Genomic DNA, 56,244 nt, shown 5'->3' with positions numbered 1-56,244 from the left:
CGCAGGCCCGCGCGCAGAATGTTCTCCAGCTGTTCGCCTGCCGGGGCTGGCTCAGCGAGACGTGAAGCGCTGCGGCGGTTAACAAGCAGTTCGAGTGCGTCCATTGGTTAACTCCTGTCTTGAAATTTATTCACAAAATTAACACGAGAGCAGAATTTGTTACAGCGCAGCAGGCGATTCCTGCTGACAAGTGGCGGTTGGGTCATTACGATAGCCTCACAAACCCGTCCCATGGCGGCGGACACGGTCACTTTCTGGTTAGGGAGAATACATGCGAACCCTTTGGCGAATCTTTGCCGGTTTCTTTAAATGGACATGGCGACTGCTCAACTTCGCCCGCAATCTGGTGATGAATATCTTTTTCATCGCGCTGCTGCTGGTCTGCGTTGGGGTGTGGATGCACATCAGCAGCGCGACCCAGTCGAAAAACTCAACGCGCGGCGCGCTGCTGCTGGATATCACGGGCGTTATCGTTGATAAGCCGTCTGCCAGCAATCGTCTCGGCGTCATTGGCCGCCAGCTGTTTGGCGCAACTTCCGATCGCCTGCAGGAAAACTCCCTGTTTGACATCGTCGACACCATTCGCCAGGCGAAAGACGATCGCAACATTACCGGGATCGTGCTGGATCTGAAGGATTTCGCCGGTGGCGATCAGCCGTCCATGCAGTACGTTGGTAAAGCGCTGCGCGAGTTCCGCGACAGCGGCAAGCCGGTGATTGCCGTGGGCGACAGCTACAGCCAGGGGCAATACTATCTGGCGAGCTTTGCCAATAAGATCTGGCTCTCTCCGCAGGGCACCGTCGATCTGCACGGCTTTGCGACCAACGGCCTGTACTATAAATCCCTGCTCGACAAGCTGAAGGTGACCACCCACGTCTTCCGCGTAGGGACCTACAAATCCGCCGTTGAGCCGTTCATCCGTGACGATATGTCCCCCGCCGCGCGCGAGGCGGACAGCCGCTGGATCGGCGAGCTGTGGCAAAACTACCTGAACACCGTTGCGGCTAACCGCCAGATCACCGCCGAGCAAGCCTTCCCCGGCGCGCGCGCCGTGCTGGACGGCCTGCGCAAGGTCGATGGTGACACCGCGAAGTATGCCCTCGACAGCAAGCTGGTGGACGCGCTGGGCACCAGCGCGGATATCGAAAAATCGCTGAGCAAGCAGTTTGGCTGGAGCAAAGAAGACAAAAACTACAGCGCGGTCAGCATGTATGACTACGCGGCGAAAAAACCTGCCGACAGCGGTGACAGCATCGCCGTGGTCTTTGCCAACGGCGCGATCATGGACGGTGAGGAAACGCCGGGGAACGTGGGCGGAGATACCACCGCATCGCAAATCCGCGACGCGCGCCTCGATCCGAAAGTGAAAGCCATCGTTCTGCGCGTTAACAGCCCTGGCGGCAGCGTCAGCGCCTCTGAGGTGATCCGCGCCGAGCTGGCGGCCGCGCGCGCCGCAGGCAAGCCGGTGGTGGTATCGATGGGCGGCATGGCGGCCTCGGGCGGCTACTGGATCTCTACGCCGGCGAACTACATCGTGGCGAGCCCAAGCACGCTGACCGGCTCGATTGGCATCTTCGGCGTGATCAACACCGTGGAAAACAGCCTGGATTACCTCGGCGTGCATACCGACGGCGTGGCGACCTCCCCGCTGGCGGACGTCTCGGTGACGAAGTCCCTGCCGCCGGAAGTGTCGGAGATGATGCAGCTCAGCATTGAAAACGGCTATAAGCGCTTCATCACCCTGGTGGCGGACTCCCGTAAGAAAACGCCTGAGCAAATCGACCAGATTGCGCAGGGCCACGTCTGGACAGGTCAGGATGCGAAAAGCAACGGCCTGGTGGACAGCCTCGGCGACTTCGACGACGCGGTGAAGAAAGCGGCCGAGCTGGCGAAGCTGAAGCAGTGGCACGTCGATTACTATCAGGACGAGCCGAGCTTCTTCGATATGGTAATGGACAGCATGTCCGGCTCCGTTCGCGCGGCGCTGCCGGAGGCCCTGCAGGCTTACCTGCCGGCCCCGGTTGCCACCGCGGCAAAAGCCATGAAGGCTGAAGGCGATAAGCTTGCCGCCTTCAACGATCCGCAGAGTCGTTACGCATTTTGCCTGACCTGCGCTAACGTGCGTTAACCCCGTCCCCTCTTCCCGCGAAGAGGGGATTTTTTCTTTGAAGCACAAGAACTCACTATCATGCAGAAGAAATCAATCTACGTGGCGTATACCGGCGGTACTATTGGTATGCAGCGTTCGGAAAATGGCTATATCCCCGTCTCGGGCCACCTGCAGCGCCAGCTGGCGCTGATGCCGGAGTTTCATCGCCCGGAAATGCCGGATTTTACCATCCATGAGTATGAGCCGCTGATGGACTCCTCCGATATGACGCCGGAAGACTGGCAGCATATCGCGGATGACATCAAGGCGAATTACGACCGCTACGACGGCTTCGTTATTCTTCACGGCACCGACACCATGGCGTTTACCGCCTCGGCGCTCTCCTTCATGCTGGAGAACCTGAGCAAGCCCGTGATCGTGACCGGGTCGCAGATCCCGCTCGCCGAGCTGCGCTCCGACGGGCAGATTAACCTGCTGAACTCCCTGTACGTGGCGGCCAATTATCCGATCAACGAAGTGTCGCTGTTCTTCAACAACCGCCTGTACCGCGGCAACCGCACCACCAAAGCGCACGCCGACGGATTCGACGCGTTTGCCTCACCGAACCTGCCGCCGCTGCTGGAGGCGGGCATCCACATTCGCCGCCTCGGCACGCCTCCTGCGCCGCATACCGCGGGCGAGCTGATCGTTCACCCGATCACGCCGCAGCCGATTGGCGTGGTCACGATTTACCCCGGCATTTCCGCCGACGTGGTGCGCAACTTCCTGCGCCAGCCGGTGAAAGCGCTGATCCTGCGCTCCTACGGCGTGGGCAACGCGCCGCAGAACGGCGAGTTCCTGAAGGAGCTCCAGGAAGCGGGCAAGCGTGGGATTGTGGTGGTCAATTTGACCCAGTGCATGTCCGGCAAGGTCAACATGGGCGGCTACGCGACCGGTAACGCGCTGGCGCACGCGGGCGTGATCGGCGGTTTTGATATGACCGTTGAAGCGACGCTGACTAAACTTCACTATTTACTGAGTCAGGATCTGGACGTTCAGTCCATCCGCAGCGCCATGATGCAAAACCTGCGCGGCGAACTGACCCCGGACGAATAAGGAGGCTCCATGAAGCAACGCGCCCTGTTACTGGTCGATTTGCAAAATGATTTCTGCGCGGGCGGCGCGCTGGCCGTCGCACAAGGCGATAGCACCGTTGACGTCGCGAATACGCTTATCGACTGGTGCAAAACCCGCGGCGAAGCGGTGGTCGCAAGCCAGGACTGGCACCCCGCCAACCACGGCAGCTTTGCCAGCCAGCACGGCGTTGAGCCCTATACCCAGGGAGAGCTGGACGGGCTGGCGCAAACCTTCTGGCCCGATCACTGCGTGCAGCAGACGGAAGGCGCGGAGCTGCATCCGCTCCTGAATCAGAAAGCCATCGACGCGGTCTTCCATAAGGGGGAAAACCCGGCTATCGACAGCTACAGCGCGTTTTTTGATAACGGGCACCGGCAGAAAACGGCGCTGGACGCGTGGCTGCGCCACCATGAAATCACCGAGCTTATCGTGATGGGCCTTGCGACGGACTACTGCGTGAAGTTCACCGTGCTGGACGCATTGCAGCTTAGCTACACCGTCAGCGTGATTACCGACGGCTGCCGCGGGGTAAACATTAAGCCGCAGGACAGCGCGCAGGCGTTTATGGATATGGCCGCAGAAGGCGCGACGCTGTATACGCTGGCCGACTGGCTGGAGACGCAGGCGTAGTCTTTTAAGCCGGGTGGCGCTGACGCTTACCCGGCCTACAAAATCGAATCGCAGCCGCCACCCGGCAATTCCCCCTAATCCCCATAAAGTGAACTCCCTCGCATCTCAAGCGAAGCGGCGATGCTATTCTTTTCAGGCTGTTTTTTCGCCACGCCTTTTCTGTGGCGTGGTTATTTTGTTTAGTCAAAGAGGAACACCTATGAAACGTTTGCCCTTGCTGGCAGCTTTACCCTTGCTGTGCGCGTCGGTTGCGTCTGCCAGCTCTCTGATGTCCGTCGGCTACTTCAACGGCGGCGGCGATGTTACCGCCGGACCGGGCGGCGACATCAACACGCTCGACGTGCGCCAAATCACCCATCTCAACTACTCGTTTGGCCTCGTTTATAACGACGAGAAAGACGAAACCAACGCCGCGCTGAAAGATCCGGCGAAGCTGCACCAAATCTGGCTATCGCCCAAAGTGGCGTCTGACCTGGCGCTAATTCCCGTTCTGCGCAAACAAAACCCCAATCTGAAGGTGCTGCTTTCCGTAGGCGGCTGGGGAGCGCGCGGTTTCTCCGGTGCGGCGGCGACGAAAGAGACGCGCGCGGTGTTTATCCGCTCCGCGCAAGAGATTGTCGAAAAATACGGCCTGGACGGGATCGATCTGGACTGGGAGTTCCCGGTTAACGGCGCGTGGGGGCTGGTCGCCAGCACGCCGGCCGACCGGGATAACTTTACCGCCCTGCTGAAAGAGATGCGCGACGCGTTCGGGAAGAAAAAACTGGTGACCATCGCGGTCGGCGCGAATGCGGAAAGTCCGAAAAGCTGGGTCGACGTGAAGGCCATCGCCCCGCTTCTCGACTACATCAACCTGATGACCTACGACATGGCGTACGGCACGCAGTACTTCAACGCCAATCTGTACGACTCCAGCGCGTGGCCGACGGTGGCTGCCGCGGATAAATACAGCGTTGATTTTGTCGTCAATAACTATCTCGCCACCGGACTGAAGCCGCAGCAGATGAACCTCGGCATTGGCTTCTATGGCCGCGTGCCGAAGCGTTCCGTGGAGCCGGGCATCGACTGGAGCAAGCCGGACGCGCAAAAAAATCCGGTCACGCAGCCCTACTTTGGCCCACAGGAGATTACGCTGTTCAAGTCGCTCGGCTATGATCTGACCAAGGACACCTACGTGAAGTACAACGATATTGTGAAAAAGCTGCTCAACGATCCGCAGAAGCGCTTTACCGAGCACTGGGACGAGCAGGCGAAGGTGCCGTGGCTGTCGGTGAAATCCGCCGAAGGCAAAGAGCTGTTTGCAATCTCGTATGAAAACCCGCGCTCGGTGGCGCTCAAAGCGGACTATATCAAGCAGAAAGGCCTGGCGGGCGCGATGTTCTGGGAGTACGGCGCGGACGACAATAATCAGCTCGCGAAGCAGCTGGCGGAGTCGTTAGGCATCAAGCACTAACGCGTATTGTGCCGGGTGGCGCTAACGCTTACCCGGCCTACATGGAGAGCATTATTTGAACGTCGCGATCGGCTTTGGCGCGATGCCAAAATCCTCTTTGAGCTCGCGCTTGCTCTTCATCACCATCTGCCCCTGAGTGTCGATCGTCATGTGCTGCGCGTCGGTATTGTGACGCGCCTGCCAGAGCATCACCAGCTGCAGGCTGTTCTCTTTTTGTTCTGACGTCAGGGCCACGCCATCCGGCCATTTTCCTAGCTCAACCGCCGTCACCAGACGCTCATAAACCTCGGGCGTCATGGCGCTAATCATGGCATCAATATTCATGATCTCTCCCTTTCCAAGGAATAATTTGCTGAATCGATTTTTCAGCCTTTGGTTTGGTCGCCATTTTCTTCATCGGTGAAGCTCATTGAGGCGGAGTTGACGCAGAAGCGCTCGCCCGTCGGCTGTGGGCCGTCCGGGAAAACGTGGCCGAGATGCGCGTCACAGTTTCCGCAGCGAATTTCGGTGCGCACCATACCGTGCGACGAGTCGGTCAGATAGCGGATCGCGTCATCGCTAACCGGCTCATAAAAGCTCGGCCAGCCGCAGCCAGAATCGTACTTAGTTTGCGAGTTAAACAGCGGCGCATCGCACACCAGGCAGTGATAGACGCCGTCACGCTTGTTGTGCAGCAAACGCCCGGTAAACGGCGGCTCAGTCCCGTGGTTTTGCGTCACGTAAAACTGCATTTCTGTTAGGTTTTTTTTCAAATCATCGGGATTACGTTGGTTCGACATATGCTTACATCTCGCTGTAGAAACAGACATCTTTTAACCCTGATTCTAACAAAACATTAACACCAGCGCGTGCACTTTTGTTCTAAACTTATGTGTCGCGAAAAGGCGGTCAGGCAATTGTGATCTTTTTCACGTTTTTATCCTGTGAGGCCTTTAAAATCCCGCCCGCAGCCCCCATGTGGTTGCTAGCTCAAAGGGAAAGTGAGGCGAGTCAGTCGCACAAACGTTAGTCACAGGATTGATTTGTCGCAATGATTGACACGATTCCGCTTGACGCTGCGTAAGGTTTTTGTAATTTTACAGGCAACCTTTTATTCACTAACAAATAGCTGGTGGAATATATGACTATCAAAGTAGGTATCAACGGTTTTGGCCGTATCGGCCGTATTGTTTTCCGTGCTGCTCAGAAACGTTCTGACATCGAAATCGTTGGTATCAACGATCTCCTGGACGCTGAATACATGGCGTACATGCTGAAGTACGACTCAACTCACGGTCGTTTCGACGGCACCGTTGAAGTGAAAGACGGCCACCTGGTTGTTAACGGTAAAACCATCCGCGTTACTGCTGAGAAAGACCCAGCTAACCTGAAATGGAACGAAATCGGTGTTGACGTTGTTGCTGAAGCAACCGGTATCTTCCTGACCGACGAAACCGCGCGTAAACACATCACCGCTGGCGCGAAAAAAGTTGTTCTGACGGGTCCTTCCAAAGACAACACCCCAATGTTCGTTCGTGGTGCTAACTTCGAAAAATATGCTGGCCAGGACATCGTTTCCAACGCATCCTGCACCACCAACTGCCTGGCACCACTGGCTAAAGTTATCAACGACAACTTCGGTATCGTTGAAGGCCTGATGACCACCGTTCACGCAACTACCGCTACTCAGAAAACCGTTGATGGCCCGTCTCACAAAGACTGGCGCGGCGGCCGTGGCGCAGCTCAGAACATCATCCCATCTTCTACCGGAGCTGCTAAAGCTGTAGGCGTTGTACTGCCAGAGCTGAACGGTAAACTGACTGGTATGGCGTTCCGCGTTCCAACTCCAAACGTTTCCGTAGTTGACCTGACCGTTCGTCTGGAAAAAGCTGCTTCTTATGAAGAAATTAAGAAAGCAATCAAAGCTGCTTCCGAAGGCGCAATGAAAGGCGTTCTGGGCTACACCGAAGACGACGTTGTGTCTACCGACTTCAACGGCGAAGTGTGCACTTCCGTGTTCGATGCTAAAGCTGGTATCGCACTGAACGACAACTTCGTTAAACTGGTTTCCTGGTACGACAACGAAACCGGCTACTCTAACAAAGTACTGGACCTGATCGCTCACATCTCCAAATAAGTTGAGATGAGAATCTGATCCAAAAAGGCGACTTCGGTCGCCTTTTTTATTGCTTAAAGACAGAGGATTGCTGAATGAATAATAAAATTTTTGCACTTCCGGTAGTCGAACAACTTACCCCTGTGCTCTCCCGCCGCCAGATTGACGGCGCTGACGTTATCGTCGTTGACCACCCTCGCGTGAAGGCTTCCGTGGCGCTGAACGGCGCTCACCTGCTCTCCTGGAAACCGGAAGGCGAAGAAGAGGCGCTGTGGCTCAGCAGCGCAACGTCCTTCAAAAAAGGTGCAGCCATTCGCGGCGGCGTGCCGATCTGCTGGCCGTGGTTTGGCCCTTCAGCGCAGCAGGGATTACCGTCGCACGGTTTTGCCCGCAACCAGCAGTGGACGCTGAAAGCGCATAACGACGATGAGAACGGCGCGGTGTTGACCTTCGAGCTTCAGGCCAATGAGGAAACGCGCGCGCTCTGGCCGCACGACTTCACGCTCTATGCCCGCTTCAAGCTGGGTAAAACCTGTGAAATCGAGCTGGAAGCGCACGGCGAGTTTGAAACCACCGCAGCCCTGCACACCTATTTCAACGTGGGCGATATCGGCGCGGTGAAGGTGAGCGGCCTCGGCGATAGCTTTATCGACAAAGTGGATAACGCCAAAGAAGGCAAGCTGAGCGACGGCGTGCAGACCTTCCCTGATCGCACCGACCGCGTCTACTTCCATCCGGAAGCGTGCAGCGTAATTCATGACGGCAAGCTGAACCGCAGCATCGAGGTTGTTCACCATCACCATAGCGATGTGGTTGGCTGGAACCCGGGCCCGGCGCTGTCCGTCAGCATGGCCGACGTGCCGGATGATGGATACAAAACCTTTGTCTGTGTGGAAACCGCCTGCGTGAGCAGCCCGCAGAAAGCGAGCGAAGAAAAACCGTCTCGTTTAGGGCAGACGATTAAGCTGGTTAAGCGTTAAGCGCATGCGCTGACATAAAGCAAACGGGGCGCGAGCGCCCCGTTTTGATGCAAATACTGCACTGTTCTACTGCATCATCAGAACTTGTAGGTCACACCCACAGAGAAGATGCCGGACCAGGACTTGTCGACCATCGGGCTATCTTTCACTTCATCGCTCAGGCGCACGTAGCGGCCAGTGCCGTACACGCTCCAGTCGGTCAGGAAGTTATAGCTGGCGGTCAGTTCCAGGTACGGATCCCAGCCGTCATCGGCGCTGTAGCTGTTCAGACCGCTGCGGCGAGACTCATTTTTTGACACGCCATAGTAGTAGTCGTTGTAGTTTTCACTGCTGTACTGCACGCCGATACCCGGAGTCAGCGTCAGCGCGCCGTTGGTGTAACGATAGAGCCAGGCCAGATCCCAGATAAAGCCGTTGCTGTTGTCCAGCGTATCGCCCGCCAGCGCGGTGCGCAGGAAGCCATACTCCGTGTTATGCACGTAAGAAAGGCCCGCCATCAGCGAACTTCTGCGTTTGTCGAGCTGACGCAGGGAGTTGCTGTCGCTGTCGCCCGGCTTAAAGTGCGTCGGGTCGTAGTACGCCATAATGGAGAGCTTGTCAGCCTTGTCGTTCCACAGATAGTAGCCGCCGCCCAGACCGTGGAACCAGAAGTTATCACTGTCATAGGTGACAACCGGAACCGGATAGACGTCGCGATCGTACTGTTTGTACGGGCTGTTGATTACGCCAACCCCCGCACCTACTGTCCACTGACTCTCCGCATGTGCGGTGGTTACTGCGGTGGCGGCGAGAACGCCCAATGCCAGAAGTTTGAGTTTGGTCACAATCCATTCTTTCCTGTAGTCAAATAATCAGCGGGTGAAGTGTAACCGCCAATCGTGAACATCCCAAAACTTTTTGCCCGCTAATGCATTTGATAAATCCGATATTTTTTACTTTTCAGATGACAGCCCGTTTTCATATATGTGACTGATAAATGAAAAACGCGCGTAAGCCTTATAACGACAGCGGGATTTTTAGGATGAGTTATTGATATGTCATTGAAATTAGATTTTCCCCGCATGCAAGTTTTGCAAATGCCATCTACGCTTTAATTTGAGAAGAGATTTTGCTGAACGCCCTGCGGTTCTTAGCGTCCGACCTGGCACACAGGTTGCTGCTCTGGCAGTGAGGTGCGAGACATTCTCTTCCGGGAGCCTCCACTACTCATACGAACGGCTCTTATCCTGTGCTAAAAAACGAAAGGACGGCATGCCATGAATATATTCGATCACTATCGCCAGCGCTACGAAGCTGCCAAGGACGAAGAGTTCACACTGCAGGAGTTTCTTACCATTTGTCGGCAAGATCGCAGTGCCTATGCCAACGCGGCAGAACGGCTATTGATGGCTATCGGTGAGCCAAACATGGTCGATACTGCCCTTGAGCCGCGGCTTTCCCGTCTCTTTTCGAATCGGGTGGTTGCCCGATACCCCGCGTTTGAAGAGTTCTACGGCATGGAAGATGCCATTGAGCAGATTGTCTCCTACCTGAAGCATGCCGCTCAGGGCCTGGAAGAGAAGAAACAGATCCTCTATTTACTCGGTCCGGTGGGCGGCGGTAAGTCGTCCCTCGCAGAACGCCTGAAGGCGCTGATGCAGCGCGTGCCGATTTACGTGCTGAGCGCCAACGGCGAGCGCAGCCCGGTGAACGACCATCCGCTGTGCCTGTTTAATCCGCAGGAAGATGCGCAAATTCTGGATAAAGAGTTTGGAATTCCGCACCGCTACCTCGGCACCATCATGTCGCCGTGGGCGGCAAAACGCCTGCACGAGTTTGGCGGCGATATCACCAAGTTCCGCGTCGTCAAAGTGTGGCCGTCGATTCTGGAGCAGATTGCCATCGCCAAAACCGAACCGGGCGATGAGAACAACCAGGATATTTCGGCGCTGGTCGGCAAGGTCGATATCCGCAAGCTGGAACACCACGCGCAAAACGATCCGGACGCCTACGGCTACTCCGGCGCGCTGTGCCGGGCCAACCAGGGGATCATGGAATTTGTCGAGATGTTTAAAGCGCCGATCAAGGTGCTGCATCCGCTGCTGACCGCGACCCAGGAAGGCAACTATAACGGGACGGAAGGTATCTCTGCCCTGCCGTTTAACGGGATTATCCTCGCCCACTCGAACGAATCCGAATGGGTCACGTTCCGCAATAACAAAAACAACGAGGCGTTCCTCGACCGCGTATACATCGTCAAGGTGCCTTACTGCCTGCGGATCTCCGAAGAAATCAAAATTTACGAAAAGCTGCTTAACCACAGCGAGCTGGTGCACGCGCCTTGCGCCCCCGGCACGCTGGAAACGCTCTCCCGCTTCTCTATCCTGTCGCGCCTGAAAGAGCCGGAAAACTCCAGCATCTATTCCAAAATGCGCGTGTACGACGGCGAGAGCCTGAAAGATACCGATCCGAAAGCGAAGTCTTACCAGGAGTACCGCGACTACGCGGGCGTGGATGAAGGGATGAACGGCCTGTCCACCCGCTTCGCGTTTAAGATCCTCTCCCGCGTGTTTAATTTCGACCATGCGGAAGTAGCGGCCAACCCGGTGCATCTGTTCTACGTTCTGGAGCAGCAGATTGAGCGCGAGCAGTTCCCGCAGGAGCTGGCCGAGCGCTACCTTGAGTTCCTCAAAGGCTATCTGATCCCGAAATACGCCGAATTCATCGGCAAAGAGATCCAGACCGCCTATCTGGAATCTTACTCCGAGTACGGGCAGAACATTTTCGACCGCTACGTCACCTACGCCGACTTCTGGATCCAGGATCAGGAATATCGCGATCCGGACACCGGCCAGCTGTTTGACCGCGAGTCGCTGAATGCCGAACTGGAGAAAATCGAGAAGCCTGCCGGGATCAGCAACCCGAAAGACTTCCGTAACGAAATCGTCAACTTCGTGCTGCGCGCCAGAGCGCACAACAACGGACGCAATCCGAACTGGACCAGCTACGAAAAACTGCGCACGGTTATCGAGAAGAAAATGTTCTCCAATACCGAGGAGTTGCTGCCGGTCATTTCGTTTAACGCCAAAACCTCAACCGACGAGCAGAAAAAACACGACGACTTTGTCGACCGCATGATGGAGAAAGGCTATACCCGCAAGCAGGTTCGCCTGCTCTGCGAGTGGTACCTGCGCGTGCGTAAATCGTCTTAAAACAAGTGCCCGGTGGCGCTCGCGCTTACCGGGCCAACAAAATGTCCGGCACCTACGGACGCTGCAAGTTGGCAAATGCAGTACGGGGGAACTATGACCTGGTTTATTGATCGGCGTCTTAACGGCAAAAACAAGAGCACGGTGAACCGCCAGCGCTTCCTGCGCCGTTACAAATCGCAAATTAAACAGTCGATCTCCGAGGCCATCAACAAACGCTCGGTGACCGACGTCGACAGCGGCGAATCCGTCTCCATCCCTACCGATGACATCAGCGAACCGATGTTTCATCAGGGGCGTGGCGGCCTGCGCCATCGCGTACACCCAGGTAACGATCACTTTGTTCAGAACGACCGCATCGAGCGTCCGCAGGGCGGAGGCGGCGGTTCGGGAAGCGGCCAGGGTCAGGCCAGCCAGGACGGCGAGGGGCAGGACGAATTTGTGTTTCAGATTTCGAAAGATGAATATCTCGACCTGCTGTTTGAGGATCTGGCGCTGCCCAATCTGAAAAAGAATCAGCACCGTCAGCTAAACGAGTACAAAACGCACCGCGCGGGGTATACCGCTAACGGCGTGCCCGCCAATATCAGCGTGGTGCGTTCGTTGCAAAATTCGCTGGCGCGGCGCACCGCAATGACCGCTGGCAAGCGGCGTGAGCTGCACGCGCTGGAGACCAGCCTGAAGGTGGTCGAAAACACCGAGCCGGCGCAGCTGCTGGAAGAGGAGCGCCTGCGTAAGGAGATTGCGGAACTACGTGCAAAAATCGACCGCGTGCCGTTTATCGATACCTTCGACCTGCGCTACAAGAACTACGAAAAACGCCCGGAACCGTCCAGCCAGGCCGTGATGTTCTGCCTGATGGACGTATCGGGCTCAATGGATCAGGCCACCAAAGATATGGCGAAGCGTTTCTATATCCTGCTCTATCTGTTCCTGAGCAGAACGTATAAGAACGTGGAGGTGGTCTATATCCGCCACCACACCCAGGCGAAAGAGGTCGATGAGCATGAGTTCTTCTATTCGCAGGAAACCGGGGGGACCATCGTCTCCAGCGCGCTGAAGCTGATGGACGAGGTGGTAAAAGAGCGCTACGACCCGGCGCAGTGGAACATCTACGCCGCGCAGGCCTCCGATGGCGATAACTGGGCGGACGACTCGCCGCTGTGTCACGACATCCTGGCGAAGAAAATTTTGCCGGTGGTGCGTTACTACAGCTACATCGAAATTACCCGCCGCGCCCACCAGACGCTGTGGCGCGAATATGAGCACCTGCAGTCGATGTTTGATAATTTTGCGATGCAGCACATCCGCGATCAGGACGATATCTATCCGGTGTTCCGGGAGCTGTTCCACAAGCAGTCCGCCACCAGCAATGCCTGACCCCACAGCCAGCGGACCCGCTGGCTGTTTTTACTCTATCCCACCAGCAACACCCTCTGTGATACTGTAGACAGTTGCGTATTGGCGTTTAACAGGGAATTCACGATGTCTGAAGAAACCATGGGAAAAACCACCCACCAGCAGCTTATTGCGTTACTCACCGCGCAGGGCGCGCGCTTTCGCGTGGTGGAGCATGAGCCGGTAGGCAAATGCGAAGCGGTGAGCGAAATTCGCGGCACCGAGCTGAAGCAGGGTGCGAAGGCGCTGGTGTGTAAGGTGAAGGGGAACGGCGTGAAGAAGCACGTTCTGGCGATCCTGGCAGCCGATCAGCAGGCTGATTTAAGCCTGCTTGCCGGTCACTTTGGCGGCCTTAAGGCCTCCCTCGCCAGCCCGGCGGAGGTGGACGCCCTCACCGCCTGCGTGTTTGGCGCCATTCCGCCGTTTAGCTTCCACCCGGACCTTACGCTGGTCGCCGATCCGCTGCTGTTTGAACGCGTGGACGAGATCGCCTTCAACGCTGGCCTGCTGGAAAAATCGGTGATTATGGATACCCAGGACTACCTGCGCATTGCCCGTCCCGAGCTGGTGGCGTTTCGCCGCCCGTAGCCCGGGACGGACGGCCTCAGAAGGTGACGTTCATTTTCGCCCAGAAGGTGCGGCCTGGCTCGTTAACCGGCGTGTCGGAAGAGTAGCCAAAGCTGCTGTTCCCCGCCAGGTTAAGGTGCTCGCTGTAGCTTTTATCGAACAGGTTATCGACGCCGCTGCTCAGCTTGAGGTTCTTGTTCACCTTATAGGCCGCGTTGGCGGAGACGATGGCAAAGCCCGCGCTCTGGTCAAAGTCTTTCCCCACCACGTTGCCTTCGTTCATCGTCACCCGGTGCTGAGGGCTGACCATGCGCAACAGCCCCGTTGAGCTAAGGTCGCCCTTCTCCCACGTCAGGCCCAGGCGCGCTTCCAGCGGCGGCATCTGCGGCAGCGGCTGGCTATCGTCGGTATTTTCCCCCCACGAGTAGTTCAGCGTGGCGTCGGTCTTCCACTGGTCGCTGAGCTGATAGGACGCGCCCATTTCGCCGCCCATAATGGTGGCATCAACGTTATCCGCCTGGCTGACGTGGCTGTCGTCAGGATCGTACAGGAAGAGGATATAGTCGTTGATGCGGCCCACGTAGGCCGAGATCCAGCCGGTGGCGCGCTCCCCTTTGTACTGCGCGCCAATATCGAGCTGCGTTGTTTTTTCCGGCTTGAGGGTGTCGAAAACGTCGGACGTGCCGTCCGGACCGTAGGTCGGAGAGAAAAGCTCCCAATAGTCCGGGAAGCGTTCGGTATAGCCTAACCCGGCGTAGACCATCGCAGGCGCGGAGCCGAGGTTATGCTCAACGCGCAGGAACCCCGCGGGCAGGATGTCATTTCTACTGCTGCTGCCCACGCCGGAATAATTATCCACCTCCACCTTGTCCAGACGCGCGCCGCCGATGACTTTGCTCAGGTCGGTTGCGCTCCAGGTCAGCTCGCCAAACGTGCCGTAATCGTGGAAGCGGGCATCCTCCTGCCAGCCTGCGTCCTCATCCTCTTCGTTGCTGCGGTGGGTGTTGGTCTGCATATCTACGCCGCTTTGCAGCTGGAAGTCTGACCACAGCCAGGTGCCCATCATTCTGCCGCCGACCGTGCGGCGATCGACCTGCTTGTCCATCGGCATCGACATATCCATCGACCCCGTCGGCATGCCGCCCATGGAGCCGGAAGACATATCCGACGAAGACCGCATGGAGTAGTTGTCCATGATATGGTTGGCGTAATTGTAGTAAACGCTCATATCCAGCGAGTCGAACACCTCGCCGATATTCTCTTTCTTAAAGCGCAGCCCCAGGCTCTCGCGCTTAAACTGCGAGCCGTCCATGCCGCGCCCGGCGTAGCTGGCGTCACCATCGCCCTGTCCGGCGGTCAGCTCCAGCAGCGTGTCGGCATCCGGCGTCCAGCCGATGGCCATATCGGTATTCCATTTGTCCCACTTCGAGGCCACGCGATCGCCGTTACCGTCTTTGTAATCGCCCGCCTTTGAGCTGTTGCCGTTCAGGCGCACGTAGCCATCTTCATTGCCAAAGCTGACGTCAGCGTTCTCGTCGAAGCGATCGTTAGAGGCCGTCAGGAAGCTGGCATCACCTTTGATTCCGGCTTTATCAAAGCGCGGCGGTTCGCGCTCGAAGCGTACCGTCCCCGCGGAGTTCCCCGGCCCCCAGAGTACCGTTTCCGGTCCTTTAGTGACCGTCAGCAGGTCGTAGCTCTCCGGAGCGATATAGGAGCTGGGCGCGTCCATGCGCGACGGGCAGGCGCCGAGCATTTCGCTGTCGTTGGTTAACAGGCGCAGGCGCGATCCAAACATGCCGCGAAACACCGGATCGCCGTTGCTGCCGCCATTGCGGATCTGGCTAAACCCGGGAATGGTTTTCAGGTAGTCCGAGCCGTCGCTGGCTGGCACCGGCTGGCGCGGGGTTTTCGGCGATGTCACCACCTCCAGCGGCGAGAGCACCGGTGCCGTTACGGTGATCACATCATCATCGCTTAACTGCGCCGCCGGGCTGGTCTCTGCCGCGAACGCCGAGCATGACAACGCAACCAGCAGCGACAGCGCCAGCGGATGAGGTTTGAAGAGGTCGTTTTCCATTCGTAAGCCCGGGGAATAAAAGAGTGATGCCCCGCCGAAAGCAGCTGCCCGGCAGAACGAGTTATAGGCGTAACATTTTGCGAAGGCGGGCTGTCCGGAACAACGACGGCGGAGGAGAATAAGAAGCCACTTAGGGGCTTGAAAAAATACGGTAATGCGGGTACGCGAACGCGTCAGAATGAGAGGTTAGCCGTGGCGCTCGAGAAAGAGTACCGATGCCACGAGGATCGCCGCAATGGTAAAAAAGGTTCCTGAAATACAGAGCATATCGACAAAGGCAGGATCGTGCATTTTTGCTCTCCCGGCAGGCTTTTCTCTTTTGTAGCGCCAGATAATGACAGCGGCATGACATTTCCACGACAGAATAAATAATGTGGCGCTGAAACGATTCGTGGATATTTTTCTCGCTCTGCGCCTAAATAATTATTCTTAACCCTAAATTGTTACCGGTATCACGAAAAAGAGTTTCCATAACTCCTTTGCCAAATCTCGTAATTGTGAACGTGCCGGTCGTGGTTAAACATGATGATGACAACACATCATATATAACCTCATACGGGCAAGGCGATTACCATGACCGATAAGATTACCCGCAAAGAAAAAATCAGCTATGGGCTCGGCGATATGGCCAGCCATATCGGGCTGGATAACGTGATTATATTTCTGACCTTTTATTACACCGACGTCGTGGGGCTGCCTGCCGCCTTTGTCGGAACGATGTTCCTGCTGGCGCGCACGGCGGATGCCATTATCGATCCGGCCATGGGCTATATCGCCGACCGCACCCGCACGCGCTGGGGGAAATTCCGTCCGTGGATGCTGTGGCTAGCCCTGCCCTTTGGCGCAAGCTGCCTGCTGACGTACGCGGTGCCGGAATCTCTCGACCTGCACGGTAAAATGATCTTCGCCACCGTCAGCTATACCCTGATGATGCTGATGTACACCGCCATTAATATCCCGTATTGCTCCATGGGCGCGGTGATTACCCCTGATAACGATGCCCGTATTTCCCTGCAGTCCTACCGCTTTTTCCTCGCCACGCTGGGCGGCGCGCTTTCGACGTTCTTCATGATGCCGCTGGCGGAGTTTATCGGCGGTGCCGATAAGCTGCTGGGCTACCGCTGGGCGATGGCGATTATGGCGACCGTTGCGGTGATAATGTTCTGGATCTGCTTCGCAAATACCCGTGAGCGCATTAATGCTCCGCCCACCCATAATAATTACCTTTCTGAACTGCGGGATTTATTGCGTAACGATCAGTGGCGCGTGGTCGCCGTGCTGGTATTAACCAATATTGGCTTTGGGGTTATTCGGCTCGGCGCAATGATGTATTTCGTCACCTATTATCTCGGCAGCGCCAGCTATTTTATCTGGATGCTGGGGGCGCATATTTTAGGAAAAGCCGCCGGAAGCGCGCTGGCAAAACGGCTGACGCAAAACTACAGCAAGGTGCAGATGTTCGGCTATTGCTCCGTGCTCGCGGGCGCGTTGAGCATCGGCCTGTTCTTTGCCCCTAAATCGGTGCTGATCCTGGTGCCGATGACCTTTATCGTCTCCACGCTCTACCAGGCCACCACCACGCTGATGTGGGTGATGATGGCGGATGTCGCCGACTACGGCGAATGGAAGCAGGGCAAGCGCATGGACGGGGTAATCTTCTCCACCTTCCTCGCCGTGCTGAAGCTCGGCATGGCGATCGGTGGCGCCATCGTCGGCTGGACGCTTGGCTTTAGCGGCTATGTGGCGAACGCCCCGGAACAGACCACCACCGCGATGTACTGCATCATCGCCCTGTTCACCCTCGTGCCCGGCATTCTGTCGCTCTGCGCGTTTGCCACGCTGCGCTGGTACAGGCTCGACGACAGCACAATGAAAACTATCCAACTCGCCAAACACACTGCTTAAAAGGACGCGCTATCTATGAGTGAGCTGATTCAACATTCCAACAGCATTGAGTGGCGTTTTGAACGTCAGATCCTGCGCATTGAACCCTGGGGGGAGAACAGCCTGCGCGTCAGGGCAACCTGCTCAGCGGATTTTAGCGACGCGCTGCATGCGCTCCTGCCCGCATCGCCCTGCTCCGCTGAAGTCACGGCGGAAGCCGAACGCCTGACGCTGCGCAACGGCAATATTCTCGCCACGCTCAACCTCAAGGGCCAGCTGGCGTTTTACAACGCGCGCGGAGAGCTGCTGCTGGAGGAGATGTGGCGGCAGCGCTCAACGGTCGGCATCGGTGCCAGCGAAAAGAGCCAGGATAAATACGTGAGCGCCCTGAAGCTGGACGGCCGCGAATTTAAGCCGCTGGCGGGCGGAAAGTATCAGCTGACGGTGCGCTTTGAATCGCGCGCGGAGGAGCGTATCTACGGCATGGGCCAGTACCAGCAGCCGTGGCTGGATCTCAAAGGCTGCACGCTGGAGCTGGCGCAGCGCAACTCCCAGGCCAGCGTGCCGTTTATGCAATCCAGCCTCGGCTACGGCCTGCTGTGGAACAACCCGGCCATTGGCAAGGCCAGCTTCGCCAAAAACCAGACCGAATGGCGCGCCCGGGTGACGGGCGAGATGGACTACTGGATCACCGCCGGGGAGACGGTGGCCGACATTACCCGCCAGTATGTAAAGGCGACCGGCGCGCCGCCCCGGGCACCTGCGTTTATCAGCGGATTGTGGCAGTGCAAACTGCGCTACCGCACGCAGCAGGAGGTGCTGGAAGTGGCGCGCGAATACCGCCGCCGTAACCTGCCGCTCTCGGTCATGGTGATCGACTTCTTCCACTGGCCGAACCAGGGCACCTGGTGCTTTGATCCTATCGACTGGCCCGATCCCAAAGCGATGGTCGATGAACTGCGCAAGCTGGACATTGCCCTGATGGTCTCCGTCTGGCCGACGGTTGAGGCGCGAAGCCCGCTGTATCCGCTGATGAAGGCCAAAGGCTGGCTGGTCAGCAGCGAGCGCGGCGTGCAGGTGAATCTCGACTTTATGGGCAACACTACCTTCTTCGACGCCACCCACCCGCAGGCGCGCGAGTTTGTCTGGGATACCGTGAAGAAAAATTACTATGACCTCGGCATCAAGCTGTTCTGGCTGGACGAGGCGGAGCCGGAATACCGGGCCTATGACTTTGACAACTATCGCTACTACGCGGGACCGGTGCTGGAGGTCGGCAACCGCTATCCGAGAGACTTCGCCCAGGGCTTTTACGATGGGCTGCAGGCGAACGGTGAAACCGATATCGTTAACCTGGTGCGCTGCGCGTGGGCGGGAAGCCAGCGCTACGGCGTGCTGGCGTGGTCGGGCGACGTTCACTCCTCGTTCCACGCGTTTCGTAACCAGCTCGCGGCCGGGCTGAATATGGGGCTGGCGGGCATCCCGTGGTGGACCACCGACATCGGCGGCTTCCAGGGCGGTAACGTTAACGACCCGGCATTCCACGAGCTGCTGATCCGCTGGTTCCAGTGGGCGGTATTCACTCCCGTTCTGCGCATGCACGGCTATCGGGAACCGCAAATTCAGCCGCCGGAACGCTACCGGGACGGCATTCCCCAGTGCAACAGCGGCTCGCCTAATGAGCTGTGGAGCTATGGGGAGGCGAACTTCGCCATCATGCAGTCCTGGCTCTGCGTGCGTGAAAAACTGCGCCCGTACATCGACGCGCTGTATGAAAACGCCCATCAGCGCGGCGACCCGCTGATGCGCCCGCTGTTCTGGCACTACCCGCAGGAAAAACAGAGTTGGGAAGTTGAAGACCAGTATCTGTTTGGCGAAGACCTGCTCGTGGCGCCGGTGATGCACGCGGGCCAGCGCGAACGCGAGGTGTGGCTGCCTGCCGGCAGCGGCTGGATTGCCCTGAGCGGCGAGCGCTATGCCGGTGGCGCGCGCGTTTGCGTGCCTGCCACCCTCGACACCATCCCGGTATTTGTCCGTGAAGGCAGCCCGCTGGTCAGCGAGCTGGTGGGGTAAGTTCGGGCAAGCGCCCAAAAAATAGAGGATATTTTTATAAAAGCCTGCTTGCTTTCGCGTTTGCGCGTACAGTTAGCAGGCTTACTCTTTTTGGCAAGGATCCGTCATGTTTGACCCTACTCTGCTCATTCTTCTGGCCCTGGCCGCGCTCGGTTTTATCAGCCATAACACCACCGTCGCGATCTCTATTCTGGTGCTGATCATCGTGCGCGTGACGCCGCTGAACACCTTCTTCCCGTGGATAGAAAAACAGGGGCTGACCATCGGGATCATCATTCTGACCATCGGGGTAATGGCGCCTATCGCCAGCGGCACGCTGCCCGCCTCGACGCTGCTGCACTCCTTCGTTAACTGGAAGTCGCTGATTGCGATAGCCGTGGGCGTTTTTGTCTCCTGGCTTGGCGGCCGAGGCGTCACGCTGATGAGCTCCCAGCCCACGCTGGTTGCCGGGCTGCTGGTCGGGACGGTGCTGGGCGTTGCCCTGTTCCGCGGCGTGCCGGTCGGCCCGCTGATCGCCGCCGGGCTGGTGTCGCTGTTTATCGGGAAGTCGTAGCCAGGCTGGCCGCGTAGCGCGCTGGCGTCTGGCCTAGCCCTTTCTTGAACATGGTAATGAACGCGGTGGTGGAGTCATAGCCGAGAAGCTGCGCCGCCTGCTGAACGGATTTTCCGCTTATCAGCAGCTGCAGCGCCACAATCAGCTGGAGCTGGTGCCGCCAGCGGCGAAAGCTCAGGCCCGTCTCTTTAACCACCAGCCGCGCGAGGTTGCGCTCGCTCATCGCGAAGTGATGCGCCCACTGCGCCAGCGTCTGCCACTGGGCGGGCCGTTCGGCCATGGTCTCGCTCATCTGGCGAATTTTAGGGTGAGGCGAAACGGGAAGCTGCAAATGCTCCTGCGGCTGCAGCGGCAGCTCGTCAAAAAGCACGTTGACCAGGCGCGACGTGGCGGGCTGGTTTCGCGCCTCCCGCGTTTTCTCTGCCAGGGAGAGGATCAGCTCCCGCACCAGCGGCGAAATCTTTAGCGTGCAGCAGCGCTCCGGCAGGCTGACCACGCCCGGCTCGATAAATAAAAAGCAGAGCTGCGCGCTGGGGGTGGCCTTATTGCTGTGCGGCAGCTGCCCGGGGATCCATACCGCATACTGCGGCGGCACCATCAGCATCGCATTTTCAACTTCGCAGGTGATTGCCCCGCCGAGCGCCAGAATCAGCTGCCCCTTGCGGTGCTGGTGCAGGGGAATATGCTGCTCCTCGGCCACCACGCGAACGCGAAACGCCACCGCCGCGTCGTGCTGGCTGTCGGGATCGTAGCCATCCAGTCCAAGACCGATCATCATGTTGTCCGATATTAGCGATAAACTGTCATTTTAGCCTGATTTCAACCAGCGATAAAATCGGTATCGTATGGCCTCGCCTGAACGTATGAGAAAACAATGAGTACAGATATTCGAACTTCCGGGAAACAGGGTGCGCTGCTGATCGCAGGCATTCTGATGATTGCCACCACGCTGCGGGTGACCTTTACGGGTGCCGCCCCGCTGCTGGATACCATCCGCCAGGACTATGGCCTCAGCACGGCGCAGACCGGGCTGCTGACCACGCTGCCGCTGCTGGCGTTTGCGCTTGTCTCTCCCCTTGCTGCGGGCGTTGCGCGCCGCATCGGGATGGAGCGCAGCCTGTTTATCGCCCTGCTGCTGATTTGCGCCGGGATTGCCGTTCGCTCCCTCCCCTCGGCGAGCCTGCTGTTTGCGGGAACGGCGGCGATAGGCTGCGGCATTGCGCTGGGTAACGTCCTGCTTCCGGGGCTGATTAAGCGCGATTTCCCCGGCCAGGTCGCTAAACTGACGGGAGCCTATTCCCTGACGATGGGTGCCGCCGCCGCGCTGGGCTCCGCGCTGATCGTCCCCCTGGCGCTAGGCGGTGCCGGCTGGCACGGCGCGCTGCTGATGCTGATGATTTTCCCGCTGGCGGCGCTGCTGCTCTGGCTGCCGCAGTGGCGCCGGACGCCTCCCGCGACGGTCACGGGCGCGGGTACGCTCCACAACCGCGCCATCTGGCGCTCGCCGCTCGCCTGGCAGGTGACGCTGTTCCTCGGCATCAACTCGCTGATCTACTATGTGATTATCGGCTGGCTTCCGGCGATCCTGCTCAGCCACGGCTACAGCGAAACCCAGGCGGGCTCGATGCACGGCCTGCTGCAGCTGGCCACGGCGGTGCCGGGCCTCGCGGTACCGCTGCTCCTGCATCGTCTTAAAGATCAGCGCGGGATCGCCGGGCTGGTTGCCCTGATGTGCGCCGTCAGCGCGGCGGGCTTCTGGTTCGCGCCGGGCATGGCCGTGGTCTGGACGCTGATTTTCGGCTTTGGCTCCGGCGCGACCATGATCCTTGGCCTGACGTTTATCGGCCTGCGCGCCAGCTCGGCCCATCAGGCAGCGGCACTGTCGGGAATGGCGCAGTCGATTGGCTATTTACTGGCGGCTTGCGGGCCACCGCTGATGGGGAAAATTCACGATACCGCCGGAGACTGGCACATTCCGCTGATGGCCTGCGCGCTGGCCGCCGTCGTGATGGCCGCCTGCGGAGTCCTTGCCGGGCGCGATCGGGAGATCACGCCCCGCTAAAAAAGCAAAAGGCAGACCACCCGGTCTGCCTTTTTTTATCCGCGCGCGGCGCGCAGCATCGCCTGCACCAGCACCACCGGGCGCCCGTCCAGCGCGGCGCGCTCGTGCTGGAACAGGGTAATGACGAAGAACGGGTGCGTCACCAGCTCCGCCGCGCGGATCTCGCCCTGCTCGTCCCAGCCCGTCACGCGCATATCGCCACTCTCCAGCTCCTGCGCAAATTCCGGCGATACGCCATAGTTACAGTGGTATCCCTCGATAATCTCCGGCCTGCCGTAGGCTTTCGCGATCAGCGTGTTGTTGCGCAGCTCAATGGCGTCCGTTTTCTCCACCAGCGAGCACGCCAGCGGCGCAATCACCATGGTTCCTTCGCTGTCGGTTTCCGCGTGCGCGGCATCGCGCCAGCCCAGCACGTTGCGGGCGTATTCAATCAGTGCATGCTGGAACCCGCCGCAGGTGCCGAGGAAAGGAATGCCGTTTTCGCGCGCATAGCGTGCGGCGATGAATGCCGCCTCGGCGTTTTTATACGGGCTTGCCGGAACCAGCCAGATGGCGTCATAGCCCACCAGATCTTCCGGGCTGGTCAGCTCGGTTGTCGCAAGCCAGTCGTAATCGGCAGTGAGTTCCAGAACGGCCGCCGCGTCGTCAATAGCCAGGGGGATCGCCTGATGCGCAATCACGTCGGGGTTGTAATCACCGACCAGGGCAATGCGCAGCGTTGTTTTAACCGGGGAGAGTTCCATGAAGGGTTCCTTACGCCAGAGTTTTATCCGATAACATAAGGAGCCTCAGACTACCGATCTTTTGCTGCTATCACAATACCTTAAATTGGGAGGGCCATCGCAAAGTGCTATAGTGAGTGGCGTAACAGCGTGCGAATAAGGAGAAGAGATGATCCAGTGCAAACGGGTGTACGAAGAGGCTAGCGCGGCGGACGGCTACCGGGTGCTGGTCGACAAGCTTTGGCCGCGCGGAGTTAAAAAAGCCGACCTTGCGTATGATGAATGGTGTAAAACGCTCACGCCTTCCACCGAGCTGCGCAAAGCCTTTCACGGCGAAACGATAGATTTTGCGCACTTCAGCAAGGCCTACAGGGAGGAGCTGGCGCAGCACAAAGAGGACGGTATGCGTCTCGCGGAAATAGCAAAAAAGCAGACCGTCACGCTGCTGTACGGCGCGAAGGATACGCAGCAAAATCATGCCCTGGTGCTGGCCGACTGGCTGCGCCAGCTCTAATTACGAAGTGGCCAGCTCGTCACGCGCCTGCGCGACGTCGTCCGGCGCGAGCGGCATAAGATGCTCGGGGCGCACAAACGCAAAGCCATGCTGGTTATCGAAGGCATATACATCCCCCGTGACCAGCCACAGCGGGCGATCCGCCGTAACGGGCAGCTGCGTCATGACCCCATTTACCGGGTTCACAAAGCGCTGTCCGGGCTGGCACAGGCCAAAGAGTTCGACTGATTTACCGATATTACGACGCCCTGCCGTCGTACGAGCGCCGATGATAATGGCCAGGCTGCCCGGTTTTAGCTGAAACATACTTCTCTCGCGGTGAATATAATCAGATAGTGATTGAGAAAAATCCTAAAGAGAAGTGTATCTCACTCGCTATCCGTCTGTCACCTGGCGGGCTGCGGGTGGTCGCGACGATAGAGGTCCCACTCATCAATCACCTCGCCGCCGGGTAGCTTGCACTCCGTACGAACGCCCTGCGGGCTTTGAACCGGGATCTGCTCCCCGCCTTTTTCCAGACAGTATACCGACGCCGGGTTTGCCATGCCGATGGCGTGCGGCGGTTTTGGGGCATCAGGCGGCGTGGGGGCAGTGCTGCATGCCGCAAGCGGCAGCGCCATAGCCAGTAACAGATATTTCATCGTAACGATCCTTTGAATGACACGAAAAAGTAAGGGTAACGCGCTTTCTCCATGATTTCTCCATTAAACCTGCACTTTTTTGCGCTAACGTACCGCATGTTCTCGCTTTGACCAGAGAGCATCATCATTCCGTAATCAAGATGTTTGGCCCCGTTTCAACGACGGGGCATTTTTTTATCCCTTCCCCGCGCTTTGCTCACGAATATATTAAATTTTTTAACTTCATGTTTTACTATGGCTGGAGCCTACTATTTCAGCATAACATGCAGATGCGGACCGCTTGTGCATGGGAGTCTATCTACCGTCATGTCAGATGTTATCCTCGCCCGCGTTTCAGAAACCCTCACCACCGAACAATCCCTGGAAGGCCTCGTGCGCCAGCTTCTTGAGATGCTGGAAATGGTGTCTGATATGAAGTCGACCTACCTGACGAAGGTCGACATCAACGCGCGGCTGCAGCATATTTTGTACGCCCGCAACAGCAAGCAGATGCAGATCCCGGAAGGGCTGAGCGTTCCCTGGGGCGATACGTTGTGCAAGCGCGCCATAGACAGCGGCACGTTCTTCAGCAATGACGTGGCAGAACGCTGGCCAGAGTGCGAGGCGGCGAAAGCCCTCGGCATTACCACCTACATGAGCATTCCCATTCATCTGGCTGATGGTTCGCTCTACGGCACCCTGTGCGCCACCAGCACCGAAAAGAAACAGCTGAGCGAGCGCGGCGAGCAGGTGCTCAAGCTGTTTGCCGGCCTGATTGCCCAATACATCCAGAAAGAGTCGCTGGTTGCCCAGCTTCGCGAGGCGAATGCCGCGCTCATCGCGCACTCCTATACGGACGCCCTCACCGGCCTGCCCAACCGTCGGGCCATTTTTGAAAACCTCACCACGCTTTTCTCGCTGGCGCGGCATCTCAAGCGCAGCGCCGCGATCGCCTTTATTGACCTGGATGACTTCAAGCAGATTAACGATCGCCTGGGGCATGAGGCGGGCGACCAGTTTTTGGTTGAAGTCGGAAAGCGGCTGACCGAAGGGCAGAGCCAGGACGAGATTATTGGCCGTTTGGGGGGCGATGAGTTCCTGGTGGCCTGCCTGTGCGAAAACGGCGAGAGCGGCGAGCGCGAACAGTTACATCTGCTGAAAACCCGCCTTAGCGCGCGTATTGCCGGAGAATACTGGCTTGGCGAGGTTCATCTGATTTATCCCGGCGCGAGCCTTGGCGTGATTGAGGTCGACCCCGCCACAACCGATGCGGACAGCGCCCTGCGCGCGGCGGATATCGCCATGTATCAGGATAAAAAATCAAAAAGCAAAACGCGCTTTCTCGCCGCGGATTAACCTCGTACACTCTATGGCGTTTGGTAAACCGAAACAGGTGATAGCATGAGAATAGGGATCGTTTTTCCGGTCGTCATTTTTATTACGGCAGTGGCATTTTTAGCATGGTTTTTCGTTGGCGGTTACGCCGCGCCGGGGGCATAGATGAGAAAAACTACCGTGATCATGCTGATTGTGGCCGTCGTGGCCGTAGCGGGTTCGCAGTTCGGCTGGTGGTAACCCAAAAACAAAAAGGCCGCCATTGGCAGCCTTTTTTACATTTTCGTCTGGTTTAGCTTTTGATTTTTCTGTAGATAAACAGAACAACCAGCGCGCCAATCACCGCAACGGCAAAGCTGCCGAAGTTGAAGCCATCGACCTTACCAAAACCGAACAGCGTACTGATCCAGCCGCCAACTACCGCACCAATAATACCGAGTATCACGGTGACGATAAAACCACCGCCATCTTTGCCCGGCATGATCCACTTAGCCAGAATCCCCGCAATCAGCCCAAAGATAATCCAGGATAAAATTCCCATCGTTTTCCTCTCCGTATGGTTTTAGTCATTAAATCAACGACACGGAAAAGGATAGCACAGGATTTGAGAAAGGAAATTTGTGATATTCATCACACCAATAGTTCGGATGATTTTTGCGCAGAAAAATTGCCGTTCCACACGAAATGTGGGGTTGCATCTTTTGTTGAGAAAGATTATCTTTCTCAACACTGAATAGTTGAGCAAATCACTCAGGTATTCAGTACGACATTGCTCACATTGCTTCCAGTATTTCTTGCCCACTTTTTAGTGGGCTTTTTTTTGCCTCGCGTTGCTATCGACAAGATGGACAATCGTCGCCGCGGCGCAAAGAATATAGCCAAACAGCTCGGTCCCCTCTTCCACCATATTTTTCACTATCCGCAGATAGCCGTCCTGCAGCAGGTTATGCCAGAGCATCCCCATGCCAAACAGGCGCGAGAACACCAGCACCGCAAGCAGGCCCGACAGCATGATCCCCCAGCACGGCGTGCGCGTGTATTCCACCAGCTGCTGAACCGCCTTTGCGGGATGTCGCACCACGCTCAGAACGGCGATCGCCGCCACCGCCAGCGCGAACCACACCCAGCTGCCGTGGGAAATGACGTCAAACAGCGCGTCCAGCTCGCGGATCAGCATCGCCATAAAAAAGCCCGCAATCAGGATATTGCACGCGCGCATCGCGCCGCTGCGCCAGGCAAGCCAAAGGTGAACGCCAACGATGGCTGCCAGCAGGCACTCCTGCACAATTTCGGTAACCGAGATCTCTGAAAGGCCGTTGTTAAACAGGTTCACATCCAGATGCAGGCAGAGCATGGCAATCAGCACCGCGAGGGAAGAAAAGACGAACTGGAGAATGGGCTTGAGTAATAGCATTAGATACAACGTGGTTATTAAAAGAACCATCTTATCCTGCTAAACCCGCCCGACCTTTTCGATCTGTGCTACAAATCTATCATTTCATTAACATTATGAGCTGTTTAGACAGATTAAAAACAACAGTTCATCTCACCATCAATGCCTTAGGCGCGGTTGTAGCCTCATTGGTTATATAGTTAAATATATAGCGATTGGATAAATAACAGAGGGTAGAATGAACTTATATATGTTTTATGTTGGCGGGAATGCCGGTAAATCCAATATTGAAGTACACGATATTCAGTTCGTGGCGGCCAGCGAGCCCAAAGAGGCATGGCCTGCGCTACGCGAAGCATGGTTTGGGGACAAGGATAAAATTCACATAGACGGTTACAGCCGTATCACCTGGGCCGACGGACATTCCGTCACGCTTTCCCCGGAGCCTCAGGACTCCGCACAGCGCTTATTTTTCGTCAATGCGGGCGGTTACAGGCCGGATACGCTTGCTGAACTGCACGAATATGATTTGTTCGTGGCCGAAGATGCGCGGCAGGCAAAGCAAAAAGCCATGCAAAGTCTGCTCTGCGGCATCGATCAGCAGCATAAAGATAATTTGAAAGACGTTGACGATTGCCTGCTGCTTGAAAAGGTCGGAGAGCTGTTTATCCACCTTACGCCCTGCGAAACAGGTTCTCGCGATCTTCCAGAGTGGCAGGGATATCTACCGATAGGAGCGTGAAAGGCGTAAAAGGCGCGCCGCCTGAGGATGCTTTTCTCAGGACGCCCCGGAATCTAGCGGCGTCCTGTCGTATAAGCGTTATGCTTTTGCGTCCGGCCGTTTTACGCCAAGCAGCACCGATGACGCTTTAATCAGTGCAACAATTCGTTTGCCTTCGCTGATACCCATCTCCGCCATACTTTCGTTGGTAATGACAGCAGTCAGCGTTGTTCCTTCGTCCGTTTGCAGATGAATGGTTGCGTTGACCGCCCCCTTTTCCATTGACGTGATGACGCCGGGAAACTGGTTTCGCGCTGAAAACATCATTCCATTATCCTCAGACGCGAGGATAATCCAGGGGGCCTTAATTAGGGCGACCACCTCTTTCCCCTTCTCCAGAGCCAGCCTGATTCTGCTGCTACTGGTCACCACGGAGACCAGTTTTCCCCCCGTCGTGAGGGAGATTTCAATTTCATCATTCACGGAGCCGGGATGCACCGCGGAAACCGTACCGTGCAGCTGATTACGAGCAGAAACTGACATGTCATTCTCCTTTATGAACGTAGATAAACAGCTTCAAAAGTGTACATGAAAACGGGCGCCATTATATCGTTTGTCCTGTTCGCTCATCGCGCGGAGCAGCAGGCTCGAACGACCTCCGGGGCAGTTTCGTCCTGCATTACTGACCTTCGTCTTCCTTGCCGTAAAAAAGCTTACCCAGCTTGATGAGTGCCCTGCCCTGTGATTTACGATGCATGTTGGTATCGCGCAGCGAATAGACGCAGCCGCAATACTCCTGCTGGTAAAACTGCTCGCGCTTGCTGATCTCAATCATCCGCGATGAGCCGCCCTGCTTGCGCCAGTTGTAATCCCAGTACACCATTCCTGGGTAATGCGCGGCGGCGCGTTGTCCGCAGTCGTTAATCTGCTGCATATTCTTCCAGCGTGAAATGCCAAGCGAGCTGCTGATGACGGTGAAACCATTCTCGGCCGCATACAGCGCCGTGCGCTCAAAGCGCATATCAAAGCACATGGTGCAGCGAACGCCGCGCTCGGGCTCCCACTCCATCCCTTTCGCGCGCTCAAACCAGTTGTCGGTGTCGTAATCTGCATCGACAAAAGGCACGCCGTGTTTTTCAGCGAAACGGATATTCTCCTCCTTGCGGATGAGATATTCCTTCTGCGGATGAATATTGGGATTGTAGAAATAAATGGTGTATTCAATGCCCGACGCCTGGATGGCTTCCATGACCTCGCCGGAACAGGGGGCGCAGCAGGAGTGGAGCAACAATTTCCTAGCGCCGTCAGGAAGCACTAGTTTTGGTCGTTCAAATTTATCAGTAGCCATCATTATATTCAGCAAAAGTATGTTTGCGGAAATTATAGCGTATTGATAAGGAGGATTTCACTTTTTACCTGCTGCTCGCGATAAAATGATGGCGCTATTTTATTTATCGTTTTTCAGCTTTACCTTACCCAATGAACGCCAAAGAAGCTCTTTGTCGCTATCTTTAAGATGCGTCTGGTTAAGCTGTTGGATAAATTTGTCTTTGTCGGCAAATGCCTCATCAGTGGCTAATCCGGTACTGATGGCTGCAAGAATACGACTGTTTAATACGCTAATAGCGTTTCTGACTTTCTCCAGCGGTTCGGGTTTCCAATCCGTTTCAGGAACAGATAGCCAGTCCGCGCGATAACGGTACTGAATTGCCTTAGCGACGTCCATTTGCGCCCGTATGAAAGGTGTTACCGACTCGCTGTTTAAACCTAACTTTTCAGCCTCGAGCATTGAGTCGAACAGAACCCTGTCTTCCTGACGTAAATCATCGATAGCAAGGTGATTTCTGGCTTTATAACCTGCGACATCCTTCATATAGGATAATCGCTTGTTGATCAGTGCGCCCACATCGTCATTCTGTGTTTGCATCGCCGTCGTAACCGCAGAAAATAACAATCCAGCCAAGAGTAAAATCCCTCCCGTTAATTTGCTTCCCATTTGCATCATCTCCTTACCACAGAGCACAAACCAGTCATCTCGGGTTCAGTCTACCATGCTATTTACCGTATTAATTGTCGCTAAAGCCTGCGCTTATGGCTCTAATTATCGATATAAGGCATCTGAAACATCATTGATGTTTAAGGTATATATATGGTTGAAATAGAAAAATAGAACGGGAATTTTGCGAAGACGTTACGGGCGGCGTAAGCATTCTGTCTCAAGACAATTTAATGACCAGAGAACACAGCAGGATGTCGGTAGGAATCAGGAAGGTGTTGGATTAAAAAAACGGGAACCATCAGGCTCCCGTTCTCGTTTAACCCAGAATCTGGATTACATGTTCGCGATGATTGCGTCACCAAACTCTGAGCATTTCAGCAGCTTAGCGCCTTCCATCAGACGTTCGAAGTCATAGGTGACGGTTTTCGCGTTAATCGCGCCTTCCATACCTTTAACAATCAGGTCTGCGGCTTCGAACCACTCCATATGGCGCAGCATCATCTCTGCGGACAGGATGATGGAGCCTGGGTTCACTTTGTCCTGGCCCGCATACTTCGGCGCGGTGCCGTGGGTTGCTTCGAACAGCGCGCACTCGTCGCCGATGTTCGCGCCTGGGGCGATACCGATACCGCCAACCTGCGCCGCCAGGGCGTCGGAGATGTAGTCACCGTTCAGGTTCATACAGGCGATGACATCGTATTCCGCTGGACGCAGCAGGATCTGCTGCAGGAACGCATCGGCGATCACATCTTTAATGGCGATCTCTTTGCCGGTGTTCGGGTTCTTGATCTTCTGCCACGGGCCGCCGTCGATCGGCTCGCCGCCGAACTCTTCGGTCGCCAGCTGGTAGCCCCAGTCTTTGAACGCGCCTTCGGTGAACTTCATGATGTTGCCTTTGTGCACCAGGGTCACGGAGTCACGGTCGTTGGTGATCGCGTATTCAATCGCCGCACGCACCAGACGCTTGGTCCCCTCTTCGGAGCACGGCTTGATGCCGATACCGCAGTGTTCAGGGAAGCGAATTTTCTTCACGCCCATCTCTTCGCGCAGGAACTTGATCACTTTTTCTGCGTCGGCAGAGTCCGCTTTCCACTCGATACCCGCGTAGATGTCTTCGGAGTTTTCACGGAAGATAACCATGTCGGTCAGCTCTGGGTGCTTAACCGGGCTTGGGGTGCCCTGGTAGTAACGCACCGGGCGCAGACACACGTACAGGTCCAGCTCCTGACGCAGCGCCACGTTCAGGGAGCGAATACCGCCACCAACTGGCGTGGTCAGCGGGCCTTTAATCGCAACGCGGTAATCGCGGATCAGGTCCAGCGTCTCTGCCGGCAGCCAAACGTCCTGGCCATATAGCTGTGTGGATTTTTCACCGGTGTAAATTTCCATCCAGGAAATTTTACGCTCGCCTTTGTAGGCTTTCTCAACAGCGGCATCAACCACTTTCAGCATTGCCGGGGTAACGTCAACGCCGATGCCGTCGCCTTCGATGAACGGAATAATCGGGTTGTGAGGAACGTTAATCTTGCCGTTTTGCAGGGTGATCTTTTTACCTTCCGCCGGAACAACTACTTTGCTTTCCATTAACCTCTCCTTCGAGCGCTTCTGGTTGTTACTGATCTTATGTTAATAAATTGTAATGAGCCTTCCGATAGTACCTGAATGTCCCGCGCCATGAAAGGTCTTCGTTATTAGGCTATAATGCGTCAATTGATAAAGCCTGAAAATACCATGAAGAAAACTTCTTTTAGAAAACACCGGGTTGAGCGATTCAGCTCACAACACGCCGCCAGAAGACCGCAAGAAAACCAGCCAGCGCGGGTCATCCTGTTCAATAAACCCTACGACGTGCTGCCGCAGTTCACCGACGAAGCCGGGCGCAGCACGCTGAAGGACTACATCCCTATTCAGGGCGTTTACGCCGCCGGGCGCCTGGACCGCGACAGCGAAGGGCTGCTGGTTTTGACCAACAACGGCGCGCTGCAGGCGAAGCTCACCCAGCCGGGCAAACGCACCGGAAAAATCTACTACGTTCAGGTTGAGGGCGAGCCCACGCAGGAGGCCATCAGCGCGCTGCGCGACGGCGTAACCCTCAACGATGGCCCCACGCTGCCCGCTGGCGTTGAGCTGGTCGCCGAGCCTGACTGGCTGTGGCCGCGCAATCCGCCGATTCGCGAGCGCAAGTCCATCCCCACAAGCTGGCTCAAAATCACGCTTTATGAAGGGCGCAACCGCCAGGTTCGACGGATGACCGCCCACGTCGGCTTCCCGACCCTGCGCCTGATCCGCTACGCGATGGGCAGCTACACGCTCGACGCGCTAAAAAACGGTGAATGGCGCGACGTCGCCCCATAAGGAGAATCTATGTTCAAGCCTCACGTCACGGTCGCCTGCCTAGTACACGCGCAGGGGAAATTCCTGGTCGTTGAAGAGACGATCGGCGGCAAAGCGCTGTGGAACCAACCCGCCGGGCATCTTGAAGCCGATGAAACGCTGCTGCAGGCCGCTAAGCGCGAGCTGTGGGAGGAGACCGGGATCCGCGCGGAGCCGCAGCACTTCATCCGCATGCATCAGTGGATTGCTCCCGACCGCACGCCGTTCCTGCGCTTTCTCTTTGCCGTCGAACTTAGCGAAACATGCGCTACTGAGCCGCACGATGACGATATCGATCGCTGCCTGTGGGTGACGGCTGAAGAGATCCTGAACGCGCCAAACCTGCGCTCGCCGCTGGTTGCCGAAAGCATCCGCTGCTGGCAGTCTGCGGGTCGCCTGCCGCTGGAGGTCATCGGAGAATTTAACTGGCCGTTTACAGAGGGTGCCAACGGTGGGGTCGCGTGATAGAATACGCCGCCTTGAAGTTCAATGTCGTGAGTATTCCATGTCAGATAACAGCCAGAAAAAAGTGATCGTCGGCATGTCCGGCGGTGTCGATTCCTCCGTTTCCGCCTACCTGTTACAGCAACAGGGCTATAAGGTGGAGGGCCTGTTCATGAAGAACTGGGAGGAAGACGATGGCGAGGAATACTGCACCGCCGCAGCGGATCTCGCCGATGCGCAGGCCGTGTGCGACAAGCTCGGCATTGAGCTGCACACCGTCAACTTTGCCGCAGAATACTGGGATAACGTGTTTGAGCTCTTCCTCGAAGAGTACAAAGCGGGCCGTACGCCGAACCCGGATATTCTGTGCAACAAAGAGATCAAATTTAAAGCCTTCCTGGAATTTGCCGCAGAAGATTTGGGCGCAGACTACATTGCGACCGGTCACTACGTGCGCCGCGCCGATGTAAATGGCAAAAGCCAGCTGCTGCGCGGCCTGGACGGCAACAAAGACCAGAGCTATTTCCTCTATACGCTGAGCCACGAACAGATTGCCCAGAGCCTGTTCCCGGTCGGCGAGCTGGAAAAGCCGGAAGTGCGCAAAATCGCCGAAGAGCTTGATCTGATCACCGCGAAGAAAAAAGACTCCACCGGTATCTGTTTTATCGGCGAGCGTAAATTCCGCGAGTTCCTCGGCCGCTACCTGCCCGCGCAGCCGGGTAAAATCGTGACCGTGGACGGCGACGAAATTGGCCAACACCAGGGCCTGATGTACCACACCCTCGGCCAGCGTAAAGGCCTGGGCATCGGCGGCACCAAAGAAGGCAGCGAAGATCCGTGGTACGTTGTCGATAAAGACGTCGAAAACAATATTCTGATCGTCGCACAGGGGCATGACCATCCGCGCCTGATGTCCGTTGGGCTGATCGCCCAGCAGCTGCACTGGGTCGATCGCGAGCCGCTCAAGGGCACGCTGCGCTGCACGGTGAAAACCCGCTATCGCCAGACCGACATCCCGTGCACCGTGACCGCGCTGGACGACGATCGCATTGACGTGCGTTTCGACGAACCCGTGTCTGCCGTCACGCCCGGCCAGTCCGCCGTTTTCTACAGCGGTGAAATCTGCCTGGGCGGCGGCATTATCGAACAGCGCCTGCCGCTGCCCGTTTAATACGATTACACACATAAAGGAGAGCGTGTGGCGAAGAACTACTACGACATCACCCTGGCGCTGGCGGGAATTTGCCAGTCCGCCCGTCTGGTGCAACAGCTCGCGCATCAGGGTCATTGCGACGCTGACGCCCTGCACGTTTCACTTAATAGCGTCATCGATCTTAACCCAGGCTCTACCCTTGGCGTGTTCGGCGGCAGTGAAACCAATCTTCGCCTCGGTCTGGAAACGCTGCTGGGCGTGCTCAACGCCAGCAACCGTCAGGGTCTCAACGCGGAGCTTACCCGCTACACGCTTAGCCTGATGGTTCTCGAACGTAAGCTCAGCGCCGCAAAGGGCGCGCTGGACACCCTTGGCGATCGCATCGCCGGGCTGCAGCGCCAGCTCGATCATTTTGACCTGCAGTCCGAAACGCTGCTGAGCGCCATGGCCGGTATTTACGTTGACGTAATCAGCCCCCTGGGGCCGCGCATTCAGGTCACCGGCTCACCTGCCGTGCTGCAAAGCCCGCAGGTTCAGGCGAAGGTTCGCGCCTCGCTGCTGGCCGGCATTCGTGCCGCCGTGCTGTGGCACCAGGTTGGCGGTGGCCGCCTGCAGCTGATGTTTTCTCGTAATCGCCTGACGACTCAGGCAAAACAAATTCTTGCTCATTGTTAACCTCCCGGAGTTGCGAATTATGGAATTATCCTCACTGACCGCCGTATCCCCTGTCGACGGACGCTACGGCGATAAAGTCAGCGCGCTGCGCGGGATCTTCAGCGAATATGGCCTGCTGAAGTTCCGTGTTCAGGTTGAAGTACGCTGGCTGCAAAAGCTGGCCGCCCAGGCAGCCATCAAGGAAGTTCCTGCTTTTGATGAAAAGGCAAACGATTACCTTGATCAAATCGTTGCCGGGTTCAACGAAGAAGACGCGGCGCGCATTAAGACCATCGAGCGTACCACCAACCACGACGTAAAGGCGGTTGAATACTTCCTCAAAGAGAAAGTGGAAAGCGTTCCTGCCCTGCACGCGGTGTCAGAGTTTATTCACTTCGCCTGTACCTCTGAAGACATCAACAACCTCTCCCACGCGCTGATGCTCTCCACCGCGCGCAAAGAGGTTCTTCTGCCGTACTGGCGTAAAATTATTGATGCGGTGAAAGCGCTGTCCGTGGAATACCGCGACATTCCGCTGCTCTCCCGCACCCACGGCCAGCCTGCCACCCCGTCCACCATGGGCAAAGAGATGGCGAACGTGGCGTACCGCATGGAGCGCCAGTATCGTCAGCTTGAGCAGGTTGAAATTCTGGGCAAAATCAACGGCGCGGTCGGTAACTACAACGCCCACATCGCCGCTTACCCGGAAGTGGACTGGCACCAGTTCAGCGAAGCGTTCGTGACCTCTCTGGGCATTCAGTGGAACCCGTACACCACCCAGATCGAGCCACACGACTACATCGCCGAGCTGTTCGACTGCATCGCGCGCTTCAACACCATCCTGATCGACTTCGATCGCGACGTGTGGGGCTACATCGCGCTGAACCACTTCAAGCAGAAAACCATCGCCGGTGAAATCGGCTCTTCCACCATGCCGCACAAGGTCAACCCGATTGACTTCGAGAACTCCGAGGGCAACCTGGGTCTGGCAAACGCCATGCTGCAGCACATGGCCAGCAAGCTGCCGGTATCCCGCTGGCAGCGCGACCTGACCGACTCCACCGTGCTGCGTAACCTGGGCGTGGGCATTGGCTACGCGCTAATCGCCTATCAGTCAACCCTGAAGGGCGTGAGCAAGCTGGAAGTGAACCGCGATCGCCTGCTGGACGAGCTGGATCACAACTGGGAAGTGCTGGCCGAGCCGATTCAGACCGTGATGCGCCGCTACGGCATCGAAAAACCGTATGAAAAGCTGAAAGAGCTGACCCGCGGCAAGCGCGTTGACGCCGAAGGCATGAAACAGTTCATCGACGGGCTGGAACTGCCGGAAGAAGAGAAAACGCGCCTGAAGGCGATGACCCCGGCCAACTATATCGGCCGCGCCATCACCATGGTTGACGAGCTAAAATAACCCCCCGCTCCCCTTTCCGCCCGGAAAGGGGACTGCTTTTCCCCGGTTTACTCAATGTTTATCCCCAAAACAACATAATCAGCGTTAAACTATTCATACCAATTATTTAGGGAGAAGAGATGATGCGCGTATTGGTTGTTGAGGATAATGCATTGCTGCGCCATCACCTGAAAGTTCAGCTTCAGGAGATGGGCCATCAGGTGGACGATGCCGAAGATGCAAAAGAAGCCGATTATTATCTCAATGAGCACCTGCCGGATATCGCCATCGTCGATTTAGGGCTGCCGGATGAAGACGGTCTGTCGCTGATCCGCCGCTGGCGCAGCCACGATGTTTCGCTGCCGGTTCTGGTGCTGACGGCCCGCGAAGGCTGGCAGGACAAGGTTGAAGTGCTTAGCGCCGGTGCGGATGACTACGTCACCAAGCCTTTCCACATTGAAGAAGTCGCCGCGCGCATGCAGGCGCTGCTGCGCCGCAACAGCGGCCTGGCGTCTCAGGTCATTTCCATTCCGCCGTTTCAGGTCGATCTTTCCCGTCGGGAATTTTCCATCAATGATGAGGTGATTAAGCTCACCGCGTTTGAATACACCATTATGGAAACGCTGATCCGCAACAATGGGAAAGTGGTGAGCAAAGATTCCCTGATGCTCCAGCTCTACCCCGATGCCGAGCTGCGCGAAAGCCATACCATTGACGTGCTGATGGGGCGTTTGCGTAAGAAAATTCAGGCACAGTATCCTGATGATGTGATCACCACGGTGCGCGGCCAGGGCTACCTGTTCGAATTACGCTAAATGAAGAGGATTTTGCGCCTGATCCTGCCCCTCTCGCTGCGGGTCCGCTTTTTACTGGCTACCGCCGCCGTGGTGCTGGTGCTGTCCCTCTCCTACGGCATGGTGGCGCTGGTGGGCTACAGCGTCAGCTTTGATAAAACCACCTTCCGCCTGCTGCGCGGCGAAAGTAACCTGTTTTATACCCTGGCAAAATGGGAAAACAACCGCATCAGCGTCGAGATGCCGGAGAACCTCAACCAGCAAAGCCCCACGTTGGCGCTGATCTACGACGAGAAAGGCAAGCTGCTGTGGGCGCAGCGCGATGTGCCGTGGCTGATAAAACGCATTCGCCCTGAATGGCTCAGAACCAACGGCTTCCACGAGATTGAGGCCGATCTTAACGCCACCAGCGCGCTCATTCGCGACGATCGCTCTTTGCAGCAGCAGTTGAACGAGATCCGCGCCGAGGACGATGAAACGGAGATGACGCACTCCGTCGCCATCAATCTCTATCCCGCCACGATCGGCATGCCGCAGCTGACCATCGTGGTGGTCGACACCATCCCGGTTGAGCTTAAACGCTCCTATATGGTCTGGAGCTGGTTCATCTACGTTCTGGCTGCCAACCTGCTGCTGGTGATCCCGCTGCTGTGGATTGCCGCCTGGTGGAGCCTGCGCCCGATAGAGTCGCTGGCGAAAGAGGTCCGCGAGCTGGAGGAGCACCACCGCGAAAATCTCAACCCGCAGACCACCCGCGAGCTGACCAGCCTGGTGCAGAACCTCAACCGCCTGCTGAGCAGCGAGCGCGAGCGCAATGAAAAATATCGCACCACGCTGACCGACCTGACGCACAGCCTCAAAACGCCGCTCGCGGTGATGCAGAGCACCCTGCGCTCGATGCGTGGCGCAAAGCTGAGCGTCGACGACGCCGAGCCGGTGATGCTGGAGCAGATCAGCCGCATCTCCCAGCAGATTGGCTACTATCTCCACCGCGCCAGCATGCGCTCCGGCAGCGCGATATTAAGCCGCGAGCTGCATCCCGTGGCCCCGATTCTGGATAACCTCACCTCGGCGCTGAATAAGGTTTATCAGCGCAAGGGGGTCAATATTAGCCTCGATATTTCGCCGGAGATCAGCTTCGTTGGCGAGAAAAATGATTTTATGGAAGTTATGGGCAACCTGCTCGATAACGCCTGCAAATATTGCCTGGAGTTTGTCGAGGTCTCTGCCCGCCTGACGGATGACGAGCTGCATATTATCGTCGAGGACGATGGTCCCGGTATTCCGCACAACAAGCGCGATCTGGTTTTCGATCGCGGTCAGCGCGTGGATACGCTGCGCCCCGGTCAGGGCGTGGGATTGTCCGTTGCGCGAGAAATTGTCGATCAGTACGACGGCAGAATCGAAACCGGCGAAAGCCTGCTGGGCGGTGCAAAAATGGAGGTTGTGTTTGGCCTTCAGCATCCCACATCGCACGATAGTTAGCCCGTCATGCGAAAAATACGAGGTTCTCGCCCCCAGGGGCCTGCGCTTCCGTTATAATCCGACTCAGTAAGAGCCTGCGGAATAATAAATATGGATTATCACTTAACGCTTAACTGGCCCGATTTTATCGAACGTTACTGGCAAAAACGCCCGGTCGTTCTGAAACGCGGGTTCAGCAATTTTGTCGATCCCCTCTCCCCTGACGAACTCGCCGGTCTGGCGATGGAAAGCGAGGTAGACAGCCGCCTGGTCAGCCACCAGGACGGAAAATGGCAGGTCAGCCACGGCCCGTTTGAAAGCTACGATCATCTCGGTGAGAACAACTGGTCGCTGCTGGTTCAGGCGGTTAACCACTGGCACGAGCCGACCGCAGCCCTGATGCGTCCGTTCCGCGCCCTGCCCGACTGGCGAATGGACGATCTGATGATCTCCTTCTCCGTACCCGGCGGTGGCGTGGGCCCGCATCTGGACCAGTACGACGTCTTTATCATTCAGGGCACGGGCCGCCGCCGCTGGCGCGTTGGCGAGAAGGTGCCGATGAAGCAGCATTGTCCGCACCCTGACCTTCTTCAGGTCGATCCGTTTGAAGGCATTATCGACGAAGAGCTGGAGCCGGGCGATATCCTCTACATTCCGCCAGGATTCCCGCACGAGGGGTATTCGCTGGAAAACTCCCTGAACTACTCGGTCGGCTTCCGCGCGCCAAGCGGCCGCGAAATGATCAGCGGCTTTGCGGACTACGTTCTCCAGCGCGAGCTGGGCAGCTATCGCTACAGCGATCCGGACGTGCCGGCGCGTGAGCATCCGGCCGATATCCTGCCGCAGGAGCTGGACAAGCTGCGCGGCATGATGCTGGACCTGATCAACGAGCCGGAACAGTTTAAGCAGTGGTTTGGTGAGTTTATCAGCCAGTCCCGCCACGAGCTGGACGTCGCGCCGCCCGAGCCGCCGTATCAGGCCGACGAGATTTATGATGCGCTACAGCAGGGCGACAAGCTCGCGCGTCTGGGCGGTCTGCGCGTGCTGCGTATTGGCGAAGAGGTGTTCGTTAACGGCGAGAAGCTGGACTCCCCGCATCGTCCCGCGCTGGAGGCGATCGCCAGCCAGATGGTGTTAACCGCAGAGACCTTCGGCGACGCGCTGGAAGATCCGTCCTTCCTCGCCATGCTGGCCGCGCTGGTGAACAGCGGGTATTGGTTCTTTGAGGACTAAGTCGCTTTAGTGCCCGGTGGCGCTTCGCTTACCGGGCATTCAATCCGAACGTAGGCCGGGTAAGGCACAGCCGCCACCCGGCTTTTTTTACCTCCGCTCCCCCGCCGCAAAATCCTCAACCTCTCCGGCCCAGTCCACCGGATATAAGCCTTCCCGTACGTCCCGATGAAATGTTGAAAACGGCCAGTCGCTGACCTTACTGGCATAGCCATGTTTCAGCGGGTTGATATAGACATAATCCATATGCCGACGGTAGTCCTCTTCGTTACGGATGGTATGCTCCCAGAAGCGCGGCTGCCAGATATGGCGCATGTCGATGTTGCGGCTAAATGTTTTTTTGATGTCGCGCCAGCGAGCGGAATAATCGCTGTCGCCTTCCGGAAGCGTCCAGATGCAGTGCATGTGTTCAGGAAGGATGACCCAGGCATTGATGATGAAAGGTTTTGAGCGCTTAACCGTTGAGGTGGCGGAACGCAGGCTGTCGATATGGCGGGTAAGCAAATCACTCTGGCGATTTTGCAGATTGACGGTGAAAAACCACGTACCGCCGGGAACGTAATAACGACGATAGTTTGACACATGAACTCCGTTTCATGCTGCCGGGTGGCGGCTTCGCCTTACCCGGCCTACATTCGGATCGTAGGCCCGGTAAGCGCAGCGCCACCGGGCATTTTTTAGCGTTTAGCGGTCAGCTCCGCGATCCGCACAATCACCTTCACCGCTTTCTCCATGCCTTCGAGCGTTACGAACTCGTGCTTGCCGTGGTAGTTGTATCCGCCGGTGAACAGGTTCGGGCACGGCAATCCCATAAACGAGAGCTGGGAACCGTCGGTGCCGCCGCGGATTGGCTTAAGCTCCGGCTCGATATCGCAGTCACGCATCGCCTGCTGCGCAATGTCGAGAATGTGCGGATGTTCCATCACCTTCTCGCGCATGTTGTAGTAGCTGTCTTCGATGATCAGCTCAATGTAGCAGTCCGGGTGCAGCCCCTTGCCGACCTTTTTGGCAATTTCCATCATCTTGCGCTTGCGCGCCTCAAAGGCCTTGCGGTCAAAGTCGCGGACGATGTAGTGCATCTGCGCGCTGTCCACGGTGCCCTTAATGCTGGTCAAGTGGTAGAAGCCCTCATAGCCTTCCGTCTGCTCAGGGCTCTCTTCGGCAGGAACCTCGGCGTGGATGCGTGCGGCCAGCGACAGCGCGTTCACCATCACGCCTTTTGCAGAGCCTGGATGAACGTTATTGCCGACGATTTTGATGGTAATCGACGCCGCGTTGAAGTTTTCAAACTCCAGTTCGCCCACGCCGCCGCCGTCAACGGTATAGGCCCACTGCGCGTTGAAGGCTTCAACGTCAAAGTGTTTCGCCCCTTTACCCACCTCTTCGTCCGGCGTAAACGCCACGCGAATATCACCGTGGGGAATGTTTTTGCCTTTCAGCACCGCCAGCGCGGTCATGATTTCCGCGATCCCGGCTTTATCATCGGCGCCCAGCAGCGTTTTGCCGTCGGTGGTAATCAGCGTCTGGCCCAGCAGCTGATGCAGCACCGGGAACATCACCGGCGAGAGCACCTCATCGCCGATGCCCAGCGCGATGTCGCCGCCGCGGTAGTTTTCAACGATCTGCGGATTAACGTGTTTACCGCTAAAATCAGGTGAGGTATCAACATGCGAGATAAAGCCAATCGCCGGAATATTCCCCTCAACGTTAGCCGGCAGCGTGCCCATCACAGTACCTTTCTCGCTGAGCGTGACGTTGACCAGCCCCATTGCATCGAGCTGCTCTTTAAGAAGATTCAATAACTTCCACTGGCCTTCGGTGCTCGGCACCTGTCGGACACCCGGCTTAGATTGGGTATCCAGCGAAACGTACTGTAAAAAACGTTCAAGTAATTTATCCATGCAGTCACCCTCACTTTTTGTGACAACATTATCATTAAGCATGAAAACGCAAATATTGCGTCAGGTCACTTTTATCCCGCAAACGAGAATATTTTCCGTTTATGTCGTCATTCGTTAATAAATGTAGCTTATGAATCAGTCACAAGGATTGGCGAGCGTGGGGGATTGCCGTAGAATGTCCGCCCTCTTTAAGAGTCACCAAGGTGGTTACACACAAACCCCGCTTCGGTCTGCGGTCCGGGGCGTCTATATGGGACAGTGCAAAAATTGAATACACAACCCCGTTCCCTTTCACCGCTGGTGCAACTGGAACGAATCCGTAAGAATTTCGATGGCAAAGAGGTGATTTCCGACCTCAGCCTCACCATCAACGACGGTGAGTTTCTCACGCTGCTAGGCCCTTCCGGCTGCGGCAAGACAACCGTTCTGCGCCTTATCGCCGGGCTTGAAAGCGTCGATAGCGGGCACATCCATCTTGAGAACCAGGAGATAACCCAGGTTCCCGCCGAAGCGCGTCACGTGAATACCGTTTTCCAGAGCTACGCCCTGTTTCCGCACATGACCGTGTTTGAGAACGTGGCGTTTGGCCTGCGCATGCAAAAAACGCCCGCGAGCGAGATCGCCCCGCGCGTGACCGACGCGCTGCGGATGGTTCAGCTTGAGGAGTTTGCCCAGCGTAAGCCGCACCAGCTTTCCGGCGGCCAGCAGCAGCGCGTCGCCATTGCCCGCGCCGTGGTGAATAAGCCTCGCCTGCTCCTGCTGGACGAGTCCCTCTCCGCGCTGGACTACAAGCTGCGCAAGCAGATGCAAAACGAGCTGAAGGCGCTGCAGCGCAAGCTTGGCATCACCTTCGTCTTCGTCACCCACGACCAGGAAGAGGCGCTGACCATGTCCGACCGCATCGTGGTGATGCGCGACGGCAAAATCGAGCAGGACGGCACGCCGCGCGAAATCTACGAAGAGCCGAAAAACCTGTTTGTCGCCAGCTTCATTGGCGAGATCAATATCTTCAGCGCGACGGTGATTGAGCGCCTGGACGCGCAGCGTGTCCGCGCCAGCGTTGAGGGCCGCGAGTGCAACATTTACGTTAATTTTGCCGTCGAACCGGGACAACGCCTCAACGTGCTGCTGCGCCCGGAAGATTTACGCGTTGATGAAATTCACGACCAGAGCGAAGCGGAAGGCTTAATCGGCTATATACGCGAGCGTAACTACAAGGGCATGACCCTGGAATCGGTGGTTGAGCTGGAAAACGGCAAGATGGTGATGGTCAGCGAGTTCTTTAACGAGGACGACCCGGACTTTGACCACTCGCTCGACCAGAAAATGGTGATTAACTGGGTAGAAAGCTGGGAGGTTGTGCTGGCTGATGAAGAACACAAGTAAATTCCAGAATGTGGTGATTGCCACGATCGTCGGTTGGCTTGTGCTGTTCGTCTTTTTACCCAACCTGATGATCGTTGGCACCAGCTTCCTGACCCGCGATGATGTTAGCTTCGTCAAGCTGGTCTTCACGCTGGATAACTACGCGCGCCTGCTCGATCCGCTCTATTTCGACGTGCTGCTGCACTCGCTGAATATGGCGCTGATCGCCACCCTCGCCTGTCTGGCGCTGGGCTATCCCTTCGCCTGGTTCCTCGCGCGCCTGCCGCACAAGGTGCGCCCGCTGCTGCTGTTCCTGCTGATCGTCCCGTTCTGGACCAACTCGCTGATCCGCATCTACGGGCTGAAAATTTTCCTCAGCACCAAGGGCTATCTCAACGAGTTTCTGCTGTGGCTGGGGGTGATTGATACGCCGATGCGCATCATGTTTACCCCGAGCGCGGTTATTATTGGCCTGGTCTATATCCTGCTGCCGTTTATGGTGATGCCGCTTTACTCCAGCATCGAGAAGCTCGATAAACCGCTGCTGGAAGCGGCGAAAGATCTGGGCGCCAGCAGGCTGCAAACCTTTATCCGCATCATCATTCCGCTTACCATGCCGGGCATCGTCGCGGGCTGCCTGCTGGTGATGCTGCCCGCGATGGGGCTGTTCTACGTTTCGGACCTGATGGGCGGTGCGAAGAACCTGCTTATCGGTAACGTGATCAAAAGCCAGTTCCTCAACATCCGCGACTGGCCGTTTGGCTCCGCCACCAGCATTACGCTGACGGTGGTGATGGGGCTGATGCTGCTGATTTACTGGCGCGCGTCGCGCCTGCTGAACAAGAAGGTGGAACTCGAATGATCGGTCGACTGCTTCGCGGCGGTTTTATGACCGCCATTTACGCCTATCTGTATATTCCGATTATCATTTTGATCGTGAATTCTTTTAACAGCTCGCGCTTTGGGATCAACTGGCAGGGGTTTACCACCAAATGGTACAGCCTGCTGATGAACAACGACAGCCTGCTGCAGGCCGCGCAGCACTCGCTGACGATGGCGATCGTCTCGGCCACCTTCGCCACGCTGATTGGTTCGCTGACTGCCGTAGCGCTTTATCGCTACCGCTTTCGCGGCAAGCCGTTCGTCAGCGGCATGCTGTTTGTGGTGATGATGTCGCCGGACATCGTGATGGCCATTTCGCTGCTGGTGCTGTTTATGCTGCTGGGCGTGCAGCTGGGCTTCTGGTCGCTGCTGTTCTCACACATCACCTTCTGCCTGCCGTTTGTGGTCGTCACCGTGTATGCCCGCCTGAAGGGCTTCGACGTCCGCATGCTGGAGGCCGCGAAGGATCTCGGCGCCAGCGAGATGACCATTCTGCGCAAAATCATCCTGCCGCTGGCAATGCCCGCCGTGGCGGCGGGCTGGCTGCTAAGCTTTACCCTGTCGATGGACGACGTGGTTGTCTCCTCCTTCGTGACCGGGCCAAGCTATGAAATTTTGCCGTTGAAGATTTACTCCATGGTAAAGGTCGGCGTTTCACCCGAGGTGAACGCGCTGGCGACGATTCTGCTGGTGTTATCGCTGGTGCTGGTGATTGCCAGCCAGGTTATTGCGCGTGATAAAACAAAATCTCAGGGGACAATGTCATGAAAAAAATGCTTGCCGCCGCGGCGCTGGTGCTCGGTATGGGTGCAGCGCACGCTGACGACGGTAAAACGCTCTATTTCTACAACTGGACCGAGTACGTTCCACCGGGCCTGCTGGAGCAGTTCACCAGGGAGACGGGGATCAAGGTCATCTATTCGACCTATGAGTCGAATGAAACCATGTACGCCAAGCTCAAAACCTACAAAGACGGCGCGTACGATCTGGTGGTGCCCTCGACCTACTTCGTCGACAAGATGCGCAAAGAGGGCATGATCCAGAAGATCGACAAAACGAAGCTAACGAATTTTTCAAACCTCGATCCGCAGATGCTCAACAAGCCGTTTGACCCGAGCAATGACTACTCCATTCCGTACATCTGGGGCGCGACGGCGATTGGCGTCAACAGCGAAGCCATCGATCCGAAGAGCGTAACCAGCTGGGCCGACCTGTGGAAGCCGGAGTACAAGAGCAGCCTGCTGCTGACCGACGACGCGCGCGAAGTGTTCCAGGTCGCGCTGCGCAAGCTGGGGCTTTCCGGCAACACGACCGATCCGAAAGAGATTGAGGCGGCATACAACGAGCTGAAAAAACTGATGCCAAACGTGGCGGCGTTTAACTCGGATAACCCGGCGAACCCGTACATGGAAGGCGAGGTGAATCTGGGCATGGTGTGGAACGGTTCGGCGTTCGTGGCGCGTGAAGCGGGAACGCCGCTGGAGATCGTCTGGCCGAAGGAAGGCGGGATTTTCTGGATGGACAGCCTTGCGATCCCGTCTAACGCCAAAAACGTCGACGGCGCGCTGAAGCTGATCAACTTCCTGCTGCGCCCGGACGTGGCGAAACAGGTCGCGGAAACGATCGGCTACCCTACGCCAAACCTGGCGGCGCGTAAGCTGCTCAGCCCGGAAGTGGCCAACGATAAGTCGCTGTATCCGGATGCGGAGACCATCAGCAAAGGTGAATGGCAGAACGACGTGGGCGATGCGAGCCGCCTGTATGAAGAGTACTACCAGAAGCTGAAAGCGGGTCGATAATGTAAGTCAGGCCCCTCACCCCGGCCCTCTCCCCACAGGGGCGAGGGGGAAAAGACCGGTCCGTGCCCTTTCTGGAGCGAGAGGAAAGACGGCTCCATACTATTCCCTCTCCCCTATGGGGAGAGGGTTAGGGTGAGGGGTGAGAGATATCCTTAAAGCCCTTTCAGCAGCTTGTCCACAAATTCCGGCACCACTTCGCTCGCCAGCCCATAGTGCTTCTCTTCAAACTCGCTTCCCACCTGGCTTGGCTCGAGATTAAGCTCCACCGTATGGGCACCCTGCAGCTTCGCTTCGTGAACAAATCCCGCGGCCGGGTAAACGTGCCCGGAAGTGCCAATCGCGATAAAGACGTCCGCCATGGCCAGCGCGCTGTAAATCTCATCCATCCCCAGCGGCATTTCACCGAACCAGACCACGTGCGGGCGCAGCCGCGCCGGGAACTGGCAGCAGTGGCATTTGTCTTCCGGCAGCACGTCGTCCTTCCAGTCAAGCACCTGACCGCTCCAGTCGCAACGCACCTTCAGCAGCTCGCCGTGCATGTGGATGATGTTCTTGTTGCCTGCCCTTTCGTGCAGGTTATCGATATTCTGCGTCACCAGCAGAAAACGATCGCCCAGCGCCTCTTCGAGCCTCGCCAGCGCAAGATGCGCCGCGTTCGGCGCAATCTCCGGTTGCTGAAGCTGGCGTCGGCGCGCGTTATAAAACGCCTGCACCAGATCCGGGTCGCGGGCGAAGCCTTCCGGCGTCGCCACGTCTTCAACGCGGTGCTCTTCCCACAGGCCGTCGGCCGCCCTGAAGGTACGAATACCGGATTCGGCGGAGATCCCCGCCCCGGTCAATACCACCACTCTGGGTTTATCCATCGCTTCTGGCATCATCCTGTCTCTGAAAAATATCCGCTGGCGCAGGCGTTCGCGCAGGCGGCGTTTGTTTTTGCGAAAACGGCTGAGTCGACCCTGGCGACGCGACAGCATAGCAACCTCGTTAACTTAATCGGTAAGATGAAGGAATGCGGCTCCGCGCATGCCTCCTGCGTCCCCGTGACGCGCGCGTTCAATGCGCGGCACGCGGGCGACCGGCAATAAATGTCGCGGCAGTCGCCCCGACAGCTGTTCCGTAATCGCACTAAAGTTTGACAGCCCGCCCCCAATCACCAGCAGGTCAGGATCGACAATCGTCAGGATATTGCCCAGGCATACCGCCAGCAGGTCGAGATAGCGTTCAACGTGCTCGCGCGCCTGCGCATCCCCTTGCTCCCACAGGGTAATGATCTGCGGGGCCTCAAGTTTCTGATGATAGAAGTGTTCGTAAAGCCATGCAAACCCGCGCCCGGAGAGGTAATTCTCAATGCAGCCGTGCTGTCCACAGCCGCAGCGCGTCAGTGGAAAATCACGCCCCACGACCTCCAGCGCGTCAACGGGCAGGCGAATATGGCCAAACTCGCCCGTAATGTAGCTTCGCCCGGTGATCGGTTTGCCGTTAATGACGATGCCGCCGCCCACGCCGGTGCCGAGGATCAGCCCCATCACCAGCGGATAGGCGCGAAATTCATCGTCCCACGCTTCCGAGAGGGCAAAACAGTTGGCATCGTTATCTAAACGCACGTCGCGTTCAAGGAGAGCAGAGAGATCGGTGCGCAGCGGTTTACCGCTGGCCGCGGGGACGTTGGCGGCGTACAGCGTGCCGTCATCGGTTTCAGGCATGCCCGGGATGCCGATCCCGACGCTGCCCTTCACGCCAAAGCGTTCATCGGCCTGCGCCACCAGCGCGGCAATCGCGGTTAAAAACGCGTCGTAGCTTTCGCGGGGTGTGGGAACGCGCGTTTCCCACTGCAGCTTGAGGTCTTTATCAAACACGCCCAGCGCGATTTTGGTGCCGCCAATATCAAATCCGTAATACATGATGCATTCCTCTGCTTGATCCAGCGGCCGAAAGACCGCTAAATCATGACGTAATTACTGGCCACTTAGCACCCTCGCCGGGTCGATTCGGCTTGCGCGACGCGCCGGGTACCAGCTTGCCAGCAGACTTAGCAAAAGTGCCGTTACCAGCACGTAAATGACGTCCAGCCAGTGCAGCTCGGACGGCAGGAAATCAATAAAATAGATATCACCCGACAGGAACTGGTGACCGATAAGCTTCTCAATGCCGTTGATGATCGGCGTCAGCTGGAGCGAAACCACCACCCCGATGACCACGCCGCAGAGGCTGCCGAACAGCCCTGCCAGCAGGCCGTACCAGACGAAGATGGTGCGAATGAGGCCGTCTTTGGCCCCCAGGGTGCGCAGCACGGCGATGTCGCCGCTCTTGTCCTTCACCGCCATCACCAGCGTTGAAACGATGTTAAAACAGGCCACGCCGATCACCAGCACCATCGCCAGATACATGATGGCGCGGATCATCTGGATATCGCGGTACATATAGCCGTAGGTGCCGATCCAGCTTTTGATGTAGACATAGCTATTGGTCACGCTGCCCGCATCGCGCACCAGCTTGTTGGCGTTGAAGACGTCGTTCACCTTAATGGCAATGCCCGTCACGCTCTCGCCCATGTCCAGATACTGGCGCGCGTCTTCCATCGGCACCATTGCAAAGCTATGGTCAAGCTGGCCGCTCAGCTGAAGAATGCCGGTGACGTGCAGGCGCACACGCTTGGGCTGCTGCAGCTTGTGGTCGGCGCTGGCGTTCGGGATCATGATCGAGACCCAGTCGCCCTGCTTCACCCTCAGCGCATCGGCCACGCCTTTGCCCATGATGATCTGCTGCTCGCCGGCCTTAAAGTTTGCCCACGCGCCGTTCTGCACGTACTGCGGCAGCGCGCTCAGGCGCGCTTCCTGGACCGGATTCACCCCTTTCACCTGAATGGCGCGCAGGTTAACGCCGCTTTCCACCAGGCCGGTAAAGTTAATGTACGGTGCCGCCGCCGCAACGCCCGGGACTTTCTCCACTTTTGCGAGCGCGTCGCTCCAGTTGGTCCACGGCTGGTTAACCGGTTCGATCTCGCCGTGCGGGACCACGGCCAGGATGCGGTTGTTCAGCTCGCGCTCAAAGCCGTTCATGGCGCTAAGCCCAACGATCAGCACCGCCACGCCCAGCGCGATGCCAACGGTAGAAATCACGGAGATCAGCGATACCATGCCGCCGCGGCGGCGACCGCGGCTAAAGCGTAAGCCGATGAGTAGCGATAACGGTGAAGCCATTACTCGGCCCCCATCAGGGTTAGCTCGGCGTTCAGATGACCGTCGCGCATCTCAAGCTGGCGACCCATTCGTTTCGCCAGCTGCAGATCGTGGGTCACCACCAGAAACGCGGTGCCCTGAGACGCGTTTAGCTCGCCCAGCAGCTGGAAGATGCTGTCCGCGTTGCGGGCGTCGAGGTTTCCGGTCGGTTCATCCGCCAGCACCAGGCGCGGGTTGTTGACCAGCGCGCGCGCAATCGCCACGCGCTGGCGCTCGCCGCCGGACAGTTCGGACGGGCGGTGGTTTCCACGGTGCCCCAGCCCGACCGCTTTCAGCATATCGCTGGCGCGGGCGTTAATTTCTGCCGGTTTCTTTTTGCCGATCAGCAGCGGCATTGCCACGTTTTCCAGCGCCGTAAAGTCCGGCAGCAGGTGGTGGAACTGATAGATAAAGCCCAGCTCGCGGTTGCGCAGCTCCGCTTTCGCGGTTGAAGACATTTTGCTCAGCGGCTGGCCGGAAAAAATCACGTCGCCTTCAGTCGGCGTATCCAGCCCGCCGAGCAGGTGCAGCAGCGTACTTTTGCCGGAGCCGGAGCTGCCGACAATCGCCATCATCTCGCCTTCCCCCACGCTAAAGCTCACGTTGTGCAGCACGTCGGTCTGCACCGCGCCTTCCTGATAGCGTTTGGACAGGTTGTCGCATTGCAGCAGGATCTTATTCATAACGTAAAGCCTCAGCGGGTTGGGTGGCGGCAGCGCGCCAGGAAGGATAAAGCGTTGAAAGCAGCGCAATGGCCATCGCAGCCAGCGCAATACCGACCACCTGCAGCGGCTCAATGGCCACCGGCAGCGCCGCGCCGTCGAGCAGCGCGCCGATAATCGGCATTAAATTGTTGAGCTGGCTGGCGAGCAGTGCCCCCAGCACGGCGCCGAGCAGCGCGCCAATAATTCCCGCGCTGGCCCCCTGCACCATAAAGACCGCCATGATCTGGCGCGGCGTCAGCCCCTGGGTTTGCAGAATCGCCACTTCGCCCTGCTTCTCCATCACCATCAGCCCCAGCGAGGTAATGATGTTGAACGCGGCCACGGCGACGATCAGGCTCAGCAGCAGCCCCATCATGTTCTTTTCCATGCGCACGGCCTGGAACAGCTCGCCCTTGCGGTCGCGCCAGTCCTGCCATTTTGTCCCTTCCGGCAATTTCTGCTGGCTGAGCGTGTCCACCTTCAGCGGCGCGTCAAGCCACAGCCGCCAGCCGGTGATGTTGCCCGCCGGGTAGCGCATCAGGCGCGAGGCGTCCTGTATGTTGACCAGCATCTGGTAACCGTCGACTTCGCTGTTGGCCGCAAAGGTGCCCACCACGTTAAACAGGCGCTGACTCGGCAGGCGTCCCATCGGCGTAAACTGGCTCGCAGACGGCACCATCACGCGCAGCTGATCGCCGCGGTTGACGCCCAGCTGCCCGGCAAGCTGCTCGCCCAGTATGACGTTGTATTTGCCTGCTTCGAGGTCGGTTTGCTTCACGTTGACCAGGTACGGCGTCAGCGGGTCATTTTGCGCCGGGTCGATGCCCAGCATCACGCCCACCGCCACGCTGCGGGCGCTTTGCAGCACCACATCACCGGTCGTCAGCGGCGCAACGCGCGTAACGCCCTGCAGCTTCGCCGCGCTTTCGGGCAGCTGTTGCGGGTTAACGGAACCGGTTGAGGAGGAGAGAACCGCCTGCGGCATCAGCCCCAGAATGTTATTTTGCAGCTCGCGCTCGAAGCCGTTCATGACGGAAAGCACCGTCACCAGCGCCATCACGCCAAGCGTAATGCCAATGGTAGAAAGCCAGGAGACAAAGCGACCGAAGCGGTCCGCGGCGCGCCCACGCATGTAGCGTAAGCCTATGAAAAGTGCGACAGGTTGGTACATGAAATCCGTCTGTTTGCTGGTAGCAGACCCACGAGTATATAAGCGAATCCGCGAAGCGTAAATGACTGAAACCGTAAGCTTCGGTAATCATTTTTCCAAAAAATTCAGATAAATCATAGTGCTAATTGCCTGACAAGCGCTCTGAGGCCTCCACCTTTTCCGAAAATCGTCCCGATACAGACTCTTACCGATTACTTCCCCTCCCCGTTCACCCAGGATAACCGCCTATTTATGGCAAAACAGGTATCGGTTCCCGATGAAACAAAAAGCATTATGGATTAACCAGATAAAAGGATTGTGCATCTGCCTGGTGGTGATTTACCACTCGGTCATCACCTTTTACCCGCATCTTGAAGGGCTACAGCATCCATACTCGGGCCTGCTCGCCAAGTGCTGGGTCTATTTCAATCTTTACCTCGCGCCGTTTCGCATGCCGGTCTTTTTCTTTATCTCTGGGTATTTAATCCGCCGCTATATTGACGAGGTGGACTGGCGCGGAAGCCTCGACAAACGCATCTGGAGCATCGTCTGGGTGCTGGCGCTGTGGGGCGTGCTGCAGTGGCAGACGCTGACCCATCTCAACGCCTGGCTGGCGCCGGAGCGGGAGCTGGCCACCGCCTCCAACGCCGCCTACGCCAATTCGTTTGCCGGGTTTATTCGCGGCATGCTCACCGCCAGCACCAGCCTTTGGTATTTGTACGCGCTGGTGATCTACTTCACGCTGTGCAAGGTGTTGAGCCGCTGGAAGCTGCCGGTACTTTGCCTGTTCGCGCTGGCGAGCGTGGCGATTAACTTCCTGCCGCTGCCGTGGTGGGGCATGAACAGCGTGGTGCGTAACATCATTTACTACAGCCTGGGCGCGTGGTACGGCGCGGAGCTGATGGCGTGGATGAAGGGGCTGACGCTACGCCGCGCGTGGCTGCCCGTTGGCGCGTTCGGCGCGGCGTCGGTGGTGCTGTGGTTCGCGAACGTGCCGCTGCTGCTTTCGCTGCTGTCGATCCTGCTGATCATGAAAGCGTTCTACAGCGTCGAACAGCGCTACGCCGTTCATCCCAACAACCTGCTGAACGTTGTCGGGTCAAACACCATTGCGATCTACACCACCCACCGCATCCTGATTGAGGCCTTTAGCCTGTTCCTGATCGGCGAAATGAACGCCGCGACCTGGCCGATTTGGGCCGAGCTCGCCCTGATTTTGTTCTATCCGTTCGCCAGCCTGCTGATCTGTACGCTGGTCGGCCTCGGTGCCCGTAAGGCCTCTACCGCGCTCTTTGGCGACGTTTTCTTCTCTCCACCGGCTCGCCTCGCCCCGGCTCCTGCCGCGCGTTAACCCTCTCGTCGCCCCGCGTTCGGGGCGATTTTACCCGTCGTGCGGTTACGGTTTGCTAATGTAAAACGATCGAGGATAATAAAGACATTGCGTATCAGTGATATGCCCCAATACTGTAGGTATATCCATAAGAGACTCTGATAAAGACATGCCTGAACACTCTCGATATTCCTTGCCCGTCAAAGCGGGCGATCAGCGCCAGCTCGGTGAACTCACGGGCGCCGCCTGCGCCACGCTGGTGGCTGAAATCGCGGAACGACACCCCGGCCCGGTCGTTCTGGTTGCCCCGGATATGCAAAGCGCCCTGCGCCTGCACGACGAAATCCGCCAGTTTACCGACAGCCTGGTGTTCAGCCTCGCCGACTGGGAAACGCTGCCGTACGACAGCTTCTCGCCGCATCAGGAGATCATCTCCTCACGCCTGTCGACCCTGTACCAGCTGCCGACGATGCAGCGCGGCGTATTGATCGTGCCGGTCAACACGCTGATGCAGCGGGTCTGCCCGCACAGCTATTTGCACGGCCATGCGCTGGTGATGAAAAAGGGCCAGCGCCTGTCCCGCGACGCCCTGCGCGCGCAGCTCGACAGCGCCGGATATCGTCACGTCGATCAGGTAATGGAGCACGGCGAATACGCCACGCGCGGCGCGCTGCTGGATCTCTACCCGATGGGCAGCGATCAGCCTTACCGCCTGGACTTCTTCGATGACGAAATCGACAGCCTGCGCGTGTTTGACGCCGATACCCAGCGCACGCTCGATGAGGTGGATGCGATCAACCTGCTGCCCGCTCACGAGTTTCCCACCGACAAAACCGCCATCGAGCTGTTCCGCAGCCAGTGGCGCGACAGGTTCGACGTTAAGCGCGACGCGGAGCATATCTATCAGCAGGTGAGCAAAGGCACGCTGCCTGCGGGGATTGAGTACTGGCAGCCGCTGTTCTTCAGCGAGCCGCTGCCGCCGCTGTTCAGCTACTTCCCGGCGAATACGCTGATTGTGAACACTGGCGATATCGACGCCAGCGCCAGCCGCTTTGAGAGCGAGACGCGCGCGCGCTTTGAAAACCGCGGCGTCGACCCGATGCGCCCGCTTCTGCCGCCGGAGGCGCTCTGGCTGCGCACCGACGAGCTCAATTCCGAGCTCAAGCGCTGGCCGCGCATGCAGCTCAAAACCGACGTTCTGGCGGACAAAGCGGCGAACACCAATCTGGGCTTCCAGACGCTGCCGGATCTCTCCGTGCAGGCGCAGCAGAAATCACCGCTCGATAACCTGCGAAAATTCCTCGAATCCTTCACCGGGCCGGTGGTGTTCTCGGTTGAGAGCGAAGGCCGCCGCGAGGCCCTTGGCGAGCTGCTGGGGCGGATTAAAGTTTTACCGAAACGCATCCATCGCCTGAGCGAAGCCAGCGGAAACGGACGGTTCCTGATGATCGGCGCCGCCGAGCACGGGTTTATCGATACGCTGAATAACCTGGCGCTGATTTGCGAAAGCGACCTGCTCGGGGAGCGCGTGGCGCGCCGCCGTCAGGACAGCCGCCGCACCATCAACCCGGATACGCTGATCCGCAACCTCGCGGAGCTGCACCCCGGCCAGCCGATCGTTCACCTCGAACACGGCGTGGGGCGCTATCAGGGAATGACGACGCTGGAGGCTGGCGGCATCAAGGGCGAATACCTGATGCTGACCTACGCCAACGACGCGAAGCTGTACGTGCCGGTGTCGTCCCTGCACCTGATCAGCCGCTACGCGGGCGGCGCGGAGGACAATGCTCCGCTGCACAAGCTGGGCGGAGACGCCTGGGCGCGCGCGCGTCAGAAGGCGGCCGAAAAGGTGCGCGACGTGGCCGCCGAGCTGCTGGACATCTACGCCCAGCGCGCGGCCAAAGAGGGCTTCGCCTTTAAGCATGATAAAGAACAGTATCAGCTGTTCTGCGACAGCTTCCCGTTCGAAACCACGCCGGATCAGGCCCAGGCGATCAACGCCGTGCTGAGCGACATGTGCCAGCCGCTGGCGATGGACAGGCTGGTCTGCGGCGACGTGGGCTTCGGCAAAACCGAAGTAGCGATGCGCGCCGCCTTCCTTGCGGTCGAGAACAACAAGCAGGTGGCGGTGCTGGTGCCGACCACTCTGCTCGCCCAGCAGCACTTTGACAACTTCCGCGATCGCTTCGCCAACTGGCCGGTGCGCATCGAGATGCTGTCGCGTTTTCGCAGCGCCAAAGAGCAGACGCAGATTCTGGAGCAGGCCAGCGAGGGCAAGATCGACATTCTGATCGGCACCCACAAGCTGCTGCAAAGCGACGTGAAGTGGAAGGATTTAGGCCTGCTCATCGTCGATGAAGAGCACCGCTTCGGGGTTCGCCACAAGGAGCGCATTAAGGCGATGCGCGCCGACGTCGACATTCTGACCCTGACCGCCACCCCAATCCCGCGCACGCTGAACATGGCGATGAGCGGCATGCGCGACCTGTCGATCATCGCCACGCCGCCCGCGCGCCGTCTGGCGGTGAAAACCTTCGTCCGCGAGTACGACAACCTGGTGGTGCGCGAGGCGATCCTGCGCGAGGTGCTGCGCGGCGGCCAGGTTTACTACCTCTACAACGACGTGGAAAATATCCAGAAAGCGGCCGACCGGCTAGCCGAGCTGGTGCCGGAAGCGCGCGTGGCTATCGGCCACGGACAGATGCGCGAGCGCGAGCTTGAGCGGGTGATGAACGACTTCCACCACCAGCGCTTTAACGTGCTGGTGTGCACGACCATCATCGAGACCGGGATCGACATCCCCACCGCCAACACCATTATCATCGAGCGTGCGGACCACTTCGGCCTGGCCCAGCTTCACCAGCTGCGCGGGCGCGTCGGACGTTCGCACCATCAGGCTTACGCCTGGCTGCTGACGCCGCATCCGAAAGCGATGACCACCGACGCGCAAAAGCGTCTGGAAGCCATCGCCTCGCTGGAAGATCTGGGTGCAGGCTTTGCGCTGGCGACCCACGACCTGGAGATCCGCGGCGCGGGCGAGCTGCTGGGTGAAGACCAGAGCGGCTCGATGGAAACCATCGGCTTCTCGCTGTACATGGAGCTGCTGGAGAACGCCGTCGACGCGCTGAAGGAAGGCCGCGAGCCCTCGCTGGAGGATCTCACCAGCCAGCAAACCGACGTTGAGCTGCGCATGCCGTCCCTGCTGCCGGACGATTTTATTCCGGACGTGAATACGCGCCTCTCCTTCTATAAGCGTATTGCCAGCGCGAAAAGCGAAGGCGAGCTGGAGGAGATCAAGGTGGAGCTGATCGACCGCTTTGGCCTGCTGCCCGATCCGGCGCGCAACCTGCTGGATATCGCCAGGCTTCGCCAGCAGGCGCAGAAGCTGGGCATTCGCAAGCTGGAAGGCAATGAAAAAGGCGGCGTGATTGAGTTCGCCGAGAAAAACCACGTGAATCCGGCGTGGCTTATCGGCCTGCTGCAAAAACAGCCGCAACACTTCCGCCTTGATGGCCCCACGCGCCTGAAGTTTACGCAGGAGCTGGCTGAACGCAAAACCCGCATGGAGTGGGTGCGCGGCTTTATGCGCCAGCTGGAAGAGAACGCGATCGCGTAATCACCCCTCCCCCGCGAGCGCAGGCTGGCGGGGGAACTCTTTACAACTCTTTGCAATCCTCCTGGGTTTCCCGACACATTCATTCACCATAATTATCGTTAACTCGTTATATAACAATAACCTTACTATATATATGGATTATGGTGATGATAACCTCTACGCGCTTTACCCGCTGGGTCACCTTCTTTGCGCTGGCCGCAGCGGTTGCCGTTGCGCTTCCGGCCCGCGCAAATACCTGGCCACTCCCGCCCGCCGGCAGCAAGGTCGTCGGGCAAAACCGCTTTCACGTGGTGGAAAATAACGGTGGTTCCCTCGAGGCGATCGCCAAAAAGTACAACGTCGGCTTTCTCGCCCTGCTGCAGGCTAACCCCGGCGTGGACCCCTACGTTCCGCGCGCGGGAAGCGTGCTGACCATTCCGCTTCAGACCCTCCTGCCGGACGCGCCGCGCGAGGGGCTGGTGATTAACCTCGCCGAGCTGCGCCTCTACTACTATCCGCCGGGTAAGAATGAGGTCACCGTCTACCCTATCGGGATCGGACAGCTTGGTGGCGATACGCTGACGCCAACGATGGTCACGACGGTTTCGGACAAGCGGGCAAACCCGACGTGGACGCCAACCGCCAACATCCGCGCGCGCTATAAGGCCCAGGGAATAGATCTGCCTGCCGTGGTGCCTGCCGGTCCTGACAACCCGATGGGCCACCATGCGATCCGCCTGGCGGCCTACGGCGGCGTGTATCTGCTGCACGGAACGAACGCGGACTTTGGCATCGGCATGCGCGTCAGCTCCGGCTGTATTCGACTGCGCGATGACGATATTAAAACGCTCTACAAGGTGATTACGCCGGGCACGAAGGTCAACATCATCAATACGCCGATTAAGGTCTCTGAGGAGCCGGGCGGCGTGCGGCTGGTCGAGGTGCATCAGCCTCTGTCGAAGAACATTAATGACGATCCGCAGACGCTGCCGATTACCCTGAACGCCACGATGGTGAGCTTTAAAACGAACGCGAAAACGGACGGCGAGGTGATGGAGCGCGTAATGGCGGCCCGCTCCGGGATGCCGGTTGACGTGACGCGGCATCACGTAACAAACGCCCAGTCGATGTAAGACGCAACGCAAAACGCCCTGCAAATGCAGTAATGCCGTTCACTTAAGCTTCACGTAGCTTAAAGCTGAACGGATATTTAGGCGGAACATAAAGCACCGAACGATCGTATCTTCGGTGCTTTCTTTTTTCCGGCAAAATGAAGGATTTTACATTTTCCCTCATTCCTTTCAGATG

56 protein-coding genes (1 of these 56 only partly in view) are annotated in these 56,244 nt (G+C 57.7%); 33 read left to right on the top strand and 23 right to left on the bottom strand.

Going from position 1 to position 56,244, the window contains the following annotated elements:
• A protein-coding gene (locus tag AB8804_RS11525) for an NAD(P)H nitroreductase (RefSeq protein ID WP_371186149.1) crosses the window boundary here: on the bottom strand, positions 1 to 104 show its beginning. It extends 448 nt beyond the left edge of the window; only the first 104 of its 552 coding nucleotides appear in the window; it begins with the start codon at positions 102 to 104; its stop codon lies beyond the left edge, outside the window.
• Between the two features lie 167 nt (positions 105 to 271).
• On the opposite strand from AB8804_RS11525, the gene sppA reads away from it, so the two are divergent.
• The 4 genes from sppA (at position 272) to AB8804_RS11505 (ending at position 5,309) form a co-directional block, all read left to right on the top strand.
• Complete coding sequence (gene sppA / locus AB8804_RS11520) at positions 272 to 2,128, top strand: signal peptide peptidase SppA (RefSeq protein ID WP_371186147.1); 1,857 nt, start codon at positions 272 to 274, stop codon at positions 2,126 to 2,128.
• A 60-nt stretch (positions 2,129 to 2,188) separates the two neighbouring features.
• On the top strand, positions 2,189 to 3,205 hold the full coding sequence (gene ansA / locus AB8804_RS11515) for an asparaginase (RefSeq protein ID WP_371186145.1): 1,017 nt from the start codon (positions 2,189 to 2,191) through the stop codon (positions 3,203 to 3,205).
• 9 nt (positions 3,206 to 3,214) lie between these two features.
• Positions 3,215 to 3,856, top strand: coding sequence for a bifunctional nicotinamidase/pyrazinamidase (pncA, locus tag AB8804_RS11510; RefSeq protein WP_371186143.1), 642 nt, complete (start codon positions 3,215 to 3,217; stop codon positions 3,854 to 3,856).
• A 199-nt stretch (positions 3,857 to 4,055) separates the two neighbouring features.
• On the top strand, positions 4,056 to 5,309 hold the full coding sequence (locus AB8804_RS11505) for a glycoside hydrolase family 18 protein (RefSeq protein WP_371186141.1): 1,254 nt from the start codon (positions 4,056 to 4,058) through the stop codon (positions 5,307 to 5,309).
• Between the two features lie 51 nt (positions 5,310 to 5,360).
• On the opposite strand, the gene AB8804_RS11500 is transcribed toward AB8804_RS11505, so the two are convergent.
• Both AB8804_RS11500 and msrB read right to left on the bottom strand, forming a co-directional pair.
• Entirely contained in the window at positions 5,361 to 5,633 is a 273-nt protein-coding gene (locus AB8804_RS11500) for a YeaC family protein (protein WP_371186139.1), read from the bottom strand.
• A gap of 41 nt (positions 5,634 to 5,674) precedes the next feature.
• A complete protein-coding gene (gene msrB, locus AB8804_RS11495) occupies positions 5,675 to 6,088 on the bottom strand; it encodes a peptide-methionine (R)-S-oxide reductase MsrB (RefSeq protein WP_371186137.1) in 414 nt (137 codons plus the stop codon).
• Between the two features lie 341 nt (positions 6,089 to 6,429).
• Here msrB and gapA point away from each other — a divergent pair, with 341 nt between their 5' ends.
• Positions 6,430 to 7,425, top strand: a complete 996-nt coding sequence (gapA, locus tag AB8804_RS11490; protein ID WP_010430074.1) for a glyceraldehyde-3-phosphate dehydrogenase — start codon at positions 6,430 to 6,432, stop codon at positions 7,423 to 7,425.
• A 74-nt stretch (positions 7,426 to 7,499) separates the two neighbouring features.
• A complete protein-coding gene (locus AB8804_RS11485) occupies positions 7,500 to 8,384 on the top strand; it encodes a D-hexose-6-phosphate mutarotase (RefSeq protein WP_371186135.1) in 885 nt (294 codons plus the stop codon).
• A 77-nt stretch (positions 8,385 to 8,461) separates the two neighbouring features.
• On the opposite strand, the gene AB8804_RS11480 is transcribed toward AB8804_RS11485, so the two are convergent.
• Positions 8,462 to 9,208 carry a MipA/OmpV family protein gene (locus AB8804_RS11480; protein WP_371186133.1) on the bottom strand — a complete coding sequence of 249 codons (747 nt, stop codon included), beginning with the start codon at positions 9,206 to 9,208 and terminating at the stop codon, positions 8,462 to 8,464.
• A gap of 432 nt (positions 9,209 to 9,640) precedes the next feature.
• On the opposite strand from AB8804_RS11480, the gene yeaG reads away from it, so the two are divergent.
• The 3 genes from yeaG (at position 9,641) to AB8804_RS11465 (ending at position 13,558) form a co-directional block, all read left to right on the top strand.
• Positions 9,641 to 11,575: a protein kinase YeaG gene (yeaG, locus tag AB8804_RS11475; protein ID WP_112009406.1), complete on the top strand. Its 1,935-nt coding sequence runs from the start codon at positions 9,641 to 9,643 to the stop codon at positions 11,573 to 11,575.
• Positions 11,576 to 11,668: 93 nt separating this feature from the next.
• Positions 11,669 to 12,952 carry a YeaH/YhbH family protein gene (locus AB8804_RS11470; RefSeq protein ID WP_371186130.1) on the top strand — a complete coding sequence of 428 codons (1,284 nt, stop codon included), beginning with the start codon at positions 11,669 to 11,671 and terminating at the stop codon, positions 12,950 to 12,952.
• A gap of 105 nt (positions 12,953 to 13,057) precedes the next feature.
• Complete coding sequence (locus tag AB8804_RS11465) at positions 13,058 to 13,558, top strand: YbaK/prolyl-tRNA synthetase associated domain-containing protein (RefSeq protein ID WP_371186128.1); 501 nt, start codon at positions 13,058 to 13,060, stop codon at positions 13,556 to 13,558.
• A gap of 16 nt (positions 13,559 to 13,574) precedes the next feature.
• Here AB8804_RS11465 and AB8804_RS11460 read toward each other — a convergent pair whose 3' ends face one another.
• Entirely contained in the window at positions 13,575 to 15,614 is a 2,040-nt protein-coding gene (locus tag AB8804_RS11460; RefSeq protein ID WP_371186126.1) for a TonB-dependent copper receptor, read from the bottom strand.
• 186 nt (positions 15,615 to 15,800) lie between these two features.
• Complete coding sequence (gene yoaI / locus AB8804_RS11455; RefSeq protein ID WP_371186124.1) at positions 15,801 to 15,905, bottom strand: small membrane protein YoaI; 105 nt, start codon at positions 15,903 to 15,905, stop codon at positions 15,801 to 15,803.
• Positions 15,906 to 16,187: 282 nt separating this feature from the next.
• Here yoaI and AB8804_RS11450 point away from each other — a divergent pair, with 282 nt between their 5' ends.
• From AB8804_RS11450 to AB8804_RS11440, 3 genes are all read left to right on the top strand, one after another.
• Positions 16,188 to 17,519, top strand: coding sequence for a glycoside-pentoside-hexuronide (GPH):cation symporter (locus tag AB8804_RS11450; protein ID WP_371186121.1), 1,332 nt, complete (start codon positions 16,188 to 16,190; stop codon positions 17,517 to 17,519).
• 15 nt (positions 17,520 to 17,534) lie between these two features.
• Positions 17,535 to 19,571, top strand: coding sequence for a TIM-barrel domain-containing protein (locus AB8804_RS11445; protein WP_371186119.1), 2,037 nt, complete (start codon positions 17,535 to 17,537; stop codon positions 19,569 to 19,571).
• Positions 19,572 to 19,677: 106 nt separating this feature from the next.
• A complete protein-coding gene (locus AB8804_RS11440; RefSeq protein ID WP_371186117.1) occupies positions 19,678 to 20,124 on the top strand; it encodes a DUF441 domain-containing protein in 447 nt (148 codons plus the stop codon).
• Here AB8804_RS11440 and AB8804_RS11435 read toward each other — a convergent pair.
• A complete protein-coding gene (locus AB8804_RS11435; RefSeq protein WP_371186431.1) occupies positions 20,108 to 20,899 on the bottom strand; it encodes a helix-turn-helix transcriptional regulator in 792 nt (263 codons plus the stop codon). The two genes, AB8804_RS11440 and AB8804_RS11435, sit on opposite strands and share 17 nt — an antisense overlap.
• 99 nt (positions 20,900 to 20,998) lie before the next feature.
• On the opposite strand from AB8804_RS11435, the gene AB8804_RS11430 reads away from it, so the two are divergent.
• The gene (locus AB8804_RS11430) at positions 20,999 to 22,186 is read left to right on the top strand and encodes a CynX/NimT family MFS transporter (protein WP_371186115.1); all 1,188 of its coding nucleotides are present in this window, start codon (positions 20,999 to 21,001) and stop codon (positions 22,184 to 22,186) included.
• A gap of 35 nt (positions 22,187 to 22,221) precedes the next feature.
• Here AB8804_RS11430 and AB8804_RS11425 read toward each other — a convergent pair whose 3' ends face one another.
• Positions 22,222 to 22,929 (bottom strand): CTP synthase, encoded by a 708-nt coding sequence (locus tag AB8804_RS11425; protein WP_371186113.1) that lies wholly within the window; start codon positions 22,927 to 22,929, stop codon positions 22,222 to 22,224.
• 148 nt (positions 22,930 to 23,077) lie between these two features.
• Between AB8804_RS11425 and AB8804_RS11420 the strand changes: the two genes are divergently transcribed.
• On the top strand, positions 23,078 to 23,422 hold the full coding sequence (locus AB8804_RS11420; RefSeq protein ID WP_371186111.1) for a DUF488 domain-containing protein: 345 nt from the start codon (positions 23,078 to 23,080) through the stop codon (positions 23,420 to 23,422).
• Here the strand turns inward: AB8804_RS11420 and AB8804_RS11415 are convergent, their stop codons facing one another.
• The gene (locus AB8804_RS11415; RefSeq protein WP_371186109.1) at positions 23,423 to 23,728 is read right to left on the bottom strand and encodes a hypothetical protein; all 306 of its coding nucleotides are present in this window, start codon (positions 23,726 to 23,728) and stop codon (positions 23,423 to 23,425) included.
• A gap of 80 nt (positions 23,729 to 23,808) precedes the next feature.
• Positions 23,809 to 24,063 (bottom strand): DUF333 domain-containing protein, encoded by a 255-nt coding sequence (locus tag AB8804_RS11410; protein WP_371186107.1) that lies wholly within the window; start codon positions 24,061 to 24,063, stop codon positions 23,809 to 23,811.
• 306 nt (positions 24,064 to 24,369) lie between these two features.
• On the opposite strand from AB8804_RS11410, the gene AB8804_RS11405 reads away from it, so the two are divergent.
• The 3 genes from AB8804_RS11405 to yoaJ are packed head-to-tail and all read left to right on the top strand — an operon-like array spanning position 24,370 to position 25,617.
• Positions 24,370 to 25,398, top strand: a complete 1,029-nt coding sequence (locus AB8804_RS11405; RefSeq protein ID WP_371186105.1) for a sensor domain-containing diguanylate cyclase — start codon at positions 24,370 to 24,372, stop codon at positions 25,396 to 25,398.
• Between the two features lie 45 nt (positions 25,399 to 25,443).
• Entirely contained in the window at positions 25,444 to 25,542 is a 99-nt protein-coding gene (locus AB8804_RS11400) for a YoaK family small membrane protein (RefSeq protein ID WP_371186102.1), read from the top strand.
• A complete protein-coding gene (gene yoaJ / locus AB8804_RS11395; protein WP_371186429.1) occupies positions 25,543 to 25,617 on the top strand; it encodes a protein YoaJ in 75 nt (24 codons plus the stop codon). It abuts the gene before it with no gap.
• A gap of 52 nt (positions 25,618 to 25,669) precedes the next feature.
• Here the strand turns inward: yoaJ and AB8804_RS11390 are convergent, their stop codons facing one another.
• Positions 25,670 to 25,918, bottom strand: coding sequence for a GlsB/YeaQ/YmgE family stress response membrane protein (locus AB8804_RS11390; protein ID WP_006174788.1), 249 nt, complete (start codon positions 25,916 to 25,918; stop codon positions 25,670 to 25,672).
• Positions 25,919 to 26,182: 264 nt separating this feature from the next.
• On the bottom strand, positions 26,183 to 26,791 hold the full coding sequence (locus AB8804_RS11385; protein WP_371186099.1) for a transporter: 609 nt from the start codon (positions 26,789 to 26,791) through the stop codon (positions 26,183 to 26,185).
• Between the two features lie 217 nt (positions 26,792 to 27,008).
• On the opposite strand from AB8804_RS11385, the gene AB8804_RS11380 reads away from it, so the two are divergent.
• Positions 27,009 to 27,512: a DUF1543 domain-containing protein gene (locus AB8804_RS11380; RefSeq protein WP_371186097.1), complete on the top strand. Its 504-nt coding sequence runs from the start codon at positions 27,009 to 27,011 to the stop codon at positions 27,510 to 27,512.
• Positions 27,513 to 27,590: 78 nt separating this feature from the next.
• Here the strand turns inward: AB8804_RS11380 and AB8804_RS11375 are convergent, their stop codons facing one another.
• The 4 genes from AB8804_RS11375 to icd all read right to left on the bottom strand — a co-directional run bounded on the left by AB8804_RS11375 (position 27,591) and on the right by icd (position 31,074).
• Complete coding sequence (locus AB8804_RS11375) at positions 27,591 to 28,034, bottom strand: molybdopterin-binding protein (protein WP_371186095.1); 444 nt, start codon at positions 28,032 to 28,034, stop codon at positions 27,591 to 27,593.
• Between the two features lie 136 nt (positions 28,035 to 28,170).
• A complete protein-coding gene (locus tag AB8804_RS11370; RefSeq protein ID WP_371186092.1) occupies positions 28,171 to 28,839 on the bottom strand; it encodes an epoxyqueuosine reductase QueH in 669 nt (222 codons plus the stop codon).
• Between the two features lie 99 nt (positions 28,840 to 28,938).
• The gene (locus AB8804_RS11365) at positions 28,939 to 29,487 is read right to left on the bottom strand and encodes a chorismate mutase (protein WP_371186090.1); all 549 of its coding nucleotides are present in this window, start codon (positions 29,485 to 29,487) and stop codon (positions 28,939 to 28,941) included.
• A 336-nt stretch (positions 29,488 to 29,823) separates the two neighbouring features.
• Positions 29,824 to 31,074, bottom strand: a complete 1,251-nt coding sequence (gene icd / locus AB8804_RS11360) for an NADP-dependent isocitrate dehydrogenase (protein ID WP_371186088.1) — start codon at positions 31,072 to 31,074, stop codon at positions 29,824 to 29,826.
• Positions 31,075 to 31,191: 117 nt separating this feature from the next.
• Between icd and rluE the strand changes: the two genes are divergently transcribed.
• From rluE to AB8804_RS11320, 8 genes are all read left to right on the top strand, one after another.
• A complete protein-coding gene (gene rluE / locus AB8804_RS11355) occupies positions 31,192 to 31,845 on the top strand; it encodes a 23S rRNA pseudouridine(2457) synthase RluE (RefSeq protein WP_371186086.1) in 654 nt (217 codons plus the stop codon).
• Positions 31,846 to 31,854: 9 nt separating this feature from the next.
• On the top strand, positions 31,855 to 32,328 hold the full coding sequence (locus tag AB8804_RS11350; RefSeq protein WP_371186084.1) for an NUDIX hydrolase: 474 nt from the start codon (positions 31,855 to 31,857) through the stop codon (positions 32,326 to 32,328).
• 40 nt (positions 32,329 to 32,368) lie between these two features.
• A complete protein-coding gene (gene mnmA, locus AB8804_RS11345; RefSeq protein WP_371186082.1) occupies positions 32,369 to 33,478 on the top strand; it encodes a tRNA 2-thiouridine(34) synthase MnmA in 1,110 nt (369 codons plus the stop codon).
• A gap of 27 nt (positions 33,479 to 33,505) precedes the next feature.
• The gene (gene hflD / locus AB8804_RS11340) at positions 33,506 to 34,135 is read left to right on the top strand and encodes a high frequency lysogenization protein HflD (protein ID WP_112009388.1); all 630 of its coding nucleotides are present in this window, start codon (positions 33,506 to 33,508) and stop codon (positions 34,133 to 34,135) included.
• 19 nt (positions 34,136 to 34,154) lie between these two features.
• The gene (gene purB / locus AB8804_RS11335) at positions 34,155 to 35,525 is read left to right on the top strand and encodes an adenylosuccinate lyase (protein ID WP_371186080.1); all 1,371 of its coding nucleotides are present in this window, start codon (positions 34,155 to 34,157) and stop codon (positions 35,523 to 35,525) included.
• Between the two features lie 122 nt (positions 35,526 to 35,647).
• A complete protein-coding gene (gene phoP / locus AB8804_RS11330; RefSeq protein ID WP_371186427.1) occupies positions 35,648 to 36,319 on the top strand; it encodes a two-component system response regulator PhoP in 672 nt (223 codons plus the stop codon).
• Positions 36,320 to 37,783, top strand: a complete 1,464-nt coding sequence (gene phoQ, locus AB8804_RS11325) for a two-component system sensor histidine kinase PhoQ (protein ID WP_371186078.1) — start codon at positions 36,320 to 36,322, stop codon at positions 37,781 to 37,783. It abuts the gene before it with no gap.
• A 90-nt stretch (positions 37,784 to 37,873) separates the two neighbouring features.
• A complete protein-coding gene (locus tag AB8804_RS11320; RefSeq protein WP_371186076.1) occupies positions 37,874 to 38,995 on the top strand; it encodes a JmjC domain-containing protein in 1,122 nt (373 codons plus the stop codon).
• Positions 38,996 to 39,082: 87 nt separating this feature from the next.
• On the opposite strand, the gene AB8804_RS11315 is transcribed toward AB8804_RS11320, so the two are convergent.
• Entirely contained in the window at positions 39,083 to 39,574 is a 492-nt protein-coding gene (locus AB8804_RS11315) for a transposase (RefSeq protein ID WP_371186074.1), read from the bottom strand.
• Positions 39,575 to 39,669: 95 nt separating this feature from the next.
• On the bottom strand, positions 39,670 to 40,893 hold the full coding sequence (pepT, locus tag AB8804_RS11310; RefSeq protein ID WP_371186072.1) for a peptidase T: 1,224 nt from the start codon (positions 40,891 to 40,893) through the stop codon (positions 39,670 to 39,672).
• A 267-nt stretch (positions 40,894 to 41,160) separates the two neighbouring features.
• Between pepT and potA the strand changes: the two genes are divergently transcribed.
• From potA to potD, 4 genes are read left to right on the top strand one after another with little or no spacing between them, the layout of a single operon-like run.
• Positions 41,161 to 42,279 (top strand): spermidine/putrescine ABC transporter ATP-binding protein PotA, encoded by a 1,119-nt coding sequence (gene potA / locus AB8804_RS11305; protein WP_371186070.1) that lies wholly within the window; start codon positions 41,161 to 41,163, stop codon positions 42,277 to 42,279.
• Positions 42,263 to 43,120, top strand: a complete 858-nt coding sequence (potB, locus tag AB8804_RS11300) for a spermidine/putrescine ABC transporter permease PotB (protein WP_371186068.1) — start codon at positions 42,263 to 42,265, stop codon at positions 43,118 to 43,120. Before potA ends, potB begins: the two co-directional genes overlap by 17 nt.
• On the top strand, positions 43,117 to 43,908 hold the full coding sequence (gene potC / locus AB8804_RS11295) for a spermidine/putrescine ABC transporter permease PotC (RefSeq protein ID WP_371186066.1): 792 nt from the start codon (positions 43,117 to 43,119) through the stop codon (positions 43,906 to 43,908). The genes potB and potC overlap by 4 nt, the downstream gene beginning before the upstream one ends.
• Positions 43,905 to 44,939, top strand: coding sequence for a spermidine/putrescine ABC transporter substrate-binding protein PotD (potD, locus tag AB8804_RS11290; protein ID WP_371186064.1), 1,035 nt, complete (start codon positions 43,905 to 43,907; stop codon positions 44,937 to 44,939). Before potC ends, potD begins: the two co-directional genes overlap by 4 nt.
• Positions 44,940 to 45,091: 152 nt before the next feature.
• Here the strand turns inward: potD and cobB are convergent, their stop codons facing one another.
• The 5 genes from cobB to lolC are packed head-to-tail and all read right to left on the bottom strand — an operon-like array spanning position 45,092 to position 50,032.
• Positions 45,092 to 45,913, bottom strand: a complete 822-nt coding sequence (gene cobB, locus AB8804_RS11285) for a Sir2 family NAD+-dependent deacetylase (RefSeq protein WP_371186062.1) — start codon at positions 45,911 to 45,913, stop codon at positions 45,092 to 45,094.
• 15 nt (positions 45,914 to 45,928) lie between these two features.
• Positions 45,929 to 46,840 carry an N-acetylglucosamine kinase gene (gene nagK, locus AB8804_RS11280; protein WP_371186059.1) on the bottom strand — a complete coding sequence of 304 codons (912 nt, stop codon included), beginning with the start codon at positions 46,838 to 46,840 and terminating at the stop codon, positions 45,929 to 45,931.
• 54 nt (positions 46,841 to 46,894) lie between these two features.
• Positions 46,895 to 48,139, bottom strand: a complete 1,245-nt coding sequence (lolE, locus tag AB8804_RS11275; protein ID WP_371186057.1) for a lipoprotein-releasing ABC transporter permease subunit LolE — start codon at positions 48,137 to 48,139, stop codon at positions 46,895 to 46,897.
• Positions 48,139 to 48,840, bottom strand: coding sequence for a lipoprotein-releasing ABC transporter ATP-binding protein LolD (gene lolD, locus AB8804_RS11270; RefSeq protein WP_371186055.1), 702 nt, complete (start codon positions 48,838 to 48,840; stop codon positions 48,139 to 48,141). The genes lolE and lolD overlap by 1 nt, the downstream gene beginning before the upstream one ends.
• On the bottom strand, positions 48,833 to 50,032 hold the full coding sequence (lolC, locus tag AB8804_RS11265; RefSeq protein ID WP_371186052.1) for a lipoprotein-releasing ABC transporter permease subunit LolC: 1,200 nt from the start codon (positions 50,030 to 50,032) through the stop codon (positions 48,833 to 48,835). The genes lolD and lolC overlap by 8 nt, the downstream gene beginning before the upstream one ends.
• Positions 50,033 to 50,288: 256 nt before the next feature.
• Between lolC and AB8804_RS11260 the strand changes: the two genes are divergently transcribed.
• From AB8804_RS11260 to AB8804_RS11250, 3 genes are all read left to right on the top strand, one after another.
• Positions 50,289 to 51,362, top strand: a complete 1,074-nt coding sequence (locus AB8804_RS11260; RefSeq protein WP_371186050.1) for an acyltransferase family protein — start codon at positions 50,289 to 50,291, stop codon at positions 51,360 to 51,362.
• A 148-nt stretch (positions 51,363 to 51,510) separates the two neighbouring features.
• Positions 51,511 to 54,957: a transcription-repair coupling factor gene (gene mfd / locus AB8804_RS11255; protein WP_371186047.1), complete on the top strand. Its 3,447-nt coding sequence runs from the start codon at positions 51,511 to 51,513 to the stop codon at positions 54,955 to 54,957.
• Between the two features lie 146 nt (positions 54,958 to 55,103).
• A complete protein-coding gene (locus AB8804_RS11250) occupies positions 55,104 to 56,069 on the top strand; it encodes a L,D-transpeptidase family protein (protein WP_371186045.1) in 966 nt (321 codons plus the stop codon).
• The last annotated feature ends 175 nt before the right edge of the window (positions 56,070 to 56,244 follow it).

Source organism: Enterobacter sp. KBR-315C3_2022 (genome assembly GCF_041399425.1).
Classification (GTDB): domain Bacteria; phylum Pseudomonadota; class Gammaproteobacteria; order Enterobacterales; family Enterobacteriaceae; genus Enterobacter.
This window is presented reverse-complemented; position numbering and strand designations above follow the sequence as displayed.

Coding starts and splice junctions, on each gene's coding strand:
- icd (WP_371186088.1), bottom strand. CDS start 31,074: ATGGAAAGCAAAGTAGTTGTTCCGGCGGAAGGTAAAAAGATCACCCTG.
- purB (WP_371186080.1), top strand. CDS start 34,155: ATGGAATTATCCTCACTGACCGCCGTATCCCCTGTCGACGGACGCTAC.
- lolE (WP_371186057.1), bottom strand. CDS start 48,139: ATGGCTTCACCGTTATCGCTACTCATCGGCTTACGCTTTAGCCGCGGT.
- AB8804_RS11485 (WP_371186135.1), top strand. CDS start 7,500: ATGAATAATAAAATTTTTGCACTTCCGGTAGTCGAACAACTTACCCCT.
- mnmA (WP_371186082.1), top strand. CDS start 32,369: ATGTCAGATAACAGCCAGAAAAAAGTGATCGTCGGCATGTCCGGCGGT.
- AB8804_RS11500 (WP_371186139.1), bottom strand. CDS start 5,633: ATGAATATTGATGCCATGATTAGCGCCATGACGCCCGAGGTTTATGAG.
- sppA (WP_371186147.1), top strand. CDS start 272: ATGCGAACCCTTTGGCGAATCTTTGCCGGTTTCTTTAAATGGACATGG.
- msrB (WP_371186137.1), bottom strand. CDS start 6,088: ATGTCGAACCAACGTAATCCCGATGATTTGAAAAAAAACCTAACAGAA.
- gapA (WP_010430074.1), top strand. CDS start 6,430: ATGACTATCAAAGTAGGTATCAACGGTTTTGGCCGTATCGGCCGTATT.
- cobB (WP_371186062.1), bottom strand. CDS start 45,913: ATGCTGTCGCGTCGCCAGGGTCGACTCAGCCGTTTTCGCAAAAACAAA.
- potD (WP_371186064.1), top strand. CDS start 43,905: ATGAAAAAAATGCTTGCCGCCGCGGCGCTGGTGCTCGGTATGGGTGCA.
- AB8804_RS11400 (WP_371186102.1), top strand. CDS start 25,444: ATGAGAATAGGGATCGTTTTTCCGGTCGTCATTTTTATTACGGCAGTG.
- lolD (WP_371186055.1), bottom strand. CDS start 48,840: ATGAATAAGATCCTGCTGCAATGCGACAACCTGTCCAAACGCTATCAG.
- AB8804_RS11425 (WP_371186113.1), bottom strand. CDS start 22,929: ATGGAACTCTCCCCGGTTAAAACAACGCTGCGCATTGCCCTGGTCGGT.
- AB8804_RS11250 (WP_371186045.1), top strand. CDS start 55,104: ATGATAACCTCTACGCGCTTTACCCGCTGGGTCACCTTCTTTGCGCTG.
- AB8804_RS11380 (WP_371186097.1), top strand. CDS start 27,009: ATGAACTTATATATGTTTTATGTTGGCGGGAATGCCGGTAAATCCAAT.
- AB8804_RS11420 (WP_371186111.1), top strand. CDS start 23,078: ATGATCCAGTGCAAACGGGTGTACGAAGAGGCTAGCGCGGCGGACGGC.
- AB8804_RS11260 (WP_371186050.1), top strand. CDS start 50,289: ATGAAACAAAAAGCATTATGGATTAACCAGATAAAAGGATTGTGCATC.
- potC (WP_371186066.1), top strand. CDS start 43,117: ATGATCGGTCGACTGCTTCGCGGCGGTTTTATGACCGCCATTTACGCC.
- AB8804_RS11390 (WP_006174788.1), bottom strand. CDS start 25,918: ATGGGAATTTTATCCTGGATTATCTTTGGGCTGATTGCGGGGATTCTG.
- yeaG (WP_112009406.1), top strand. CDS start 9,641: ATGAATATATTCGATCACTATCGCCAGCGCTACGAAGCTGCCAAGGAC.
- AB8804_RS11410 (WP_371186107.1), bottom strand. CDS start 24,063: ATGAAATATCTGTTACTGGCTATGGCGCTGCCGCTTGCGGCATGCAGC.
- AB8804_RS11445 (WP_371186119.1), top strand. CDS start 17,535: ATGAGTGAGCTGATTCAACATTCCAACAGCATTGAGTGGCGTTTTGAA.
- AB8804_RS11435 (WP_371186431.1), bottom strand. CDS start 20,899: ATGATCGGTCTTGGACTGGATGGCTACGATCCCGACAGCCAGCACGAC.
- pepT (WP_371186072.1), bottom strand. CDS start 40,893: ATGGATAAATTACTTGAACGTTTTTTACAGTACGTTTCGCTGGATACC.
- AB8804_RS11385 (WP_371186099.1), bottom strand. CDS start 26,791: ATGCTATTACTCAAGCCCATTCTCCAGTTCGTCTTTTCTTCCCTCGCG.
- AB8804_RS11320 (WP_371186076.1), top strand. CDS start 37,874: ATGGATTATCACTTAACGCTTAACTGGCCCGATTTTATCGAACGTTAC.
- AB8804_RS11405 (WP_371186105.1), top strand. CDS start 24,370: ATGTCAGATGTTATCCTCGCCCGCGTTTCAGAAACCCTCACCACCGAA.
- AB8804_RS11370 (WP_371186092.1), bottom strand. CDS start 28,839: ATGGCTACTGATAAATTTGAACGACCAAAACTAGTGCTTCCTGACGGC.
- nagK (WP_371186059.1), bottom strand. CDS start 46,840: ATGTATTACGGATTTGATATTGGCGGCACCAAAATCGCGCTGGGCGTG.
- mfd (WP_371186047.1), top strand. CDS start 51,511: ATGCCTGAACACTCTCGATATTCCTTGCCCGTCAAAGCGGGCGATCAG.
- phoQ (WP_371186078.1), top strand. CDS start 36,320: ATGAAGAGGATTTTGCGCCTGATCCTGCCCCTCTCGCTGCGGGTCCGC.
- AB8804_RS11350 (WP_371186084.1), top strand. CDS start 31,855: ATGTTCAAGCCTCACGTCACGGTCGCCTGCCTAGTACACGCGCAGGGG.
- AB8804_RS11505 (WP_371186141.1), top strand. CDS start 4,056: ATGAAACGTTTGCCCTTGCTGGCAGCTTTACCCTTGCTGTGCGCGTCG.
- AB8804_RS11440 (WP_371186117.1), top strand. CDS start 19,678: ATGTTTGACCCTACTCTGCTCATTCTTCTGGCCCTGGCCGCGCTCGGT.
- ansA (WP_371186145.1), top strand. CDS start 2,189: ATGCAGAAGAAATCAATCTACGTGGCGTATACCGGCGGTACTATTGGT.
- lolC (WP_371186052.1), bottom strand. CDS start 50,032: ATGTACCAACCTGTCGCACTTTTCATAGGCTTACGCTACATGCGTGGG.
- AB8804_RS11460 (WP_371186126.1), bottom strand. CDS start 15,614: ATGGAAAACGACCTCTTCAAACCTCATCCGCTGGCGCTGTCGCTGCTG.
- AB8804_RS11415 (WP_371186109.1), bottom strand. CDS start 23,728: ATGTTTCAGCTAAAACCGGGCAGCCTGGCCATTATCATCGGCGCTCGT.
- pncA (WP_371186143.1), top strand. CDS start 3,215: ATGAAGCAACGCGCCCTGTTACTGGTCGATTTGCAAAATGATTTCTGC.
- potB (WP_371186068.1), top strand. CDS start 42,263: ATGAAGAACACAAGTAAATTCCAGAATGTGGTGATTGCCACGATCGTC.
- AB8804_RS11465 (WP_371186128.1), top strand. CDS start 13,058: ATGTCTGAAGAAACCATGGGAAAAACCACCCACCAGCAGCTTATTGCG.
- AB8804_RS11365 (WP_371186090.1), bottom strand. CDS start 29,487: ATGGGAAGCAAATTAACGGGAGGGATTTTACTCTTGGCTGGATTGTTA.
- AB8804_RS11450 (WP_371186121.1), top strand. CDS start 16,188: ATGACCGATAAGATTACCCGCAAAGAAAAAATCAGCTATGGGCTCGGC.
- AB8804_RS11430 (WP_371186115.1), top strand. CDS start 20,999: ATGAGTACAGATATTCGAACTTCCGGGAAACAGGGTGCGCTGCTGATC.
- rluE (WP_371186086.1), top strand. CDS start 31,192: ATGCGTCAATTGATAAAGCCTGAAAATACCATGAAGAAAACTTCTTTT.
- yoaI (WP_371186124.1), bottom strand. CDS start 15,905: ATGCACGATCCTGCCTTTGTCGATATGCTCTGTATTTCAGGAACCTTT.
- AB8804_RS11470 (WP_371186130.1), top strand. CDS start 11,669: ATGACCTGGTTTATTGATCGGCGTCTTAACGGCAAAAACAAGAGCACG.
- phoP (WP_371186427.1), top strand. CDS start 35,648: ATGCGCGTATTGGTTGTTGAGGATAATGCATTGCTGCGCCATCACCTG.
- AB8804_RS11375 (WP_371186095.1), bottom strand. CDS start 28,034: ATGTCAGTTTCTGCTCGTAATCAGCTGCACGGTACGGTTTCCGCGGTG.